This is a genomic window from Chryseosolibacter indicum, from assembly GCF_018598585.1.
GTDB classification, from domain to species: Bacteria; Bacteroidota; Bacteroidia; order Cytophagales; family Cyclobacteriaceae; genus Chryseosolibacter; species Chryseosolibacter indicus.
This window is the reverse complement of the sequence record NZ_JAHESD010000042.1, coordinates 7,766-51,757: the sequence shown is the minus strand read 5'-3', so window position 1 is coordinate 51,757 and position 43,992 is coordinate 7,766. Positions and strand designations below refer to the sequence as shown.

The window sequence follows — 43,992 nt, the reverse complement described above, 5'->3', positions numbered from 1 at the left end:
TTATTGACAAGAAGCTTTTTAAAGTCTTCTCTTTTCTCCTGAAGCTTGTCAATTGGAATGTCATAGATCGTCATGCACATTCTGCAACCAATATCAACACCGACTCCGTATGGAATCACTGCATTATTGGTCGCCAATACGCCGCCAATAGGAAGTCCATATCCTTGATGGGCGTCTGGCATTAGAGCACCCGCAACGGTTACAGGCAATTTCATCGCTGTTTCCATTTGCTGAAGTGCGCCTTGTTCAATCGCCTCCGCTCCATAGATCTGGTAAGATTTTCCGTTGACATGCAGCGCAATAGTTTCATCAGCTGGCCTCAATAACTCAGCGGCTATTGGAGCTAATATTGTATCATTAATAAAAGAAGAAGGATTGTTCAATATCTGTTTGAGCAATGAAAGCTTCTCATCAAAACTCAAGTCTGAATATTGTTTTTCTAGCAGATCAAGTGCAAGACCCAATGCTTTGCCTTCAATAAAACCGAGTTGCTTTAAATCGTTTCCAGTTAAATTCATGCTATTTCTGCTTGTTGAACCAAAGATCGGCAACCACTACGCAATCTTTTTGCACACTTTAAAAATTTTAAAGAAAAAAGTCGTCTTTCTGGCGCCTTTGAACACTTCTTAGGTACCAAAATGTCTTTCAGCTGATCAACGGTCTGGTTGTCACCGGACAACGAAATGCTGTTAATGTGTCTGGGATCTTCTCCACGTACTCCATCTCCTTCAATTAATCTAACTGGAAATCCCTTGACTGATAAAGTCAAAATTGAATATGCCAGGGTCTTACTTCATGAAATGACTACTTTATTCGACACTACAAGAGGTGTTCATATCATTTTCGCTGATACAGCAAAGTATGAATCTTTCATTGACATTCTCGACTATTACAATCAGCAAGAGGGCTTAGCCTATCGACCGCATGAAAATAATTTTTGGATATTCAATCCATTTAAGAATAAAGAGCAAAAGAAAACAATTTGATCAACCTCCTCTGCTGAGTATCAATCAAACAGATCTAGAACCTCGAATTCTTAAAAATTGTCTCTTTTAATCTAATCTAAAGAAATTTCGATATCGTCTGACGACAGTGATTTCAGGAAATCGCACGCATTAAAAACGTGACCAGCACTCGACACTCCTTTAGCCTGCGTTTTTCCTTTCATGATACGGTCAACTGCTTCGATCACAAGCACTGCAGTAACGGCATAAATATCTCGCCCTCCAGCCCGCGCAATTCTTTTTTCAATGCCTCGCGTTGCTATTACGTCTACGCGAAATTCCTGGGCTGATCTTCCGCGTGTATCAACAGCCATAGGTGGCGGCGTGTCCTTATTTCGGATATCTTCGAGTGCATTTGTGCTAAAATACGTTAAGATGTCGCTTACACGAATGTGCTTCGATATCGTGATTATTTCGGAGAACGGAAGGCAAGTCATCTTCATGGCATTCAATGGAGGTGGAAAGTTCCAGTTGATTTCCTGGTAATTGTCTTCCTTCGGTTGGAGGCGACCTTTTGAATAGATCAGTCTCGGATAATGATTTCGCTGTCCTGTGAGCCGGGTGCCGAGGGTTGGTTGCCAAAAACTCAGCCCGATGGCAATCGTAATATTATCAACATTATCCCAAGCAGCTACTGCTGCAGAGGCAAGCAGATCAGCCAAACCACCGTAAAAAGCTAAACCAGGCAGAATCATGCTATCGCCTTTCGCAGCTTTCTCGCTAAAAAATTCAAAGACATCGAGCACTGATTTCTGCTCTGCACTGAGGTCGATATAGTGGATAGAAAGGCGCAGCGCCGACTCTATCAAAGGAAACGCTGTGTCTAGAAAAGGGCCTGCACAATTGATGATAAATATCGTGTCTTTGAAAGCGTTGTCTAACGACTTCGGTGTCTCGATTTCAGCAACACGTATTTCAAGCTGTGGATACTTACTTTTCAGTGCACTTAATTTAATATGATTACGTCCAACAAGGACCGGAGTCCATCCGCGATGAAGGATTGAATCGATAACAAAACCCGCAGTATGTCCATACGCACCATAAACAGCAATTTTATGAGAAGTCATGTTAAATTTATTTTAAGCATAATCACGATCAGCAACTTTATTCGTGGCATCGGTCACAGCAATTTTTGCACTACCTTTACCTTATTCGATGCGCACAAGATTATTTGAAAGTTGATTGTATTTCAAGTAGTTACTAAAAAGTGCGTAGGCAGTTATACCGTTTCACAGTAAGTTTTATCAGAAAAAAGTGCAGCACAAGAGATTTTATTGCGCAGTGGATTTTGCCTTTCAAAGAATTGGAGGGAAATATAAAGGCCGCATTCTATGGGCATTGCGAGACGGAACGTTACGGTATGGCGAGTTAAGACGACATATTGAAGGTGTCACAACAAAAATGCTAACACAGGCTTTAAAAGAAATGGAGCGAGATCGATTAATAAGTAGAAATGTCATAGCAACCAAGCCCCTGCATGTTGAATATTCGTTAACACCATCTGGCAAGCTGCTAATTCCCTTCATCGACCTGATGCGTGTTTGGGGAGAACATGAAATCAACAACCTACATTCGCCATGAATCGAAACCGAAGATTGTCGGCTTTTTTTCATTTAGTGACAACATCAAATTATTCACTTTCAAAAAATAGTGAGTCAAAAATTTCAAATCCTATTACATAGTTCTATAACCCGCCAGTGTATTTCCCGCAATGAAGCTAATAGTGACGTGCTTGGTCAGTTTTAACAAATTGTTGATCGAATTATATCAATCGGATAAACGCACCCAGTAGGCTTGGCAACTGTTACTTATTGTGCCTGCAACTCAACCTGTCTACTAACCATCACATTTGACTCCATCCAGCGAGCGAAAACTCAAATTCTATTTGAAACACTTACCGCTAAGTGAAGCGCTAGCTGTTCGCAATCGTCTATTAATCATAGGCAATTCAATTACTTCAAACTTCGTTATTCTCTATTTAATTTTACAAAGGTACTTATATATTTTGCATGACAGTTATTTGAAAATATGAGCAACACAGAAGTAGTAGACGTATTCCTTCATTACCTGAGTTCGAAAATCAGCTTGTCTGATGCGGAACTTGATCAGATAAGAACCGTATCAATTGTTAAGAAGCTGAGGAAAAAACAATACCTTCTTCAGGAAGGAGATGTATGGAGATATCACGCGTTTGTAGCAGATGGTTTCCTGAGAACCTTTTCAGTAGACGAAAAAAGCAATGAACACATCATGAATTTTTCTCCTGAAAATTACTGGACTGGTGATCGGGCAAGTCTTAGCAGTGGTAACCCTTCCAGATTCTATATCGAAGCCCTCGAAGATTCCGCTGTCGTGTTAATCACAGACCAGAACTTTCAAGGTTTATGTAAACGTATACCCCAACTAAACGAACTTGTAAATGCTATCCTGCATAGGAGCTTTATAGTTTCGCAAGACCGCATTCACAGCAGTATTGCATTGTCTGCAGAAGAAAAGTACCACCATTTCTTGGAGAAATACCCCGGAATATCAAATAGAGTTCCACAACATATGATTGCTTCTTTTATAGGCGTAACGCCAGAAACGCTTACCCGTATCAGAAGGAATAGCACCAAAAAATAAGTCACATTGATATTTGTTTGGTTTTTTTTCGAGCATTTGTCAATGAATGAAAGCATTTGCCAGATCCATCTTTGCATCATCCAATCATAATTACAAAATAGAAAACGATGAGCAAAACAATTTTCATTACCGGAACCAGTACAGGGTTTGGTAAACTGATGACCATTACACTTTCAAAGGAAGGACATACAGTTATTGCAGGGATGCGTGAATCACGCGGTAGAAACAAAAGCATAGCCAGCGAACTGACTGCACTACCTAATGTTGACGTAGTAGAAATTGATGTAACCGATGATAACTCGGTTAAGGTAGCATTTGAATATGCATTGAACAAATACGAACATATTGATGTGCTGGTCAACAACGCTGGTTTGGCGGGCTTCGGTCTTACAGAAGCGTATTCGATAGACCAAATCAAACAATTGTTTGAGGTAAATTTTTATGGAGTCATCCGCACCTATCAGGCCGTACTTCCATCCATGCGTAAGGCAAAATCAGGACTGATCATTAATCTTACATCAGGAGCCAGCGGACACGCCCTACCGTTTATGGGGCCGTACCTGGCATCCAAGTTTAGTGTAGAGGCCGTAACAGAAGCTATTCAGGATGAGTTAAGTCAGTTTAATATAGAGAACGTTACCATCCAGCCTGGGGTGTATCCTACTGAAATGAACACAGGCAAACCAGGAGTATCAGCAGACAGGACGCAAATTGCAAAAGAGTACGACCCGATAGCCACTGAAATGTTTAATGCTATTGGCGCCGCCCTGTTTGGCAAGATGGAAGAATTTAAAATGAATCCACAAGTTATCGCTGATGGCGTGTTGAATTTGATCAATATGAAAAATGGAACCCGCCCTTTACGTTATCCATTGGATGCTATCGCTAATGGCACAGATGTAGAATTTATTAATGCCAGGGCAGAGAACAAAAAGAAATGGGTAACTGCCTATACGAGTTAAAATTTATAGGAGGTTCAAATTTAGTTGGACCTCCTCACCGTATTATACTTAGTGACACTGCTGCGACTGAGCCCATCAAGTAGAGTTAAGGCATTTGAATTGGAAAGATGCACTGAGCTTAATGTCTGGCCTCTAAAGAATTCAAGGGATGCACGACGATGAATTGCTGTAAACCATAGTTAAGCTTGAGAAGGCCGGCTCCATCAATGTGCATAAGGAAGTGTTATAACAAATAAAGCCCCCTCACCTTCCTTTGAGAATGCCTTAATTATTCCACCATGGTTCTCTACTACTTTTTTACAAATAGATAATCCAACTCCCGTTCCATCAAATTGATTTTTCTCATGCAGCCGATGAAATAACTGAAATATACTATCAGAAAATTGCTGGCTGAATCCGATGCCATTGTCTTCAACTTCCAACCGAAGGTAACGTTCTGCAGGAAACATCCGACTCAGGTCCGCTTCTGCTAATTCCTGCCTTGCTATTATAAAATTTCGAACCGCAACGCGAGGGGTTTTAGGTGCAGCACAACAAAATTTAATGGCATTTGTTATTAAGTTTTGAAACAGCTGCTCTATTTGGGAGGGAATTACCCTAACAGTTGGCAACTTATCACACTCCACCACAGCTTGTTTTTCTTTGATAACTTCACTAATTGAGTCAAGCGTATTACGGAGAAGAATATTTAGATCTTGCTTTTCAAAGACATGGGTTCCTGATAACGTTGCGAATTTCAGCAGGTCCTCAATTAGCGTGCTTACCCGTGTGCAGGCGTTAACTATTCGCTCAATTAATGTTGCCTGATGAGGGGTTTCTGATTTAAGGAGATGACAATAGGTACTGATTTTTCGTATTGGCTCTTTCAGATCGTGACTTGCAACATATGCAAAACGCTCAAGTTCAGTATTCGAAGCAGTCAGTGCGATATTAGTTTTTAAGGTTTGGTCATGCGCTTTCTGCTCCGTTAAATCTCTTAATAGCACTACAAAACCATCTCCGTTATGGAGCGGGCTTACAATAAAGCTTGCCCAGAAATGGCTCCCATCTTTCTTCTTACTCCACCCCTCTGATTCGAATTTTCCATTAGTATTGTTAAACAATTTATCAATGACTGTGTGGATATTTTTATCGCTAGTATCAAAAATTGCCATTGATTTACCAAGTATTTCCCGCTCCCCGTAACCGAAGATCATTTGTGCTGCCTTATTCCACTTTGCAATTTTTCTATTTTTGTCCAATAAAAATATTGCGTAACCAGCAACTTCGTTCATAAGAAACGTATTCAGTTCGTCTACACGCCGCTGCTGTGTTTTGTCAGTCGTAATTTTAGCATATCCAATGTGAATTTTGTTTTCATCATAAATAGGTTGAAGGATTACGTGAGCCCAAAATTTAGAGCCATCCTTTTTCACGCGCCACCACTCCTCCTCAAACTTTCCTTCATTTAAGGCCATTTTCATCCCATGCTCCGGGCGGCCTTCCCGATCTTCGGGTAAGAACAAGACTCTATAGTGCTCACCAATGACATCGTCTTCATTAAAGCCTTTTAATCTTCTTGCTCCCTCATTCCACGAAATAATGTAGCCATCTTTGTCCATCATAAAAATGGCATGTTCCTTTATCGCATCCAGCAGCAACTGATGCTCCTTCTCACCTATCCATGATTCCATGAAATTTTGCTCCAAAAAGCCGTGCCATTACAAATCTTAATGTTACTATTTGTCTATCAACTGTCGTCATTCGCATCTTGATCCAAAATTGACGTTTAATACAGAAGGGACTTATTCCATTAAAGTAACAGACTGCCTTTGCAAATAGCTTTCAAATGAATCCTGCCAGCACAATGCGTGCGGTATGCGTACAGTATGCCTGCGTAAAAGGAGCCCGTTTCTCGCAGACATATCGCACGCATAGTGCCGGCATAGCGCTGGCATCGTATATTTTGAAGCCTATTACCTTGTAATCTGGGTGAGCAGATAAAGAAGGACCTGAACCGGTCAATGTAAAAATTCTAATTCAAAAGAAATCTTTGGCAGAAATCAAAGATCGTATTAATAGACGAAAAACTCAAGTTTTTTTCGGCTCTTCAAGCACACCCTAAAAAATTTAAAATTATCATCTCTCAGAATCAACATCTTACAAAAATACTGAAAAGTTTTTAGAAGCAACTTACAGACCGCGTATGGATTGCGGTGTGAGGACTTACTTTTGTTAAAAACAATATAACTATGGGAAAAATTAAAGGACACTCCATCATTAAAGAAGTAAGCGGTAGCATCGGGAAGGATATGTACGTGCGTAGACACGGCAAAGACACCATCATTTCCAGAAAAGGAGTTGCCAGGCGTTCAACCAAAGATCAGGCTGCTAACAGGCACCAGTTTGCACAGGCGGCCCTTCATGCCCGGACAGTGTTAACGGAACCTGCACTTACAAGAGACTACAAAATCATCAGTTTGATACAAGGATTTAAATCTACTAAAAGTGCTGCCATCAGCGATTTCCTGCGTCAGCCGGAGATTGAATCTATCGACATAGAAAATTATAAAGGAAATATAGGTGATACGCTTTTAATCCACGACAAATATGTTCTAAAACTTATTGAAATTCATGTGACCATTACCGTTCTGGACGGAACACTGATTGAGCATGGTCTCGCAGTGCCCTGCGAACTTCATTGGAAGTATAGCGCTACCGTACAAAATGTATTGCTACGTGGAACGTGCATTGCCGTGACAGGTATTGATAGGTTGAGAAGAAGAACAGAGAAGGTTGTGTTTGTTGGGTGATGACACTTACAAATAGAAAAGAACGGTTCCCGTTTTTTCTTACTAAGTTCTGCGATGAGAAAACAAGTACGACTGATGTGTTTAATTTTAAAATTGCAAGCAGGGACTAGTGCCTTCTGGCTCTACTTGTACCTACTTTTTAGATCACCAGATATTATTATTCGCCTTCATCATTCGCATTTCTTTTTGCTTGCCTCCCGAATTATTGGGATGAGGCCATCGCTCACGTACCCCTTAGCGTTAGTTAGAATCAAGATTACGTCAACATTCAGGCTACTGCATTCATAGGATCTATTGCAAGGCCAGGGAATTCCCTCGCTGTCTTTCAGCTTGTTATAGTTTCTATCGTACGCGGGTAATGACGACACTGATGAAGGTGTCTGCTCCTTCCCTAACCTGTTAATAAAGCTGCAGGCTCTTTTTCAACTTCTCCTTTACTTCTTTACTCAGGCTTGCAGGCTCCAGCACCTTCACCTCCGGACCGAAACTGAGAAGTAGTTGTGTCAATTCATAATTCGGAATCAACCTCAACTTTACAATCATGCCTGATGGGCCATCGGAAATAATTTCCTGGGTAGCGTGAAGATGTTGTGTTTTAATATAATTACCTTGTGATGGTGAAAACCACAGCTTGATATCCTGAACACGATCGCTTGCCAAGGTAATACCCAGTGTGTGATTAAAGTATTTATCAACGTCAGCTCCTTTGTTAGATTTATACTCACCTTTTACAATTGAGATTTTCTCTATCCTGTCAAGGGCAAGTGTTAGTTTACCTCTACGACGTTCGCTATAGCCCAATACATACCATCGGAATTTATACTCCTTTAAAAGATAGGGATGGAATACATGTGTAGTGGGCTTGTCGTCAGAGAACTTTTTATATTCTATACTCAGCGGATGTTGTTTTACAATCGCCTGGTACAACGAATCGAAGTGTTCTATCCCTTTCACATAAGGCATCTTTTCAAAATCAACAATGGGATAAGACTGTTTTGATTTCGTTTTAAGTTGCTGCATTACCACCTTGTCAAGCTTATCAAACATACCTTGAACCTGGTCTAGAACCTCCGCTCCTCTGAAACGCTGAAGGGCATCTACCAAAAGCTCAAACGCTTGCAATTCGTCTTTTGTTAATGGTAGCTTTTCAATTGAATAATCAGGATCTGTATAATAATATCCCCTATGTTTTTTGGAATATTGAATGGGTGCAAAAAAACCGAGTCGCTTATCATAACGCATGAGTTCCAGATCTCCTTCTATAGCACGTTGGCTGATCCTGATATCATTTTTCTTTAGTGCGGATTTAAAATCCTCAATGGTAGGATAGGGTTTCTTTTTGTCAGTAAGACAGGCATTGATAACTCTGAATCTAAGGGCTTGATTAATGGGTGCGGGCATAGATCACATTTTTACCAAAATTAAGGCTTTTAGGGATTTCTGCCGAAATAAAAAAATCCTTGAATTTATTGTCGCTCAGAATCAGCGAGTTATAAAAACTTTAAAAAGATTTTAAATCTCATTAACAGACCGCGTATGGACTGCGGTGTACCAACATACCTTTGTATCATCATCCTGCAGGTGATAGAAATTTAACTAAATGTTCAACCTTAAAAATCAGATTTCAATGGGAAAAATTGTAAACAATCCTGTCACTACTGGATTTAGTGGCACTTTAGGCAAAGACTTGATCTTTCGTCAGGTAAATTCAGAAACCACGTATGCACAGCGTAACCGAAGTCCTCGGCCTGCCACGGTAAGAATGCTGGCTGTACGTGAAAAATTTACAGAAGCCACGATAGGTGCAAAAGGTGCACTTGCTGATCCTGCTACAAAAGACCATTATGAAAAGATGGCGGTGCTGCAAAAAGCCCCAAGCGCTTATTCCGCAGCGTTAAAGGATATCCTTTCAGAACCTGAGATCGGCGGCATATACACAGGTGTGTACTTTGGCGAAATTGGAAACAACATTACTATTATCCCTGAATTACTAGGCAAGGTAACTGGTATTGAGGTAGCCATATATAGCGCCGACGGCACCCTGCTGGAGTCTGGTCCTGCAACAGAGGTTAATTATGCATTCATGTATAAGGCTCAGGCTGTAAACCCTCAGGTTGCCGGATCTAAAATTGTGCTTACGGCAAAAGACAGGCTGAGAAAAACACTCGTAAGAGAATTTGTGCTCTAGATGTAGCTCCGCAGCGTGCAAGGCATGCTGTGAAGAAGAAAAATGATGTTTTACTTAAATAGAAAATTGATGAATGTAGTACAAAGGATGAAGGCTCCTACACCCAAGTTCTTCAGAGTGCTAAGAACAGTTGGTATGGCGCTGGCTGCCGCAGGTGGTGCGTTGTTAACAGCACCGGTCTCACTCCCTGCCATTGTTATCACCATTGCAGGCTATGCTACGGTAGCCGGATCAGTGATTACGGCGGTAAGCCAGACTGCTGTCGAAGACAAAAACGAGTAAGCTCGTAAACAACATATTGGTATAATAAATAAACGATGATTTACATCTTTAGGTCCTTGAGGGACTTGTAACGTCACACTGTTACGGTGTGACGTTTTATTTTCTATCAACTTCATCTTTTTCGCCTCGTATATTTCTAAGGCCAGCAATGTGATCAGCTAATTAAGATTCATTAGTTGCCGAAATCAAAGGTATATGTTTCATTTGGTTTTGTCTGGAAATCATATTCGTAGATTGCTTTCAGGGAACTTATTGAATTGAATTTAGCTGCAGCGGATACAAGAGGAGTTTTGATTTCGGGACTTTTGAAGAAAGGATTAACATTATCTCCGATGGACTTCTTCAGTCGTTTATCCGTTAGGGATGAATGAGATCTGATGCGAAAATTTCCACCCAAAGACGAAGTCACTCTTATCGACTTAATTTTTGAATCCTTCCAGGAAAGGTCAATGGTAAAGCCTCCCCGGGTTCTTAGCCCGGCAATGCTTCCTGATTTCCATGCTGCAGGCAATGCAGGTAACAGATGAACTGCTCCATCATGACTTTGCACCAACATCTCTGCAATTCCTGAAGTGACTCCGAAGTTTCCATCGATCTGAAAAGGAGGATGTGCATCCAGCAGATTAGGATAAGTGCCGCCTGCGTTGTTTGTATTCTCCAGTGCTGGCGTTAGCTGATCGCGGATAAGCTTGTAGGCTCTGTCACCATCCAGAAGCCTTGCCCACAGATTCACCTTCCAACCCATGGACCAACCCGTAGATTGATCTCCGCGATATTCCAGCGAGTTTCTGGCAGCCTGAAATAGAATATAGTTACGATAAGGAGAAATCTGGTTGCTGGGGTATAGACCGTACAAATGAGAGACATGGCGATGTTTGTCGTTCGGATCATCCCAATCTTTCAACCACTCCTGCAGCTGGCTGTGTTTCCCAATCTGCATGGGAGGAAGGCGATTACAATCTATTTTTACTGAATCACGTAATTCAAAATCGCGATTCAATAAGGAAGAAGCTTCAATGAAATTTGAAAATACATCAAAGACCAGTTGATTGTCCATTGTTGTTCCTGCAGCGATAGAAATATCTGGTCGATGGTGGTTCTCAGGCGACATCGAAGGTACAACCATTAACCATTTATTAGTTGGTTCTTCCACCAGAATATCATGATAAAACAGTGCTGCACCTTTGAGAATAGAATAATGCGTCTCTAGAAAGCGAAGATCACCGGAATACAGGTAGTGTTGCCAAATGTGTTGTGAAAGCCATGCTCCCCCCATGGGCCATAGTCCATAAAAAGCTCCATCTACAGGACCGGTGATCCGCCATAAATCAGTGTTGTGATGAAGGTTCCATCCTCTTGCTTTATAAAGTTTGGAAGCACTTTCCTTCCCTGTTATTTCCAGTTCATGCAACATGTTAAAAAGTGATTGATGCATCTCCGGCAAATTGGTGACCTCCGCAGGCCAGTAGTTCATTTCCGTATTAATGTTTACAGTGTATTTACTGTCCCATGGCGGTGCAATCTTATCATTCCACTTTCCCTGAAGGTTTGCTGGTTGTGTTCCCGGTTGTGAAGAAGAAATCAGGAGATATCTTCCAAATTGAAAAATGAGTGTAACAAAATGTGGATCATTTCCAGCATGGAATTCTGAGAGGCGGACATCAGTGGGCTTGTTTGCTGCCGCCGTGGTGCCAAGATCTAACGAAACACGGTTAAAGAATTTACGATAGTATTCAATATGCGAATCCTTTAGCACTTTATAAGGCTTTTGTTTTGCGTCATTGAGATATTTTGTAGCCTTTTCCAACGGATTTTCGCTCAGATCATTATAGCTTTTGAAATTCGTGCCGATAGAAATAAAAACCGTAATGGCTGTTGCCCGATTGATATGAAGGGCAGTGTCAGAAGAAGTTAATGTTCCCCCTTCAAGCACTGGCTGCACTTGTGTCACGAACTTAACTTTTCCTTTTTTATTGTCTTTACTTCCGGATGTTCCCGACAAGCCAATCGTTTTGTTTCCCACTTCAATGCTTACTTCCCTGTGCGGACATTCTACAGATATAGAGCAGGTGATACTTTGCTTTTTGCTGGCCGTTAATCGCACAACAACAACCTGATCCGTGAACGAAGTAAAGACTTCACGTGTATAGGTTACGCCATTTGCAGTATACGTAGTGGATTGAATTGCTTTACTAATATCTAATTCACGATGGTAATCAGTAACATGCTGATGTGTTGGAAAGTCAATCAATACATTTCCAACAGGCTGATACGGCATGCCATAATTATTGTCTTTTGCAGGACTACGAGGAATCTTTTGCATGGCGAGCTTATGTGCCTGCTCATATTCATCCGCAAAAATCAAGCGTTGTATTTCAGGCAAAGACTCAGCAAAGCCTGTTGAAGGTATGTTGTTACCAGGTTCACCTGCCCATACTGTCTCTTCATTCAGCTGCAGTGTTTCCGTTTGAGGATTGCTGAAGACCATGGCAGCCAATCTTCCGTTTCCAATAGGAAGGGCTTCATTCCATGTTTTTGCAGGTTGTTGATACCAAAGTTTTAAATGATTCTGCCCATAGCCAGCATGGTGCCATACGATGAATGTAAGCAGGAGAGAAAACAATCGAACAACAATTTTCATAACGTAATTTAGGCTGTTTGTCTTTGAAAAGCACCTATACAAAGTCAGATGTAAAAATCAAAGAGTTTAAATTACGAGCAGCGTCGCACAGTTTCCAATTTATTTTTTAGACTCTTACCAATTTCTTTCCTTCAGGAATGATTTATGACATTCTCTATCATCCTATTGTAACCCGATGTTTGCACAGATCTATCTTTAGTCATTGACTTAGAAGAGCAATTATACGCTGCCGCCATGAAAAATTCGGGTAGAATTAACAGCTAACTCTACCCGACTTTTCACCTAACTCTATCAAATTAGAATACCTATGAAATGAGATCTTGATTTTGCTAAATGCTTATAAGACATATTCTTTATTATTGACAATCTCGGGTTGCAGGTGCGTACTTATCGCAATTCTATTCCACGTGTTGATCGTTGCTATGGCCATAATCACTTGGGCAATATAATTTTTGCCAAACATACGTTCTGCCCTTTTATACGTTTCATCTGATAATCCACGGTTGTGAATTAATGTGATTTCTTCTGTCATCGCCAGAATGACTTTTTCCTCCTCGGAGAATAGATCAGTTTCACGCCATGCGTTTAGCAAAAAAATGCGCTGATTAGATTCGCCATTTTTCAGCGCATCTTTTGTGTGAAGATCAATACAAAAAGCACATCCATTGATTTGGGAAGCACGGATCTTAATTAAATCTTTATGGATTTTAGTTATTTGTGTTTTGCTTAAATAACCTTCCAGGGCGTACATCGCTTTGTATGCAAGCGGCTCTGTTTCTGAAACATTTACTCTTTTTTCCATTTGCGTAAAAATTTGTTGTTTACGGGAGTAAAGGTCCAAAAACGCTAAATGAAAAATACTTAAACTGGTTTAAGAACGTCTTTTCGCCCTAATCTCGCTTAAATATTCAGGGGTGAATCCCAGGTAAGAGGCAATTAGATATTGAGGGATTCGCTGTACAAATTCCGGATAGTGGTCATTAAGGTGGTGATAGAATTCTTCTTTCGACAGATCATACAAATATTTCATACGCATTTGGGAAGCGGCATAAGCTCTCTGGTAGATAAATCTGAAATACCGCTCCATGACGGGAAATTCTGATAATAATGTAGCCTCGGTAGAATTTTCTATACTTAATACTTCAGCGTTTTCTACTGCCTGGATATAAAACTCAGAAGGCAATTTGTGTTCATAAGCAACGAGATCCGTAATCCACCAGTTTTCTATGGCGAATTCTGTAGTTTGTTCGACTCCTTTCGTGTTCACAAAAAATTTTCTAAGACAACCCTTCAATACAAAGTAATTCGTTGTACAAATATGTCCTTCCACCAACAGATTTTCTTTCTTCTTCACTTTTTGAACTTGAAAGAATGTCAGAATTTTTGAAAACTCCTTGTCGTTCACCTCAGCGAACTTCGCTATGTGCCTCTTAAAAATATCAGACATAATTTTTATACAATCTACAAATGCTTTGAAGTAACAGCCAGTGAATAACGCAGCTACTTCATTCGAATTTTACTTAGTTACTCTAACATACAACTAACTAACAACCCGAACATGATCACAGAAAGCCTTAATCAACTTCCTGAAACCAAATACCGTATCATTAATAAATGACGATGGGTTATTCAGGATTTGCTTGAGCAAAGAAAGCTTTTCTTCAAAGTTCAAGTCTGCATATTGCTTTTCTACCAAATCAAGCGCCAGACCAAGGCTTTACCTTCTATAAATTCAATTTGCGTTAAGTCATTTCCCGTTAGATTCATACTTGTTCCTGCTAGTTAATCAAAGATCGGCATTCATTACAACATTTCTGCGCAAGTCATTTCTTTCATAGAAAAGCCATAATCAAAAACAAAACAGGGGACTCCTGCCCCCTATTTTACAAGTTAAAATTTTGAGATCATCTACTTTGATGAAGTTGTTTCATTCGGATGTATTCCCCTGGTACCTTCCGCTCCATTGGTTCCTCTCGTACCCCTTGAACTACTTGCCTGTGTCTCGTCTGTGGCCCAATCGAGTAAGGCCGACGTACCTGCATAACTGCCCACTCCCGTTCCTGTAAGTATAGTTGTAACGATACCTCTGAATGCTAATTCTCTCCCTAACCTTCCTCCCATCCATGTGTTCAGTGCTCCGGGAATCTCAAGTAAATTAAATCCAGCATTGCGTAATCCTTGCGGCACCCAACGTGATTGATTCTGAAACCACAAGTGATGTAATGCATTACCATTAGCACCTCTCGTTACGCGCCAGTATTGACTACTAACATTTTCAAAAGATCGCGGATCCCAAAAAATCCTTCGCCAGGTATATTGAATGCGAGGGTTTCGCAACATCCTCCATGTATTACCAAACGCTCTCCAGTTGCCGCCCATTGTTCGCGTGAACATTTCCCTCGCGCCGTTGACAACAGGTCCACCAGCTTGCCGCAGAGCGGAACCCAATACTGGTATACCACCTCCGATTACAAAATCTGTCGCAATTGTTTCTGTACTCACAGGATTAATATACTCCGGAAACAGATTATTAAAACCAAACCTCCCAATAGCTCCGCCCGTAGCGCTGGCTGTTCCGTATAGAACAAAAGTTTGTCCTGCCGTAAGTGACGCGGCACCTGTGCCACTCGCAAAGATTCCTGCCCCACCAGCTGCTAAAATCGCTTCACTTGCTACAATTGCAACACCTCCAATGATAGCACCTCCAAAAACATTTCCGAGCACACGCGCACTACCCTGCCATCCTTCATAACGTTCGGGATGATGATACGCATCATAGACACTGTATCCCGCGCCAACAAGGGCACCTCCAATTACAAATGCTGCGACAATAAACGGTATAACTTCACCATTCGGGTCAATGTTGTTAATGGGGTCTTGCCCCGAATAGACATACAGCGATGGCGAATCAATGTAACCCTTAGGATCAGGTGAAAGAAATATTCCGTTAACCGGATTCATCAAACGCTTCTTCGATAAGTACAGCCCTGATACGTACAAATACCGCTGACCCCCAAAAATAGGTTCAACATCCCATGACGATAGCGGAATTGCAGTTCCCGCAGGGCTATAGATAGTAGGCGCGCCGAATGATTTATAACGATAGGTTTCGATGACATTACCGTTGTTATCAGCCAACGCCACAAGGTTGAAACGATTATCGAACAACGTATAATGTGTACCTGATGTAGTGTGGTATGCTATCGGAATTCCGGTAAAGGGATGAATCGTAATTTGCCTTACCGCAATACCGTTTTCATTTTCCTGTTCGACAAATCCTCCAAGGTAATGAAAGGACCGATCAGGTTTTCCGGACTGCCGGATAACGGAAGGACGACCAAAGGCATCATAGATTATTTCCGTGATAGCACTTGCTCCCGATTTAATTACAACAATGCGACCAAGGGCATCCGTTTCGAAATCCAGAACTGAGTCACTTTTCAAGACACTATCGGTATGCCAGGTATAGCCATGTGCACCATCATTTGATATTTTGTGACCTGCCACGTAACTATAATTTTTATCAGGACTACCTGTTTCGGAATATTTGGTTCTTGCATCGGCCGAGTTATACAAAAAGCGCTCGATGTGTGTCGCAGCAGCGGCAGCAGTACGCACATCATAGATGCTATTATCATGCTCCGCCTGGGTTTTGGCCACCATAACGGCAACGGGAAAAGCATCTCTTGCCTCTGTAAGTCTGTAGCAAGCATCATATTCAAAATAACTAGGCTTAGGATTTTGGCCGAGTATTGCCTCTACCTGAAGGCGATTAGCACTATTGTATCGGTATAGAATCTGTTCATCTGTACCTGTTAAGCTTCGCGCATGGATACCGATTACACGCTTCCGTTCATCATAAGTATTCTCAATGGTTAAGCCGCCGGCATACGTTGCTCTCCCAAATGCATTAGGACCGCTCGTTACAAAACTTATCATCGAGCCTGTTCCAGAACCTAAAGTTCCGCTAACTGTTTCTTCAACTGCACTAAGAACCCCATTCAGATCATGTTTCAACCTTTCTTTACGTCCATCGGGCCAAACTTTTTCAACTACTCCGGTATCGTCGTGATACCTGCAAGTCATTGTAACACCCAGCGCATCTTCCAGACTCAGCCGACCCTGGCTATCGTACTCACGCGACACTGCACGTGTTCCCACAATTGCAGTAACCACCCTGTCGCAACCGTCGTATGTGAACTGATGTGTTTCTGTTTTCTTAATAGGCGTAGGGAAATATGTGTTTTCAATTCGTGTAATCCTGTTCGCCGTATCGTAGGCATATTCAAACTCAACGCCACTTGCAAGCGTTTCCTTTATGATCTGACCAAAGGCATTAAATGTCTTGGTACTTGAAAAACCGTTTGCATAAGTCACTTTAAAATTGCGACCGACGGAATCAAAAGCGTAAGTAGATATTTCGCCTGCAGGGTCAGTATATGAAGAAACCTGCATCATTTCGTTGTACCTCCATTCATGTTGAATATTGAGGCCACCTGTATCGTAAACTTCACGCACTTTCTTCCCGAAAGAATTATAAACCATTTCCTTTACAACCCCTAGATAATCTGTTTGCCTTACCAACAGGTTTCGATCATCATATTCACTCAACACCGTTGCACCATCAGGCTCTATCATCTCTGTTCTCCGATTACGTTCATCGTAGGCATATTTCTTAACAACCTGCGAAATAGAACCATCAGGCTCATGATGATAACTTTGGATTTGAATAAGGTTACCATTATGATCATACGTATTGTACTCTTCATTTCCCATAGGATCGGTTACACGAATTACCCGACCAACTCCGTCATATTCTTTTATTGTAACACCACCTCTATTGTTAATGATCTTTACAATGCGGTCCATAACATCATAAAAAAAGGTGGTTGTCACGTTGCTTGACAGAGCAGGATTATTTGTAAAAGACCTTATTGTTTCAGCAATCTTTCTCTTCTTCTCGTCATAGGCAAAGGATTTGAATGACAATTGCCGAATAGTTCCGGTACCATCATCACCTACCGTTTCCTCTGATTCAAGCAAGTCTTCTGCGAGCCACTTGTTCCTTATCTCAGTTCCGTTTGGCAATATCACTTTACTGATCCGGGAAAATCCATCATACTCATACCTCGTGGTGAGCCCAAATGCATTTGTATCCTGAATTATTTTTCCTGCGCGATCATAAACTTTTTTCGATATTATCTTTTTCCCATCCGTCCCTACCACTTCTTCTATTAAGGGAAGCCCTCGTTCATCAAATCTTTTTAAAATCCTGCTACCATTTGGATTAATCGCTTCAACAGGGAAGCCACGAAAGTCATTATTAATCCTGACCATCACACGCTCTGATGTATTGCTACTCAGAATGTGTTTCGTGGAATATCCTAAAACGTCGCATTCTATACTATCTGTAATATGCGTGCCTGCAAGCACAGGATCTGTAAATGCACCTTTCGGTTTTTCCGAAAGAATAAGTTTTTTATCTGCATTATAATGGTAAATAAAGTCTGCAGGGGAGCCGTTAACATCAGGAAGAATTTCTTTCTCCACCAGCCCAAGTGCGTTATACACCTTGATTGATGAATGACCATTACCATCAATGAGCACGTTATCAAAACCTACACTGTCATATCCTATTATGTTTTGAATATTCAGAATTCCTTCGTCAAATATCCGCTTAACAAGACGGCTCTTTTCGTTGCCCGTGGTACCGTACTCAAATGCCATCCTCGTTCCATTGGGCTGAATTGAAGCCGTAACCTGACCTTTTGGATTATAGGTGAACGTATTTTTAGCTTGTTGAATAGTACCATCAGGTAATGTAGCATCCGGCTGAACAATCTCTATCAACTTACCGGTATTGTTAAGGGCAGCAGGGGTAACATCAAAATCATAACGATAAATTGTAGTAGCCCCCATTTCATTTGTCTCCTCTTTTAAGAGCTGATATGCAGGCTCATACTTGCCGCGCCAGATTATCCGACTTGGGGAGGGGAAACCCGCAGCGGATGTAACTTCTTTCTGAAGTATTTTGTTACGCATACGAGGATCAGCATTTGAAAAATCAAAGGTATTGATCTCTTCACTGCCATCAGGACGTGTAGTCTTATGCAGGTTACCCTGCTCATCAAATTCGTACAACCATGCTACTACCCGAAAAGACATATCCTTATTGAGCCGGTATCTTCTATCCAGTAAATCGCCGCGATAATTGAAGGTATAGGTCTCAAGGCCGTAGTCTGGATTCATCACCTCTATTTGAACCGATGGTATATTGATAAACAATGGATCAGGCGCAACATACTGCAATTGTGTATAACGAAACTGAAACAGATAGCCACCGTATAATTGTTCGGTGATACGGGAATAACTAAATGTAGCTGGATCCTGCTCGTATACGTTCTCGAGGTATACATTGCCCTTTGCATCTTCAACCCTTACAATATTATGGCGAAGTTCAGGTAATGCCCAGGGATGTTCGTAATGATAATAACGGGTAATACCATCCGGATGATCAGTAATTGCGGGAGATCTTACGGCTGTCAGCTGCATGGTTTGTTCGTCATGCTCATATAAAAACTTCCTGCCCGACTGATCGGATACTGCAACGCACAATCCACATAAATCATATTCGAATGTAAAAAAATGATCATCATCATCTCTCACCTCCACCAGCTTGTCTTCAGCACCATAAGAAAACGTCAACTGGTTTCCATGTCGGTCTCTGATCCAATATATTGGAATTCGTTCGCCATCAACCCATCCTGAAGGTCTTTCGAAACGCATTACCATTCCACCATCTCCTAACAGTTCATAGACCTGCGACAAAGATGATACACGTTGTAGTTTTTCAAATACGCCACGTGGCGGATCATAGTCGGCACCGTTGTACTGAAATTGTTCTTCATGAAGATTTCTCCATAGTGCAATATCGCCGGTGTTGAGTTCGCGAATAAACAAGTTATAATTATGATCCCAGTTCCATCCAAAAGGGCCGAAAGAGGCAGCACCGCTACGGTAAAACCTTGTAAATGCAAGGGGGAGAATGGTGTTAGGTATAGTAATATCAGTTTCTTCTATGTAAAATGTACCACTGAAAATATCAACCGGATCCGCACCATTTGTTTGTTCCTGCGATTGTTCACCACCATGAGTAGGGTGAGGCTCTCCAACGGGTGGGCGTGTTGGTTCCTCTGTTGGTGCGGGATTGGGATTAGCTGGATCCCCAGCACCAGAAGAGGCGTTGCCAACAACATTACCCGATGCCGGCGGATTTGGAGCTCCTTGCTGCACTGCTGAATCGCCACCTGTTGCATTTGGATCTGTCTCCACCGGGGGCGTACCAGCATTCGGTTGAGGATCTGCAGCAGGTTGTGCGGCACATGCCTGATCAACTTCTTGCCAAAAGTTTGGTGTATTATTGGCTCTGCCTAATTGAGGATTCGTGGTACGCGAAGCATTGTAAAAACCGATCGCATCGCAAGGGTTGTCAGTAGAATAGCTACTGCCTGCACCATAGGTAGTACCGCCATAATCAAATGAATTTATACCACCTGGAACAGTTAAATTGTATCTAGACATGAAAGTATCGTTTATGATAATGCTACAGCAATTGCCCTTTCGCCATTCCAAACCAGGTCACCATCGTTGATATCAACTTTAACGTTGGGATGAAAGCGTGTTGCTTTGCTTAATATGTCATTCAGACCGGATTTAATTTTTTCACTCTCTTCCGTCGAGAAAATCCGACCTAGTACGGAAGTAATTTGTGCAGGATTATTTTTGGACGTAATGAATCGGTTTACCAGAATAAATTCAACACCTTTCTCTCCGGTTTTCCGCTGATGAATTTCAAAGGCATCATCAACCCACTCATTACGCGTAATAATTGTACTACATGGAAGATCGTGGTGTGAAAACGAATAGATATCCAAAACCTTGGCTATACCAGCGTCAGGACACTCCGTTGCAATGCGTTGTAAAACTTCAGAAGTTTCCTTAAGTTCTTCCCCTGCTTTTCTGTCACGTGCAACATTAACTATAAACGTCTCACTATGTAGTTCATCATCCATCGTCACTTTCCAGACACTTGATGTGTGGCCTTCCTTGATATTCCAGACCTCAACCCGTGCATCCTTTAGTCTCCGATACTCATAAGAACTTATTATGTATTGTTGCGCACAGAAAGCAGATTGGGAAAAAGAAAGCACCCGACATTCAAGAAAGTATTTGTAGATACGCTCAAAGTCATCTGTTAAATAAATTTGCGGATCGTGGTACTCGAGGTGTAGTGCGTATTTAAACCAGTAGTCGCAAGTGATGTTTTGCTCCTGAAATTTATCAAGCATGCCCCTGCTAATAATCCCATGGAAAGGCATGGTTGAAGATGTTTCAACCATACCATTGTCCAGTAGCCGGAAGGGAATTTTATCCGGACCGAAATAAAACCGGAATTCCATTTTAATCAGCTTTTTTTGAACCTGTGCCTTTTACTCCGTTATTCTCTTTATCCTCATTTGAGGTGAACTTTACACCTAATGCACCAAGCTTGATTTTCTGAACCTGCTCCATCTTCAAACCTATTTTCTTTGATAATTCCTCACTGCGAAGCGTTAACAAATCCTTTCTGGTGATCTCCTTAGCATTCTTCCCAAAGAATTTCTCAAGCCTTTGAAGCGCATCCCCGGAAACGTCGTTTACTATAGATTGATCGAGAATTGCTCTCCCTTTATGGTATTGAATCAACTTATACTCTAGTTGCTTGGCAAAGAAATCGGTGTCTACAAATTTCCTGAGTTTCACTGTAGGGTCATTAAGACTTTTTAAAGTCTCTGTCTTTATGTAGTTACTCAGTTCATTTGCCTGGCGGATTGTGTATTTCGCATCGGACTGTATGGGAAGGGCCGCACGAATTTTATCGGCACATTCCTTACAAGTACCATGATTATAGGTAGCTGCTACCGCCTTTGATTCGGCAGTTTTATTGGCAGCAGCTCTTGAGACAACGGTAGATGCGCGCTCTTTGAAGTTCGCATTTATCTTTAATTCATTCGGAATATTTTTGAATCCTACAACATATTCGTCCATAGGCTTAAATTCTTTATCAGAAGAGCAACAACACAAGCCACGTGTAGTAATCATCAGCACCTCTTCTTCACCTATTTGTTTAGTAGGCGTAGTTGAAATTAAGTTTACCTGCACCTGCATACGTGCGTGCCCTGCATAGGCCTGTATAGTATCGGGGCAATCGACACAAACTTCCGAACCTTCATAACATTTGTGTCCATGTGCAGAGACATTAACGTTAAGTGACGCCCCATTTGGTGTAGTTACTACGCTGGTCGATCCGTTTTGCGAATCATTTACCAGGACATCATAACCTTCAATCCTAAATCCAGAAGGGGCATTATAAGTTACACTGTCGCTTGCCTCTGTACGATAGCATTGGTAATGAACATCCCAGCAATCAAAAAAGCATGCGCGAGCGCCAACGATTCTCTCCGCCGGGATATCGTGATCAGTAGCTACAGGAGCGGTGCATGAAGCCATTGCCGTGGTTTCTGACTTACGCTCATAATCCATAACAGGAGTTTTGGTTAGATGACTGGTGTCAAGGCGAAGTGATACACAAAAATCTTGCTGATCTTTCAATTGTGCTACAATTAAAAAGAATTCCTGGATGCCTTCTACAGGTCGTGGTCCTCTTACAAATCCAGAAGGTTCTTCCAACGTATGGGGACGAGGCTGAACGAAAAACACAACACGATTTGTTCCCAGATGGTAGCTATCGAGAAGGTGGTACATTTGTGAAATCTGAGTAGAGAAAGAATACGTTTCTCTTCTTTCCTGTGCTACATCCGACGAACGTGAAGACAAGCTTTCTTCAGCGTTTAATCTTTTCGTACCCCATTGTCCATTTGGAGCAGAATATGTAAACCCACCTCCTGTCCCTGCGTACTGCGCCTGCGCACCAAAACCTCCACCTCCCATGTCTACGTCAAGAATTTCCATGGATTGTGTAGCTCCCGCTGACTTTGTAATGTTCAGTGACTCAATGGAGCGTGATTGCTTTTCCTTGGTGTCTGTGGCGAGTTCATAGAGCTCTCTTTTCTTTGGTTCGAAGTCCATGAAAAACGGATACTCACTTAAATCCATGTCAGGCTTCTTTTCATGCGGGCCTACCACTACCTGAAGAATGGCGCCATGACAGGGATTGTAAGAATTAAGCAGGTCTGTAAGACCCGGTACAGTTGAAACATCTACTCCATTCCAATCTATGCGGCCTTGAATCTCCTGATCCAATGGCTGATACCCGGTAATGGTTGCAGTTACTTTAAGATAAGTAATGTTGTACTTAGGGTACAACTGGTACTCGTCATCCGGTCTGTATTTAAATACAGCCAGGGAGGTTTGCCATTTCGCAGGAAGGCGGTTATCACATACCGCCTTGTCGATCATGTCTTCGGTGACACAAATACGCTCCCACGGAACGTCGGTCGGAAGATTCAACTTGAAGTTTGACATGTTTTTAATATTTTGATTAAGTATTAGCGCACACCCCGGATGTTCGACTGCATGCCGGTACAGTTACTCGTCGACATTTCCCGTTATTGTGCTGGTAGTCAAAAATAGTAGTGATAAGGGCGGGTGAGTAAGGGTGTTTTTCCCCCTAAAGAGAAGGTGTTTTTCCGGTTTCAAAGAAAAATAGCTTCCTTCAAGGCTAATTTTTATTGATTGCTTCCGCATTCCTGAATTAATCAAACCCATTTACAAGAGTGCGCCAATTAAAAAAGTACGTTAAGAAAACCTGGAGAAATACGGTGCTTACCCTTAGTTCGTTTAAATTAACCAATAGGAATTATTTCAGCTAAGCACGAAAAGTACGTCAATTACCGGCGGATTTTAATACCGCGTTAGTTGAGATGGAATAACAATTTAGCTATTTGTTGGCACGATTAACGCCTATGGAAATAGCTACCGCCAACGAAACACGAGCAACAAAAAGCTCATTCTTCCTCGTCATCGTCACCTATCTCGCATTCATTAGTCTCGGCCTGCCCGATGGGCTGCTTGGAATTGCCTGGCCATTTATGAGTACAAGGGCGAATGTGGCACTAGACTCATTGGGTGTTCTTCTGCTCGGTTTTACCGTAGGGTATCTGTCTACGAGTAGCACCAGCGGAAAGATTTTGAAGTTCGTATCCTTGGGGATGTTGCTTGCCATAAGTTGCGTGCTCACTGCACTCAGTTTACTAATCTATGCACTTTCCGATGCCTGGTATGTCATGATCGTAGCCTCATTCTTTCTTGGGGCTGGCGGTGGCGCAATTGATTCATCCATCAATACTTTTGCAGCCTCCCGTTTTAGTGCTAGCACTGTGAACTGGTTGCATGCCTTCTACGGCGTTGGTGCTACAACAGGACCCCTACTCATTACGTTGATGCTTACAAACAGGCTAGCGTGGTATCACGGTTATATTGCAGTTGCAGCAATCCAAATTTCACTCGCCGTATTATTCTTCTTTACCCAAAAAAGGTGGCAGGTTTCTTCTGCTTCTTCCGCCCACGACGAACAGCATTCAAACGCTGCATATCTGCATACCTTAAAGCTTCCGGTTGTGTGGCTGTACATGCTGATCTTCTTTCTATACACAGGGTTGGAACAAGGCTTTGGTCAATGGCTTTTTACCTTGCTTACAAAATCAAGAGGCATTGCTGAAGAACAGGCAGGTTTATGGGCTGGTCTCTATTGGGGAAGCTTAACAGTAGGACGGATTATCTTTGGCATTGCACTTACCCGGATTCCGGTAAAGCATGTTCTAACTGGCGCAATGGCAGGCATTGTAGGTGGTGTTGTTCTGTTCACCATCAACATAAACACTTTAACAACGCTGGCAGGAATATCAATCTTAGGAATTGCAAACGCCCCTGTGTTTCCAAGCCTGATTTCTGTTACTCCTGAAAGAATTGGCAAAGAACATACCGCCACCGCTATTGGTGTACAAATTTCAATGGCGATGCTGGGAGGAGCTTTACTCCCGGGCTCCGCCGGATTATTGTCGGAAGAATTTGGCCTCGAGGTTATCGCCAAAGTATTTACAATTGCCGCAATTGTGCTGGCACTAGCCTATCTGCTGGGCGCCAACGGATCAAAACGGATAAGTCGAGTAAATTAAAAATATCACGACTGGCTTATCCGCAAATCAGCAATGGTTATTTCCTTTCTGTAGACATTATTAAAACGATCCTTCACCGCTACGGTAATGGTTTTTGCATCCGCAGCATGTTTGGCAAAAAACATGTGATCGGTTAAAACAGGATCTACCCAGGAACGCTTGGCTGGCTTTTCTGTACCTGCGTGCAGCATGACCGACAACGGGTCAAATGACGTCTTTTGTAACATCTCACCCATGCTCTTTCCATCTTCAAACCATTCTACTTTCCATTGCGAGTCCCAGTTCCAAACATTTACACAAAACATATCAGGATATTCAGGAACTGAACCTGTTGGGTACACGCGAAACTGAAAATCACGTTCATAACCTACTGCTTTGTGATACCAGTTAATTTCACTTCCGTTAACTTCGTAAACACCATAACCATTAGGAGTACCGTCATAACATATAGGGCCTGTCCACCAGGCGCCGCAGACCGTCCCATGAACATGCTCGATGATATCGCCCTCTAAAACCTTCTCGTTAAAATGAGTATGCCCCGACATAATGTGAGCCCTAAAAGGTTTTAACAATTTATACAACGCTTTGCGGTTAGCTACAACTCCTCCAATAGGGTCTTCGGTAAGCTTGTTTCGTCTTCGTGCACCCGTGTTAACAGGAATATGCAAAGCAACCACCACGGTAGAGCCTGCTTTTACATGAGCAAGGTCCTGCTCCAGCCATGCAAACTGGTTTTCGGCAATGTATCCTATGTATTTTTTTGATGTTCCCAGGAAAAACACATCATCCAGTACAACGTAATGTACATCTCCGCGGTTGAAAGAATAGTACGTAGGACCAAAGTGAAACCTGAATGTATTCATTGATCCATCATCTGCACGTGCATCAATATCCATATCATGGTTGCCGATAACCTGGAAGAACGGGATGCCTGTTTTACCTACTGCTTCTTTATAGTCTGCAAACAATTCGAATTTATCCCAGACAAGGTCTCCACAGCCAATACCATGGAATGGCATATTACTTCCATAGCTTTTTACCAGGGCAAGTGTGTCGGGAACAGATTGGGACTTCAATAACTGTGCATCTTCAGGTGTCTCAATTTGTGTATCCGCCCACACTACGAAAGCATGTTTTGAATCATCCGTGGAAAGTTTTGTTAAATTAAAATCAGCATTAAACTTTCCATTAACTGGCTCTATTTTCTTATAGAACCTGGCAATACCCTGATCATTTGTAAATTCATAACCACGCGGCATAGTTATATAAACAAATGCGGCAGATGAATTACTTTGCAGGGAGTAATTACCTTTACTATCCGTGCGTGTTACGGTAAAACCATCCGTTACGACAACACCTCCAAGCCCCTTCCCTTCCGATTGAACCTTACCATTGAGTGTGAGGGGAGCGAAACGTAATTTATTGAAAGCGGGGAACAACGATGCAAATGCATCGCCCACTGCTGAAATGCCTATGCCTGCAAGACCAAGTGACTTGAGAAATACCCTTCTGGTTTGTGTCATGTTCCGTTGATATCTAAAACACTATTCTTTTTAGGCAAAGGTGCACATCACACGAAATAGCACAGCATGACGAGAATTAACCTTGCATTAAGTTTTTATGGCAAAGGTTAAGGAAAGATTATGGCTTTATTGTTTTAAAACCCGTTTCTTAAGCATGGAGTTGTTTTTTGTTGGACAGACGAACCGAGCCGCTGGATACACACGAGGGACGGAAAGACTGCATGCTTATGCATGCAGTCAGAGGAAGAAGTTTACGTACCGAGCAATTGCTCGAAGGTCACTTCTTTGCCAAGGCGGTCTTTCGCCCTGACCACGATCTTGTTGCCCATAAATTCGGCATTGGCTACCGCGGCCGTGTACTTCCAGCTCCCGCCATCGCGTAAGGCCGCGCCGGTCTCCACCACGGTGTTGTCAGCACGCTGAATGGTGAGCGTGACTTCCGTAATCTTAAAATCATTGACCGCCGCGATGAACAGCGTGTTGCCTACTTCACCCTGATAGTTGCCGGTGAACACACTGGCAATTTTAGGTGGCGTGAGGTAATCAGTAACGGCCGCACTATAGGCACTGCGAAGGCCGGCTTTCTCCGCCATTAGTACGTACAGTTCTTTTGTTGCCGGGTCGAGCAAGGCTGACTTGGCATACATCACAGCATTAAGGAAACGCTCCTGCTGCGCAACTTGGTTTTCGGTGAACGATGCACGCCTTCGTCCAGCCTTGGCAAATTGTGTTTGGTTTCCTACCTGGCGAAAAACAATGTCATCGCCCATCTTGCCACTGAAACCTTTGGTGACAAGGTTGTTTTTTACTACTCCCATAAAATATAGGGTTTGTGTTTACATTCCGCAGCACCCGCCGCGGCAATTCGATTACAACCTATAGCCATGGCCAGACGCAGCTTTATGATTTTGAATGAACGTGAATGGATGCAGATGAACGTAATGATTTGTAAATGATGTTGAACATTGTTTTTGTCATTCTGTGCAGACGTAAGAGGTATCGCTTCGGTCGCGATTCGTTCGGGCTTCGTTCACCTCATCCCTGGCCCTTCTCCTCAAGGAAAAGGGAACTGTGCTGAAATGGAGTAAAGGCTCAAAGGCTTATTCGAACAGCCTTATTCCATCCAGGTACATGTTAACCTAAAGTTGACATACTTAATTATAAGATATTGCTAAAGTATTGATGAGAAACAAGTGCGGTAGAAGCATTTTTATGTCTTGATTTTTTTGTTACTTTTCTCATCAAGGAAAAAAGAATCTGCAAGTCTTAAAAGTATGTTCTGTGAAATATACGTTGAAACAGAGTCGCTATTCTATTTTCATCGCTTTAATTATAACGTGAAGTCAAGGCTCATGCATACCAATTCGCAAGAAGAAGACTTACATCAGCGCTGGATTATATGGCACACGCCACAGGCGTGCGCCAGCAAAGGGGAAGTGGCCCTGGCCTGTAAAATGGATACCGGTAATTACTCGCGGATTGAAAACGGGAAGACAGATCCGGCTTTCTCCTCAGTAGTAAAGATTGCTAAAGCAATGGACGTGGAACTGATTGATCTGTTCCAGGCTGATCAGGTGTTTAAGGATGTAAACTCGTTCGATAAGTCTCTCGCAGAAAAACTTGCCTTCATTGAACAGCTCAACAAAAAAGATAAGATTGCCTTCTACGCTGTACTCGATGCCTTCATCGGTAAGAAAAAATTAAAGGACGCCCTTTCGAACGTCCTCTCTGATGTTAAGTAAAGTCCTTGCCTTAGTTCGGGATAATGTTCACTATCTCAAAGACGTCAAGCACAACTACAACTAGCCCTGTTACACCAATAGCCATCAATGATTTAGGAATCACTTCAAGCTGGATTCTCGGATAGGTCACGATATCACTCGGATCGCTAGGGTTGTAAATAACAGAGAACTTGCTTCCTACGGACTTTGGCGGATTAAATCCAATGCTTAATTGCCTAGTGATGAGTTCATTTTTCTCCGTCAAGAATTGAATAACAGGATAGTAAGTCCCAGACTCATCATCATCGATGCCCAGCTCATTTTGGATTAGCGTAAGTTCATTAGGGGAGAAAACATTTTTTACAATTGTCGCTTCCGATAATTTGCCTTTGGCTAGAGTCCTTCTCCCTGCTCTCCAGAGTATAAATCCAATGGTTATAGCAACTAAAGAAAGAAACACAATCTGCCTCGCGATCATTGCTGTTACTTATTTCATCAAGTTTGGGTATGTACTGCAGAAGCGGGCGCTAATTAATTGGATCACTTTTAAATTCTACGTTTTCTTCCTTCAAATATTTCTTACTGTTGTAATCAAACAAGTCAACGTTCTCACACTGCATACTATAAAGAACATCATTGAAAATCTCCGAGTCAATTGCGCTGCTTTTATCAATGTCGTTCTTGTACGTTAGGTCATACAAATAATCCTTCACAACAAAAATATAGGAAGTTGCTTCGTACTTCGATCTCCTTTCGGTCTCAACCTTTACCCTAAATATCTCGATCCCTTCAAAGTAAAATTTCTTAAACTCCTTTGACAACAATTTTTCTTCGGTATTGCTTTTCCAGGATTCGTTGTACTGATATATGTAATCATAGGCTGAAGACTTCATCTCCTTAAGATTATATCTCAATAAAATTAAGTAAGTGTTGTCATCGCTGTCATCAACATCAGCTTGGAATAGTACAGGAAGTTTGACATCATTGATTGGCTTAAGATGATCTGGAATGTTCATCTTTATACCCTTTTCATTGAAGATATTCCATATAAAGCTAACTGAGTCCCCCTTCACTCTGTAAATCCATTTCCCAGTTTTATACCCGTCTGTATAAGCTCCACTTTTCGATACGGCATTGATCCCACCGTCATGCATCCAAAATCCCGTTTCCAATGTATCTCCATTTACCACGGAAAGCTGATTTTGATTTTGCAACGCTTCAACTTGCTCTTCCTTATTCTTCAATCCATCACACGAAGAAAAGATGATTACGCCAAAAATTAATATGTATCTAATTCTAATCATTCGCTCTGCTTTTTTCATCAGTTCCTACTGATGCGCTACCACCAAATTTGATAAACCAGCCACCCGCTTCAACTTTTTGTTCTGTTCTTACTCCAGCTTTAGTTCCTTTTGTCCCACTCTCAGCAAAAAGTCCGGTTTGATCTTTTCCAACAGTTATCGTTGTAGTGTTGTTGACTTCACCAGTGGAATTATCCTGGCTTGTCACATTCTTCATATGAACATCGACACCTTCAACTGTTACCTTACCGCTGACCGTTGTTTTAGTCTCATTTGTTGTTTTAACACTAACATCGACTGGAGATGATGACACCTGTTTATTATCGGCCGTAGGTGTGAAAAAATCTTCTACTGTTGTAGAAGCTGTTATCGTTGTTCGAGTTTCATTAGCAACATTTCCTTTTACTTCCCCATTTTTTCCTTCTGCTTCTTTACCGAAAGAAAAGAAAGCTTCAACTTTTGCCCCCAAGTTATCAATTGCCTTTCCGGCAGCTTGGAAATACTGACCCATCGACCGAGCCATTAAATTTAAAGGGTTGCCTCCGTAGGCGTGGGGACCAGGACCTGTCGGAGCCATACCGTCTGGATCTATGAATCGGATTGGATTGTCGAACGCATAATTGTAGGGACTCCATCTTCTCATCTTATCAGCAAGAGGATCTATTACACCCCATCGACCGATATCAGCCATGTACATCCTGGCTCCGTAATCATACCATCCGAGACCCAACTCGTTTTGTATTTCTTTTCCGTTGTAAAGGTAGTCTTGAGCTACTGCATTCTCCCTTGAGTACGAGTTAAAGGCGAGACCGAACGGATAGTAATCCTGCGTTTGTAGAACAGGAGACTTCACATGCTCCACCTTAAAGTCATCAAAGAACACCTCAACGGGAGTTTCGTTCTCGTTGCTGAGGTAAATATATATGTATCCGGCTTCTTTTGCCACATATGTTCTCGAAAGTAACTCATGCGCAACATTAGTTCCTGTTTCTCTTGGATTGGAGGATATTCTTACAAATCCACCATCCTTAAAATTATAGTTTCTGTCAAAAACGATGAAGTTCAGGTCGGCTTTTGGTCCTTCGCCTGTATCTCCTGCCTTACTCAATATTCCTTCAAAGGGAAATGTAGATGTTCCTAAACTACCCGCAGCTCCTCTATCAACAATAGCTCCTGCCGGTGCAGTACCCATAGCAATACCAGTCATGAAATCAGTCAGTGCTGCAGTCCAGTTTGCCGGGTTTGTATCAAGGTACTTTGCATACACCTCCATGTTTATTACATCCCCTGGCATCACACTTAGCGTTTTCGCAAGGCCATGTCTGGCATTGGTGTTTCCACCTGTCAGTCGTGTTGCGTAATATGTGGCTGCTGTCGTATTATCATTTGTTTTATCAAATAAGGGGTGATTAACTTTAATTGCTTCATCATAATACAAGAAGCTGCTTTCCTCTGTCGATGCATTTGTATCCTCCATAGTAGCCTTTACTGCATCTACCTCCTCCTTCGCAGTAAAGGTCACACGCACGTTCCCCAAATGATCCTTTATGTCATACTGATATTCCGGTGAGCTCGCTTTTATCGCATGCAATTCAATAGCATTAATATTTGCAAAATCAGAAGCTGCTGCGACCGCACTGCCTGCAAACAAAATACCCAAGCTTATTTCCGAAACACCTTGAGGAATCGTAAAAGTACATTCAATCCAAGATTCATTATTTACGCCAATTGGAAGCCCACCGCCCTGCCATATCAGGTCGGCAGTGTTGCCCTTAACATACAATCTCCCTATACGTGAATTGTTTGAATATCCTTTTATCCTGTATTTATACTTCTGCCCTTCTTCAACACCTACAGGGTTTCCTATCATCACACCTCTTTTATCAATTGACTCCCCTACCGCCGGAGCAACCTTTACATACTTCTCCTCATTTAGTGTCTCCGCTGTTACAACTATCCCAGGTGTTGGCGTAAATGCCGAAGTATTATCGGCACCATTTTCCATCACCAATTCCTCTTGCATTAACATTACCCTGCCTTCTTCATGCTGGAGAAACTGAGGCTCGTCATTTTCGAACACCCACGGGCCTACATATTCCGTATGCTTCTTATCATTAAAGCTAAAAGTGGCCATTTGCGCGTGCTTCTTTCCTGTAGCATCATACAGGTAGAATAACGTACCTCCACTTCTTGTTACCTGCTCAGGTAAGTTAAGATGATTGTATATGATGCTCGACGTTATGCCTTTATTCCTGTCGGTAAGCATATTACCATTTGCATCGTAGGTATAATCATTGCCACTGGTACTGCCGTCCAAAAAGCCCTTACGCTTGTCTATTACATTACTGGTATTGTCTGTTACGAAGAGTAGTTTATTGCTCAAGGTAGCACCTGTACCATAGTTGTACGTGAGGTTATCTATTGTTACACCATTCTCTCCTTTGCGCTGTAAATTCTTAATGTTACCATTCAGATCATATACGATTCCACGCTCATCGTACTGTCCTGCCTGCCATACATCTGTTGCAGATGATTGTTTATGAATAGCATCTTTCAGGCGATTCATGGCATCATACCTAAAATTATATGCGGATGCCTTGATATCACCAAGCCCCTGGTTGCTGCTCCATTTCATGGCAGAGATGTTTCCGTTATACTGGCGAAGATCTTGTGTTGGATCCGAACTTGCATTTCCGGTTTTAATATCTTCGTTGTAGGCCAGATTTATACCAAAGAAGTCATTCGCATCATCATTGGTGTTGTTGTTATTGGTTGAAGTAAGCTCAGCATTGTTAATGGAGGTAAGCCAGCCGCGAATGTTGTAACGATAGTCAATAGACTGCTTGAAGGTATATCCATCCGTACTATGAAGTTTTTTATCAACAAGCTGGCCGAGTTCATTGTATTCATTTCTTGCCAACAGTATTTCATCTCCTGAATTGGTGCTATGCCAGGTATCAATGAGCCTTCCTGCGTGGTCATAAACAAAACGTTTTGTAAAGGACTGCAGTACAGTAAATGGTGTTGCTGTTCCTGGTGAGGGAACAATAAAAGCATTAGATACTTTACCCTTCACAAGTTTCGCTCCTATACCATTAAAAGACACATCAACAACAAGAGAAGTGTAAACTGGTATCGCTTTGGATCGTTCAGATATATGAAAAACTGTACCATTTCTTTTGTAGTAAATCCATCCATTGATGCGTTCGACCCGAAGGACATCACCTGGTTGTGAAATACCATTCGTGCCTACTGCCACGCCATTTTCATAGGCCCGTAACCCACCGTTGGATACCTGAAGGGCGTAGTCAAGCGTGGTAGTCCTCGCGTTTTCATCCTGGTCTGAAAGTCCAAACTGAAAAGCAGGAGAACTTTGGATCACCGTTACCTCTACCCATCCATCCGCATTTGCCGGAAGTGTTTGAACGGATGAAGCTCCGGTTCCCCATGTTCCGGCTATTGTTGATTGAAGAACATCTCCCTGTGTTTCAGCGCCAACAAAATTTTTCCATTGAACGGGCTGTCCTGTAAACAGAGACGTCTTCGTACGACGCACCTTTCCTACAAAGTCATACACATTGGTTGTCACTTCAAAACCTTTCGGATTCTCTGCTACTGCCTGGATGAGGCGGTATTTGTCATCATAATAGTTAACCGATTTGAGCCATGATGCCGAAGTGAGCATACGCACTTTTGTGCCTGTGACTTGTCCCTTGACTAAAAGATTTTCTGCTGTCTCTTGTCCTTCCTCTGAGTCTTCCGCCGGAAGCTCATTCGGTCTGAAGTTAAATTCTGAAGAGTTATATAATGCTCTGAAATTATAATCATCATAATAAGTTACAGTAAGGTACTTGCTTTCGTCAGAAACGTTAGGGTACGAATTATTTGTATAGCCATGAATACTTGTTCCTCTCGTTTCATAATAAACTGTCGAATTTTTAACCTCTTGTCTTATTGTCTCTAGCGTCATACTTCCCATGTCAACAATGCCGGTAAGAACAGGTCTGTTAAGTTCATCATATTTTGTAAAAGTCCATTCATTCTTACCATCCTTTCTTTGATTGCCGTCTTGCGTCATTATCAATTGATCCAGGTTATTATATACCATATAGGTCCACAATGCACCTGGTACCTTTTTGGCGATCATCCTGTTTCTAGAGTCGTACCTATATTGAAACGCCCAAACGTCAAGCACATCTGTGAGCACGGCAGATACTAGCTCGGTCTTCGCGCTGGCAACGACAGTGTAAGCAGAGTTACCGGTAGCATTTGTTGATCGGATGCGGTAAAAATAGGTCGTTCCGTCCAACAGACCTCCATCCACAAAACTTGTAGCATTGGCAGGGGCAACGGTTACAGTCTCGAATCCACTACCCTCAATGACCGAACGCTCAATGTGGAATCCCGTTTCATTATCAGAATTATCCCTCCAGTTCAATGTCACGGACGTGGCCGAAGTAGCCTGGGTTATAAGTTCACTTGGCGCAGCGGGAGTATAAAAAGTCTTCGCGTTGGTAACGGGCGTGTATGCAGACGTGCCGCTGTTGCTTTTTGCTCGAATCCTATAAAAATAAGTTGTCCCTTCAGAAAGCCCGTCATCAACAAAACTTCTGGCATCTCCCCGTGGGGAGCTTAAAAGCACAAAACCACTAGCTTGAGCAGTCGAACGCTCAACTTGAAATTCAGTTGTATTTGAATTTTCAGGAGCTGTCCAGTTTAGCGTTATGGATGAGGCTGACGTAGCCTGTGCTGTCAATCCACTCGGTGCAGCAGGATATGTCAGCACGCTTGATGAATAGCTCGCGGCGCTCCCTGCCGAATTAAACGCTCTAACTACATAATAGTAAACCGTACCGGGTTCAAGTCCCGTATCATTAAATGTAGTGACATTAGCCGTTACCGTGCCAATGATAGCATAAACGTTTTCCCCGTTTTTTACCCGCTCAATCTGAAAGCCGGTCTCGTTATGTGAATTATCCCACCAAGTGAGAACTATGGAGGAGGCTGAAGTAGGTGTCCCTTGTATTTGACTTGGTGCAGCGGGAGTGTTCTGCTCTGTGGTGGCACTGGCTTCGGAAGTATAATCCGAATTACCACCAGTATTAATCGCCTGCACCCGATAGAAATATCGCGTGCCTGAGATCAAACCGGTGTTCGAGTATGAAGTCGCATTTGCTGCTGTTGTGAATACCAATGTAAACCCGCTTCCGGATGTGAGCGATCGTTCAATCTTAAATCCCGTTTCGTCAGTGACATTGTCGGTCCAAGTCAAATTGATCTGTGTGGATGATACCGTCGTTGCTACGAGATTGGTGGGTGCCGATGGAGGGTTAGGCAAGGTGGTTGCATTGGCCTGGGGAGTATAGTCGGAATTACCACCAGTATTGACAGCTCGTACACGATAAAAATATTTTGTGTTCGCTGTGCAGCCTATGTTGCCGTAAGAAGTCACATTTGGCGCCGTTGTTGTGAGTAGTGTAAACCCGCTCCCCGATGTCAACGATCGTTCAATTTGGAATCCTGTTTCGTTGGAAGCATTGTCGATCCACGTTAAATTGATCTCTGTTGAGGATACAGTAGTTGCAACCAGGTTGGTCGGTGCCGAGGGATGGTTTGGTGATGTGGTTGCACTAGCCTGTGGCGTATAATCCGAATTGCCACCCGTGTTAATAGCTCGTACACGATAAAAATATTGTGTGTTCGCCGTACAATTAATGTTGGCATACGAGGTCACATCAGCCACCGTCGCTGCGAGTAATGTAAACCCGCTCTCCGATGTCAAGGAGCGTTCAATTTCAAATCCTGTTTCATTAGTCGAATTATCGGTCCAGGTTAAATTGATCTGTGTGGCTGATGCTGTTACTGCAGCCAGATTAGTAGGCGCCGAGGGTGGGGTGGGCAATGTAGTCGCATTGGCTTCTAATGTATATGTTGAGTTGCCCCCAGTATTGATTGCTCGAACGCGATAAAAATATTGCGTGCTTGCAGTCAGCCCGCTGTTCGAGTATGAAGTAATATTTGCACTTGTTGTAGTCACTAATGAGAAACCACCGCCGGAAGTTAACGATCGCTCAATTTGAAATCCACTTTCATTAGTGGAGTTATCAGTCCACGTTAAATTAATCTGTGTGGAGGATACCATCGCTGCTGAAAGGTTGCTTGGTGGCGATGGAGGGGTTGGTAATGTAGTCGTATTGGATTCCAATGTATAAGCGGAGTTACCGCCAGCGTTAATTGCTCGCACGCGATAAAAATATTGCGTGCTTGCAGTCAGCCCGCTGTTCAAGTATGAAGTAATATTCGCACCGGTTGTAGTTACCAACGTGAATCCACTCCCGGATATTAACGACCGCTCTATTTGGAATCCAGTTTCATTAGAGGAGTTATCAGTCCACGTTAAATTGATCTGCGTTGAGGACGCCGCCGTTACAGCCAGATTGCTTGGTGCAGAAGGAGGAGTCATTAGCGTTGTGGCCGATGCCTCAGCCGTATAGGCCGATCTACTACTATACTTGTCGACTGCCCGGATGCGATAATAATACTTAGTGTTCCCTGCTAGCCCAGTATTTGAATATGATGTGGTGTTCGCCGCAGTAGTGCCGATCTGTGCAAATCCGCTGCCTGATGTCAGCGATCGCTCAATAATAAAGCTTGCTTCAGTCAAGGAATTGTCGGTCCATCGCAAATTGATCTGAGCGGACGATACTGTTGTTGCCACCAGAGCGGAAGGCGCTACAGGTGGAGGAGGGTAAGTTAGTGTTACATTATAACTTGCTGTTAATCCATATCGCCCTTTGCTAATATCATCATAAATTGCAATTACACTAGAAGGGGCTGTCGTACTGTTCCAATGTAAACGGATGACATTGTTCGCACTATATTCAATAGTATAGTTTCCATATACGTCCCAGCGCACGAACCGGAAGTTGGGATTATTGTTGGTATAGAAAATAAATTCATTCGTTGACCCCACTTGGTCGTTACCTGAAGTACGATTAACAGTTTGTGCATACGCACTGCACAGTGCACCGACCACAAGTATAGCGCCTAGGGTAAAGCATTTAGCTAATCTCATCTATTGATAGAACAAGTTTGGATGGGATGAATTATTGAATAAAATTTTGCACGACCGTTTTTCGTTAGCGTGCAATAGTTACTTTGTTAGCAGTTTCATTGACTCGGGTGGCAGTACGGCAATAAGATTCCCAAAATCATCATAGATGTAGTAGGTTGTTGCATAAGCGCCCTTCGCATATTGAATCTTCTTACACAAAGTCCTGCCTTCAGTATCTACAAACTCTATGATTTCATTATTATGCTCATCAATGGTGGTATGCTTGAAAAGCGTATTTGCCTGGTAGTACATTTCTGTAGACATTTCGTTTACAGAAATTTGTTCCGTTAAGGCATCATACTTAAATCGCAAGACCTCGCCAAAGGCATTACCAGCGTATCTGATTTTTACACTCTTGTCACTGATGTCCGCTGGATTCTGCAGGGGTTGCCATGCTTCTCCTGGCGCTCCAGTCTTAATCACCCTATTTAATGGCGATGATTCGAAAATAAATTTCTGAAAAGGAGCTCTATCGTTCGCAACCTTTGATGAGCTTTGATAGAAATTACCTTGTTCCATCAACGCACTTGATGCATATTGACCACTCCTAATGTTTCGGGCATATGGAAGATACTTAACAACCTCTCTCCCATATTCATCATAAGCAACTGGGTATATCATATCCACTCCGAAGGGCGAGCTACCAATTTTTACAGTTTGAACTTGTCGTCCTAATCCGTCAAAGTACTGCACAGTTTGAGCTAATTTAGATGGTTCCAGATTGTTAATATCAGTGGAAGAAGTTATCCCTTCTTTTAAGAATTCAGTAGCAACGATATAATTCATTGCTGTCGTGTAAGAGGATTGCCCATATCCAAAATTGAGCAACAGGTAGAAAACAATTATGAGAGACGTTTTTTTCATACTTAATTTATATTACTAAACTAAAAGTGTGTTTTTTTTAGCCAGATCATTGCTTGTAGTGATAATTGTATTTTTGAACGAGGTTCCCATCGTTGTCTTCCATGTATTTCAATCGTCCAAATGAATCATATCGATAATAGGTGGTCCTACCGTTAAAATCAGTCTGTGAAGCCATCCCTATTAAAGGTCTGTACATATAGGTCCTAAGTTTCGCGCGCGATAAACTAACACTGTTGCGGAGGTTATTGATGGCAAGTAAATCGGCATCGGAAGGCGTATTTGCATCGGTAACGCGGTCAATCAATGCTTGGCCAAGAACGTTTTTCACTTCATTATACGTCGTATTCAAAATCTGAGCAATCGGATATCGACCCCTATACCCCCAGAGGTAAACACTTTTTGTACCGTCATCTTTGAAAAGTTCCTGTATATTACCTTTAAGGTCATAGCTATACGTCAGTCTCGACACCGGACTTTCATTACCATATCCTTCTTCATAGCTTGACAAGGCAAAAAAACGGGAATGCCAGAACCCATATCTTGAGACTTCCCTCTTTAGCAAATTGCCATTGTTATAGATTGTTTTTTCAATCACTGGTGTCAAAATATTGGCCGCCTTCATATTGATATATGGTGAATACGTAAAATCTGCAGGGTATTTAAAGTTTGTTGTCACGTTGTCTCCCGCGCTTGTTATCCGCGTAAAATTTGTTAGGCGCCCTATCTCATTGTAGGTTGCGTAACTGGTATGAGTTGTTACTCCATCAATTGTTTCATCTGTCGCACTAAGCACACGCTGCCCTGTAGAGGTAAAGTAATTGTAATAGTCATAAGGACTGAGACTGCTACCATAAGCACTCACTCCTCCAAAATGTTCGCGGTGCTCGGCCCAAAGGGGGCTGCAATAGTTCTTTTTTATATCGGGAAGATTTTGCCCTGGATAATTATAGCCAAATTCTACGTAAGGCAACACGTGCACATTTCGGAACTCAGAGGTGTTGATATCTTTATAAGTATTTACTATGGATTGAATTTCCTGGTAAATCGCTCCCTCTTTCTTATAAACCTTTTTAGATAATAGATTACCGGTTTTCCACTGGTTCGTTCTCAGATAGGTATCGGGCGAATACTGACGGTAAGTAGCACCATACGGATTAAGTTTCTCGTCAGGAAATACCTCATAACGATAAACGGTTTTACCTAAAGCTTCGCTATCGTTACCTATATATTCCGTGACCTGCGGATAAACCGCTGAACTACCTGATAAAAAATAACTTAGTTTAGGAAAAGTAGAATAACGGTCCGTATAAATAATTTCACACAAGTGCGGTATATTAATATATCCATCGTTATGTGTGATCAATGTCCTAGATTGTGTGAGAAAGTCCATTTTATCAGGGTATGTATTGGCTATCCCTATTCCAGATTCACCTTCACCGTATTTATACCACTTCTTCTCGGCAAGGGTACCGTCCTCAAGATAATTTTTGATCTCATAGATCCGTAGCCCTCCACCCGTTACTAGCGCTGTACCAAATGAATATTGAGCTTTATGCGCTTGGTAAGTAAACTCTGAGTAGCCCTTGGTAGGATAAATAATTTTATTCAAAATACCGCCTTGCATAGCAGACTCATTAGCATCCCGGTTTGCAGTGTAGGCCTGAAGTTGTGTGGGCATATTATCAAATGCAGGAAGATACCGTCTACCATTCGGAACCGAGCTGCCGTTGAAATAGCCCCAGTAATCTATTCCTTTGTAAAACCCTCCGTTTGTATAGATATTTCCTGGCTGCCCGTTATATCCAAACTGATAATCATAATTTTCTCCAGCCGAATTGCTAAAAGTCACTTTGTTCAGCCGTTGTTCACCATTGGTGAACGTTCCCTTTGTTAACACAACGGTTTGAAGCGGTATACTCTCCGCACTATTATATATGTTAATTCGCTGCAGATTATAGGTAGTCAGATTATTTACAACCGCATATTCAAACGATACGTAACCGCCCCTAAAATCAATACGGGTAAGTCTTGGCGGCCTGAGAGACTGATAAAAAACTCCTCCATCTTCTGTTACCTCAATTGTTGGAAAGGCTAGTTGTCCATGAAGATTTTGAATAGGTACTGCAGCACGCGTCGAAATTGTGGCTGAATAATTTATAAAGGGACGACGTACATATATTTCAGATAAGGCGGGCACTATCTCATAAGTAAAAGTTACAGTATCAGCCTTGTCTGCTGATATGATTTGTGTTAAATAATATTCCTTAAAGCGTTCGTTCTGGTCCACATCTTTAACCTGAAATTTGTAGTAAACTCCTTCCGCATCTAACAGTTCTATCATCAGGTTATCGTGACTAATAACTTTCATCCCGTTGACAGGAATGAAAAGCCCGTTTGAAGGACGTGTTCCTGTAACTACCTCCGATTCGGAAAATGGAAAACAGAAACTACCGCTATGGTTCAAGAAGGAGAAGGAATACTGATCCATTTCACCATCAAGCCGTCCTAAAGAATTATCATAATACAAACTTCCCCTACTCCCATTTTCAACTTCCCGAAGCAGGTCATAATCGCTACTGATATCGGGACCGCTCTCGCAGTTTCCGAGGAGCGATACATTGCGTGAATAAGTTCCAGAAGTTTCTCCATCACGAGCTCCTATCACAGAGCGGCTAATAACTCCACCAGCGATCAATGACCAGCCGAGACCCACTTCGTTGCTTGTATCATCAAACTTAATCCCTGATGCGTGATATTTGAATTCAATGGGCACGGTAATACCATTCCCCTCAATCTTATACACCGGAACTGTTATATCAATCAACCCTGTATGCAGGCTTACCGGATACTCTCCATATCGCAGAATTGACGCAGCTTTGGGTGACATTATATTTACCTCGCTCGTTGGAGTTGGCTGCGAATACAAACTGAAATGTACAAAGAGCAGGAATAGTAATACATGGAAGGCCTTCATATCAATTTACTTTTAAATTCGCTTATCGATGGCAGAACCTTTTATATTTTTTAGATTTCTACCAATATCTTATTAGGCTGCTCTTCTCTGTAAAGATTACATTATGTAGAGGGCCTCCTGGATTAAGGACCAAAACTATTTCTTTTTTTACAGCCGCTAAAGGATTATTCTAAATTTAATTGCAACCATGGTCACAATGTTTTTTACACCACTCTTGTATCCATAATAGTATTTCCATACAGCATCACGTTAATTTTAATAGGCAAACGACTCTTTCATCGGTACATTATAACTTAAAATTGCAAGGAAGCATACGAACACATAAGAAAGCTGATTCATAATGCCGTAGTTTTTAAAAAATAGTTAAAAGGGATTAGTTAAAAAGGACTAGAAGTAAGCTTGTTAATCTATTCCTCTACATTCCTATAATCTTGAATTGCCATTTAAAACCTTGTCTCCACTTTTCGTTACAGTATCGCGTAGAACGTTTTCAATGTTCACATTGCTATTACAAGTTTTTTGATTGCTTGCAGCGTGTCACTTACTACTGTACATTCCTAAGATTTGCGCCGTAGTACATGAAGCTTAATCATACTAAGGTATATTGACTTCTGGGTATTCGCACTAAACGTTTCAGCAAGTAGGTAATGGTGATACATTTTTTGTAACCCAAATGAATTGCGCTTGGTAAAGAATAATTATACCAAGATAGGCCTCTATGCTACATTAACCCTGGCAGTGATCGCGGAAGGATCTATACGCGCTATCATTACCACTGGCAACAGAGATTTTGGTTGAGTGAGCAGAGATCATAGAGTTAATTTACAATAAAACCTCCGTCAGAATCTCTGGTATCACTAAAAGAAAGAGCAGTAGCTGGTTTCAATAATACCTTTGCTTCTATACTAAAGTCAAAGTATGGAGACAACAGCTAAGTAAATGAGCAAAACACGCCACCGATGGTAGTTGATCCTATTGGGGAGCTCTAACAGCAATGACTATTTTAAGGCGTTTAGTCATTTCCTCTCCTCATCAAGTTTAAGATGTCCACATACATAATCAAGAAGTTCACAGGGATTTACCTCAATTGACATTGCAATTAAGTATAGTTCATCCGCTCTAAGTTTTGAAGTCGGATTCGTGGACAACTCACTGATTCGCTGCTTACTGAGTCCAGTTCTCCTGGAAATTTGGGACCTGTTCACAGCCTTCTTATCGAGGTATTCACCTAGCTTCGTCATTATAATCAATAATTTCTGAACTATTATATCACTTTTTGTGACTAATGTGAAGAATCTATTTACTAATATTTGCAGTTGTCAATATTTCCTGTATTTTTGACAAGAATAAAATGACAATACGCGTGAATGGCGGTCAACATCTATTAAAGATTACAATCTCTGTCACCGATTTCGAGGAGCTTCAGAAGTTCCAGCGTGGAATCATAAACCTTTTAAGTAAGGTTGAAATAGACGACTGTAATCCGGAAGCAAAAGAGGAAATCAAGTCATTATACAAGCTGTTGTTGCTACTGAATGAAAGTACAGCAAAGGAGAGATAGTATTGGATTAAGCATCTGTATGACTACCTCAGACAAGATATTCACCCACTGCAAGCGGCCTCCCAGCTGACTGCACTTAATATAAAATTCTTCATGGGTACTCCAGGTTAGGTTAAATTAAATAGTGGAGCCCACCTCGTCCCAACCCTCTCCTCCCGGAGAGGCGGGAGAGGGCAATTTGTACCCTCTTTCCTTACCAGGAGGGAAGAAATAGAAATCCATAACTAAAAATCACTTCAAGCATGAAACGAAAATTGTGCTTCATAGTATTACTATGCCTTCGCCTTGCTTCGGCAAGCAAGCTCTTTTTCATCGTAACACTCATCACTCTTTCAACAACGTGTGTTTTCAGTCAATCCCCAAAACCACCATTGTTCACCGTAGGCGATAAGGCTCCTGAACTGGTGGTGTACAACATCCTCAATCATCCCTCAGGCAAAGCACAACTGTCATCCTACCGCGGCAAGCTCCTGATCCTGGACTTCATGGCAACATGGTGTTCGCTCTGCGCATCGCTGTTGCCCAAAACAGATTCACTGCAAAAAGAAGTCGGCAGCCAGGTCCAGTTTCTCCCTGTTACCTATCAATCAAAGGCAGATGTTGAGAAATTCCTGGCACGGCTCAAAGGCAGGGGTATTTCCATTTCACTGCCTATCGCTGTATCAGACACGGTGCTGCGTTCGCTCTTCACCCATCACTACATCCCGCATTACGTATGGATCGATGGCGAAGGAACAATTAAAGCGATTACCGGCCATGAAGAGGTAACCCGGGAGAACATTCGGCACTTGCTCAAGACGGGATCACTGCAAGTAAAAACAAAGAACGACAGGTCCGTACCCTACAATCGCGATCAACTGTTGATCGCCGAAAACAACCAGGTCCCGAACAAGAACATCACATACCAGTCTGCGTTCACAGGCTTCATCGAAGGACTACCGAGCAGCTTCACCATCTTCCCGGTAGAAGCTTCAAAGCCTCATCGCATCGTTGCTACCAATGCGCGTATTCCTACACTGTTCAAGATTGCCTACGGTGCACTGCAGGGAAAGGTCTTCAATGACAACACCATCCTCCTGGAAATGCAGGACACCACGTGCTGTGACTCCCAACTCTCAGGGACACGTTACTCGGAATGGCTCAGCACACATGGCTACGGCTACGAGCTGATCGTACCGCCTTCCATGCATGGTCAGCAGGCACAACTCATGCAACAGGATCTTGCGCGCATGTTTCCGCAGTACAAGGCCACCATCGAGAAACGATCGTTTCCCTGTCTTGCGCTGGTGCGCACCAGCAAAGCAGACAAGATCAAATCAACAGGTGGTGCATCCTCTACGGAAGTAACACCGTTCGGTGCACAGATCCATAACCAGAAGTTCTTCCAGTTTATCTACCAGCTCAATGCGAAATACCTCTCGCATTTGGCGAAGCCGGTGATTGACCAGACGCAATATACGGGTAATGTCAGCCTGGCGATCCATGCAGATATGGGCAACCTCAACGCTATACGAAAAGCGCTTGCGACGTATGACCTCGACCTTGTACCGGGTACGCAGGAGGTGGAGGTGTTAGTGATAACGGATAGGGATTATTAGGCATCAGGGAATAGGCATTGGTCATTAGGCATTGGGAAATCGAAAGTTTAATAAACCTTAAACTAAAACCTATGAGACAATACACTATAAAGTCTTTTCGCCTCCTGGGCCGGCTAGGCCCCGTACCATGATCTCACGCTGGACCTTATCCGCACATGCCTATGCCAGGCCGAAGATAAGCTCAGGCGTGATCACATGGTACTCGAAGGTGAATGCATCACAATTTAGGCATTAGGGATTGGCATCAGGGGCAATAGGCAGTGGGCATTGGGAATTAGGAAATGGAAAGTTTAATAAACCATAAACTAAAACCTATGAGACAATACACTATAAACTCTTTTCGCCTCCTGGGCCGGCTGGGCCCCGTACCATGATCTCACGCTGGACCTTATCCGCACATACCCGTGCCAGGCCGAAGATAAGCTCAGGCGTGATCACATGGTACTCGAAGGTGAATGCATCAAGCTTTAGGTATTGGGCATTGGGCATCAGGGAATAGGCATTAGTCATTAGGCATTGGTCAGTGGGAATTAGGAAATCGAAAGTTTACCAAACCATAAACAACACCTATGAGACAATATACCATAAGATTTTTTCGCCTCCTGGGCCGGCTGGGCCCCGTACCATGATCTCACGCTGGACCTTATCCGCACATACCCGTGCCAGGCC

At 42.3% G+C, this 43,992-nt stretch carries 29 protein-coding genes; 11 read left to right on the top strand and 18 right to left on the bottom strand.

Annotation, left to right across the window (positions count from 1 at the left end):
* On the bottom strand, positions 1–518 hold a 518-nt coding region (locus KK060_RS16615; protein ID WP_254154896.1), incomplete at its 3' end, for an RtcB family protein.
* A gap of 234 nt (positions 519–752) precedes the next feature.
* Between KK060_RS16615 and KK060_RS16610 the strand changes: the two genes are divergently transcribed.
* Entirely contained in the window at positions 753–986 is a 234-nt protein-coding gene (locus KK060_RS16610) for a hypothetical protein (RefSeq protein ID WP_254154895.1), read from the top strand.
* Positions 987–1,057: 71 nt separating this feature from the next.
* Here the strand turns inward: KK060_RS16610 and KK060_RS16605 are convergent, their stop codons facing one another.
* Complete coding sequence (locus KK060_RS16605; protein ID WP_254154894.1) at positions 1,058–2,071, bottom strand: saccharopine dehydrogenase NADP-binding domain-containing protein; 1,014 nt, start codon at positions 2,069–2,071, stop codon at positions 1,058–1,060.
* Between the two features lie 187 nt (positions 2,072–2,258).
* Here KK060_RS16605 and KK060_RS16600 point away from each other — a divergent pair, with 187 nt between their 5' ends.
* The 3 genes from KK060_RS16600 (at position 2,259) to KK060_RS16590 (ending at position 4,588) form a co-directional block, all read left to right on the top strand.
* Complete coding sequence (locus KK060_RS16600; RefSeq protein ID WP_254154893.1) at positions 2,259–2,585, top strand: winged helix-turn-helix transcriptional regulator; 327 nt, start codon at positions 2,259–2,261, stop codon at positions 2,583–2,585.
* 447 nt (positions 2,586–3,032) lie between these two features.
* The gene (locus KK060_RS16595) at positions 3,033–3,626 is read left to right on the top strand and encodes a Crp/Fnr family transcriptional regulator (protein ID WP_254154892.1); all 594 of its coding nucleotides are present in this window, start codon (positions 3,033–3,035) and stop codon (positions 3,624–3,626) included.
* Positions 3,627–3,733: 107 nt separating this feature from the next.
* Positions 3,734–4,588: an SDR family oxidoreductase gene (locus KK060_RS16590; RefSeq protein WP_254154891.1), complete on the top strand. Its 855-nt coding sequence runs from the start codon at positions 3,734–3,736 to the stop codon at positions 4,586–4,588.
* Between the two features lie 203 nt (positions 4,589–4,791).
* Here KK060_RS16590 and KK060_RS16585 read toward each other — a convergent pair whose 3' ends face one another.
* Complete coding sequence (locus tag KK060_RS16585) at positions 4,792–6,261, bottom strand: sensor histidine kinase (RefSeq protein ID WP_254154890.1); 1,470 nt, start codon at positions 6,259–6,261, stop codon at positions 4,792–4,794.
* Positions 6,262–6,819: 558 nt separating this feature from the next.
* On the opposite strand from KK060_RS16585, the gene KK060_RS16580 reads away from it, so the two are divergent.
* Complete coding sequence (locus KK060_RS16580; protein WP_254154889.1) at positions 6,820–7,380, top strand: hypothetical protein; 561 nt, start codon at positions 6,820–6,822, stop codon at positions 7,378–7,380.
* Between the two features lie 399 nt (positions 7,381–7,779).
* On the opposite strand, the gene KK060_RS16575 is transcribed toward KK060_RS16580, so the two are convergent.
* Positions 7,780–8,781: a helix-turn-helix transcriptional regulator gene (locus tag KK060_RS16575; protein ID WP_254154888.1), complete on the bottom strand. Its 1,002-nt coding sequence runs from the start codon at positions 8,779–8,781 to the stop codon at positions 7,780–7,782.
* A 226-nt stretch (positions 8,782–9,007) separates the two neighbouring features.
* Here KK060_RS16575 and KK060_RS16570 point away from each other — a divergent pair, with 226 nt between their 5' ends.
* On the top strand, positions 9,008–9,568 hold the full coding sequence (locus tag KK060_RS16570) for a hypothetical protein (protein WP_254154887.1): 561 nt from the start codon (positions 9,008–9,010) through the stop codon (positions 9,566–9,568).
* A gap of 69 nt (positions 9,569–9,637) precedes the next feature.
* Entirely contained in the window at positions 9,638–9,850 is a 213-nt protein-coding gene (locus KK060_RS16565; RefSeq protein WP_254154886.1) for a hypothetical protein, read from the top strand.
* 172 nt (positions 9,851–10,022) lie between these two features.
* On the opposite strand, the gene KK060_RS16560 is transcribed toward KK060_RS16565, so the two are convergent.
* From KK060_RS16560 to KK060_RS16535, 6 genes are all read right to left on the bottom strand, one after another.
* A complete protein-coding gene (locus KK060_RS16560; protein WP_254154885.1) occupies positions 10,023–12,491 on the bottom strand; it encodes a glycoside hydrolase family 95 protein in 2,469 nt (822 codons plus the stop codon).
* A 337-nt stretch (positions 12,492–12,828) separates the two neighbouring features.
* Entirely contained in the window at positions 12,829–13,293 is a 465-nt protein-coding gene (locus KK060_RS16555; RefSeq protein WP_254154884.1) for a carboxymuconolactone decarboxylase family protein, read from the bottom strand.
* Positions 13,294–13,362: 69 nt separating this feature from the next.
* Complete coding sequence (locus KK060_RS16550; protein WP_254154883.1) at positions 13,363–13,938, bottom strand: Crp/Fnr family transcriptional regulator; 576 nt, start codon at positions 13,936–13,938, stop codon at positions 13,363–13,365.
* 461 nt (positions 13,939–14,399) lie between these two features.
* The gene (locus tag KK060_RS16545; RefSeq protein WP_254154882.1) at positions 14,400–20,072 is read right to left on the bottom strand and encodes a DUF6531 domain-containing protein; all 5,673 of its coding nucleotides are present in this window, start codon (positions 20,070–20,072) and stop codon (positions 14,400–14,402) included.
* 11 nt (positions 20,073–20,083) lie between these two features.
* Positions 20,084–20,950 carry a hypothetical protein gene (locus KK060_RS16540; protein WP_254154881.1) on the bottom strand — a complete coding sequence of 289 codons (867 nt, stop codon included), beginning with the start codon at positions 20,948–20,950 and terminating at the stop codon, positions 20,084–20,086.
* A 1-nt stretch (position 20,951) separates the two neighbouring features.
* The gene (locus tag KK060_RS16535) at positions 20,952–23,015 is read right to left on the bottom strand and encodes a homeobox domain-containing protein (RefSeq protein WP_254154880.1); all 2,064 of its coding nucleotides are present in this window, start codon (positions 23,013–23,015) and stop codon (positions 20,952–20,954) included.
* A 440-nt stretch (positions 23,016–23,455) separates the two neighbouring features.
* On the opposite strand from KK060_RS16535, the gene KK060_RS16530 reads away from it, so the two are divergent.
* Positions 23,456–24,667 carry an MFS transporter gene (locus tag KK060_RS16530; protein ID WP_254154879.1) on the top strand — a complete coding sequence of 404 codons (1,212 nt, stop codon included), beginning with the start codon at positions 23,456–23,458 and terminating at the stop codon, positions 24,665–24,667.
* A 5-nt stretch (positions 24,668–24,672) separates the two neighbouring features.
* Here the strand turns inward: KK060_RS16530 and KK060_RS16525 are convergent, their stop codons facing one another.
* Together KK060_RS16525 and KK060_RS16520 are read right to left on the bottom strand one after the other, a co-directional pair.
* Entirely contained in the window at positions 24,673–26,190 is a 1,518-nt protein-coding gene (locus tag KK060_RS16525; protein ID WP_254154878.1) for a calcineurin-like phosphoesterase C-terminal domain-containing protein, read from the bottom strand.
* Positions 26,191–26,441: 251 nt separating this feature from the next.
* On the bottom strand, positions 26,442–27,008 hold the full coding sequence (locus KK060_RS16520) for a hypothetical protein (protein ID WP_254154877.1): 567 nt from the start codon (positions 27,006–27,008) through the stop codon (positions 26,442–26,444).
* 456 nt (positions 27,009–27,464) lie between these two features.
* Between KK060_RS16520 and KK060_RS16515 the strand changes: the two genes are divergently transcribed.
* On the top strand, positions 27,465–27,932 hold the full coding sequence (locus KK060_RS16515; protein WP_254154876.1) for a helix-turn-helix domain-containing protein: 468 nt from the start codon (positions 27,465–27,467) through the stop codon (positions 27,930–27,932).
* Positions 27,933–27,942: 10 nt separating this feature from the next.
* Here the strand turns inward: KK060_RS16515 and KK060_RS16510 are convergent, their stop codons facing one another.
* From KK060_RS16510 to KK060_RS16485, 6 genes are all read right to left on the bottom strand, one after another.
* Complete coding sequence (locus KK060_RS16510) at positions 27,943–28,389, bottom strand: DUF3592 domain-containing protein (RefSeq protein WP_254154875.1); 447 nt, start codon at positions 28,387–28,389, stop codon at positions 27,943–27,945.
* 49 nt (positions 28,390–28,438) lie between these two features.
* Positions 28,439–29,215: a hypothetical protein gene (locus KK060_RS16505; protein WP_254154874.1), complete on the bottom strand. Its 777-nt coding sequence runs from the start codon at positions 29,213–29,215 to the stop codon at positions 28,439–28,441.
* Positions 29,208–36,287 carry a fibronectin type III domain-containing protein gene (locus KK060_RS16500; protein WP_254154873.1) on the bottom strand — a complete coding sequence of 2,360 codons (7,080 nt, stop codon included), beginning with the start codon at positions 36,285–36,287 and terminating at the stop codon, positions 29,208–29,210. Before KK060_RS16500 ends, KK060_RS16505 begins: the two co-directional genes overlap by 8 nt.
* 78 nt (positions 36,288–36,365) lie before the next feature.
* Positions 36,366–37,190, bottom strand: coding sequence for a DUF6443 domain-containing protein (locus tag KK060_RS16495; RefSeq protein WP_254154872.1), 825 nt, complete (start codon positions 37,188–37,190; stop codon positions 36,366–36,368).
* 46 nt (positions 37,191–37,236) lie between these two features.
* Entirely contained in the window at positions 37,237–40,164 is a 2,928-nt protein-coding gene (locus KK060_RS16490) for an RHS repeat domain-containing protein (protein ID WP_254154871.1), read from the bottom strand.
* A gap of 1,016 nt (positions 40,165–41,180) precedes the next feature.
* Positions 41,181–41,405 carry a helix-turn-helix domain-containing protein gene (locus tag KK060_RS16485; protein WP_254154870.1) on the bottom strand — a complete coding sequence of 75 codons (225 nt, stop codon included), beginning with the start codon at positions 41,403–41,405 and terminating at the stop codon, positions 41,181–41,183.
* A gap of 110 nt (positions 41,406–41,515) precedes the next feature.
* On the opposite strand from KK060_RS16485, the gene KK060_RS16480 reads away from it, so the two are divergent.
* On the top strand, positions 41,516–41,725 hold the full coding sequence (locus tag KK060_RS16480; RefSeq protein ID WP_254154869.1) for a hypothetical protein: 210 nt from the start codon (positions 41,516–41,518) through the stop codon (positions 41,723–41,725).
* Between the two features lie 242 nt (positions 41,726–41,967).
* A complete protein-coding gene (locus tag KK060_RS16475; RefSeq protein WP_254154868.1) occupies positions 41,968–43,323 on the top strand; it encodes a redoxin domain-containing protein in 1,356 nt (451 codons plus the stop codon).
* Positions 43,324–43,992 lie beyond the last annotated feature (669 nt).

Bases quoted from the DNA above. Each gene is read 5' to 3' on its own strand.
- KK060_RS16605 (WP_254154894.1), bottom strand. From the start codon at position 2,071: ATGACTTCTCATAAAATTGCTGTTTATGGTGCGTATGGACATACTGCG.
- KK060_RS16595 (WP_254154892.1), top strand. From the start codon at position 3,033: ATGAGCAACACAGAAGTAGTAGACGTATTCCTTCATTACCTGAGTTCG.
- KK060_RS16590 (WP_254154891.1), top strand. From the start codon at position 3,734: ATGAGCAAAACAATTTTCATTACCGGAACCAGTACAGGGTTTGGTAAA.
- KK060_RS16585 (WP_254154890.1), bottom strand. From the start codon at position 6,261: ATGGAATCATGGATAGGTGAGAAGGAGCATCAGTTGCTGCTGGATGCG.
- KK060_RS16580 (WP_254154889.1), top strand. From the start codon at position 6,820: ATGGGAAAAATTAAAGGACACTCCATCATTAAAGAAGTAAGCGGTAGC.
- KK060_RS16575 (WP_254154888.1), bottom strand. From the start codon at position 8,781: ATGCCCGCACCCATTAATCAAGCCCTTAGATTCAGAGTTATCAATGCC.
- KK060_RS16570 (WP_254154887.1), top strand. From the start codon at position 9,008: ATGGGAAAAATTGTAAACAATCCTGTCACTACTGGATTTAGTGGCACT.
- KK060_RS16565 (WP_254154886.1), top strand. From the start codon at position 9,638: ATGAATGTAGTACAAAGGATGAAGGCTCCTACACCCAAGTTCTTCAGA.
- KK060_RS16560 (WP_254154885.1), bottom strand. From the start codon at position 12,491: ATGAAAATTGTTGTTCGATTGTTTTCTCTCCTGCTTACATTCATCGTA.
- KK060_RS16555 (WP_254154884.1), bottom strand. From the start codon at position 13,293: ATGGAAAAAAGAGTAAATGTTTCAGAAACAGAGCCGCTTGCATACAAA.
- KK060_RS16550 (WP_254154883.1), bottom strand. From the start codon at position 13,938: ATGTCTGATATTTTTAAGAGGCACATAGCGAAGTTCGCTGAGGTGAAC.
- KK060_RS16545 (WP_254154882.1), bottom strand. From the start codon at position 20,072: ATGTCTAGATACAATTTAACTGTTCCAGGTGGTATAAATTCATTTGAT.
- KK060_RS16540 (WP_254154881.1), bottom strand. From the start codon at position 20,950: ATGGAATTCCGGTTTTATTTCGGTCCGGATAAAATTCCCTTCCGGCTA.
- KK060_RS16535 (WP_254154880.1), bottom strand. From the start codon at position 23,015: ATGTCAAACTTCAAGTTGAATCTTCCGACCGACGTTCCGTGGGAGCGT.
- KK060_RS16530 (WP_254154879.1), top strand. From the start codon at position 23,456: ATGGAAATAGCTACCGCCAACGAAACACGAGCAACAAAAAGCTCATTC.
- KK060_RS16525 (WP_254154878.1), bottom strand. From the start codon at position 26,190: ATGACACAAACCAGAAGGGTATTTCTCAAGTCACTTGGTCTTGCAGGC.
- KK060_RS16520 (WP_254154877.1), bottom strand. From the start codon at position 27,008: ATGGGAGTAGTAAAAAACAACCTTGTCACCAAAGGTTTCAGTGGCAAG.
- KK060_RS16515 (WP_254154876.1), top strand. From the start codon at position 27,465: ATGTTCTGTGAAATATACGTTGAAACAGAGTCGCTATTCTATTTTCAT.
- KK060_RS16510 (WP_254154875.1), bottom strand. From the start codon at position 28,389: ATGATCGCGAGGCAGATTGTGTTTCTTTCTTTAGTTGCTATAACCATT.
- KK060_RS16505 (WP_254154874.1), bottom strand. From the start codon at position 29,215: ATGATTAGAATTAGATACATATTAATTTTTGGCGTAATCATCTTTTCT.
- KK060_RS16500 (WP_254154873.1), bottom strand. From the start codon at position 36,287: ATGAGATTAGCTAAATGCTTTACCCTAGGCGCTATACTTGTGGTCGGT.
- KK060_RS16495 (WP_254154872.1), bottom strand. From the start codon at position 37,190: ATGAAAAAAACGTCTCTCATAATTGTTTTCTACCTGTTGCTCAATTTT.
- KK060_RS16490 (WP_254154871.1), bottom strand. From the start codon at position 40,164: ATGAAGGCCTTCCATGTATTACTATTCCTGCTCTTTGTACATTTCAGT.
- KK060_RS16485 (WP_254154870.1), bottom strand. From the start codon at position 41,405: ATGACGAAGCTAGGTGAATACCTCGATAAGAAGGCTGTGAACAGGTCC.
- KK060_RS16480 (WP_254154869.1), top strand. From the start codon at position 41,516: ATGACAATACGCGTGAATGGCGGTCAACATCTATTAAAGATTACAATC.
- KK060_RS16475 (WP_254154868.1), top strand. From the start codon at position 41,968: ATGAAACGAAAATTGTGCTTCATAGTATTACTATGCCTTCGCCTTGCT.